Annotated in this window: 52 protein-coding genes (2 of these 52 only partly in view); 39 read left to right on the top strand and 13 right to left on the bottom strand. The window is 39.7% G+C overall.

Going from position 1 to position 57,671, the window contains the following annotated elements; genetic code table 11:
• The 14 genes from nuoC to RMB06_RS01005 all read left to right on the top strand — a co-directional run.
• Positions 1 to 1,645, top strand: the 3' portion of a protein-coding gene (gene nuoC / locus RMB06_RS01070; protein WP_002120052.1) for an NADH-quinone oxidoreductase subunit C/D. Its footprint begins 143 nt before the window's first position; 1,645 of the gene's 1,788 nt are visible here — the last part of the coding sequence; the start codon falls outside the window, past its left edge; it ends in the stop codon at positions 1,643 to 1,645.
• Between the two features lie 13 nt (positions 1,646 to 1,658).
• The gene (gene nuoE, locus RMB06_RS01065) at positions 1,659 to 2,168 is read left to right on the top strand and encodes an NADH-quinone oxidoreductase subunit NuoE (RefSeq protein ID WP_002120040.1); all 510 of its coding nucleotides are present in this window, start codon (positions 1,659 to 1,661) and stop codon (positions 2,166 to 2,168) included.
• Complete coding sequence (gene nuoF / locus RMB06_RS01060; RefSeq protein ID WP_002120030.1) at positions 2,165 to 3,496, top strand: NADH-quinone oxidoreductase subunit NuoF; 1,332 nt, start codon at positions 2,165 to 2,167, stop codon at positions 3,494 to 3,496. The genes nuoE and nuoF overlap by 4 nt, the downstream gene beginning before the upstream one ends.
• An 11-nt stretch (positions 3,497 to 3,507) precedes the next feature.
• Entirely contained in the window at positions 3,508 to 6,192 is a 2,685-nt protein-coding gene (nuoG, locus tag RMB06_RS01055; protein ID WP_311077875.1) for an NADH-quinone oxidoreductase subunit NuoG, read from the top strand.
• A 3-nt stretch (positions 6,193 to 6,195) separates the two neighbouring features.
• Positions 6,196 to 7,212 (top strand): NADH-quinone oxidoreductase subunit NuoH, encoded by a 1,017-nt coding sequence (gene nuoH / locus RMB06_RS01050; RefSeq protein ID WP_004703499.1) that lies wholly within the window; start codon positions 6,196 to 6,198, stop codon positions 7,210 to 7,212.
• A gap of 18 nt (positions 7,213 to 7,230) precedes the next feature.
• Positions 7,231 to 7,773 (top strand): NADH-quinone oxidoreductase subunit NuoI, encoded by a 543-nt coding sequence (nuoI, locus tag RMB06_RS01045; protein ID WP_002120012.1) that lies wholly within the window; start codon positions 7,231 to 7,233, stop codon positions 7,771 to 7,773.
• Positions 7,773 to 8,291, top strand: coding sequence for an NADH-quinone oxidoreductase subunit J (gene nuoJ / locus RMB06_RS01040; protein WP_014205902.1), 519 nt, complete (start codon positions 7,773 to 7,775; stop codon positions 8,289 to 8,291). Before nuoI ends, nuoJ begins: the two co-directional genes overlap by 1 nt.
• On the top strand, positions 8,291 to 8,599 hold the full coding sequence (gene nuoK / locus RMB06_RS01035; RefSeq protein WP_000529822.1) for an NADH-quinone oxidoreductase subunit NuoK: 309 nt from the start codon (positions 8,291 to 8,293) through the stop codon (positions 8,597 to 8,599). The genes nuoJ and nuoK overlap by 1 nt, the downstream gene beginning before the upstream one ends.
• Positions 8,596 to 10,485, top strand: a complete 1,890-nt coding sequence (gene nuoL, locus RMB06_RS01030) for an NADH-quinone oxidoreductase subunit L (RefSeq protein WP_002120008.1) — start codon at positions 8,596 to 8,598, stop codon at positions 10,483 to 10,485. The genes nuoK and nuoL overlap by 4 nt, the downstream gene beginning before the upstream one ends.
• Position 10,486: 1 nt before the next feature.
• Entirely contained in the window at positions 10,487 to 12,085 is a 1,599-nt protein-coding gene (gene nuoM, locus RMB06_RS01025) for an NADH-quinone oxidoreductase subunit M (RefSeq protein WP_002120006.1), read from the top strand.
• Between the two features lie 2 nt (positions 12,086 to 12,087).
• Entirely contained in the window at positions 12,088 to 13,581 is a 1,494-nt protein-coding gene (gene nuoN, locus RMB06_RS01020) for an NADH-quinone oxidoreductase subunit NuoN (protein ID WP_002120035.1), read from the top strand.
• Between the two features lie 100 nt (positions 13,582 to 13,681).
• A complete protein-coding gene (upp, locus tag RMB06_RS01015) occupies positions 13,682 to 14,317 on the top strand; it encodes a uracil phosphoribosyltransferase (protein ID WP_002120045.1) in 636 nt (211 codons plus the stop codon).
• A 116-nt stretch (positions 14,318 to 14,433) separates the two neighbouring features.
• Positions 14,434 to 14,727 carry a cold shock domain-containing protein gene (locus RMB06_RS01010; RefSeq protein WP_005071069.1) on the top strand — a complete coding sequence of 98 codons (294 nt, stop codon included), beginning with the start codon at positions 14,434 to 14,436 and terminating at the stop codon, positions 14,725 to 14,727.
• A 159-nt stretch (positions 14,728 to 14,886) separates the two neighbouring features.
• Positions 14,887 to 15,357 carry an excalibur calcium-binding domain-containing protein gene (locus RMB06_RS01005; RefSeq protein WP_171545251.1) on the top strand — a complete coding sequence of 157 codons (471 nt, stop codon included), beginning with the start codon at positions 14,887 to 14,889 and terminating at the stop codon, positions 15,355 to 15,357.
• 11 nt (positions 15,358 to 15,368) lie between these two features.
• On the opposite strand, the gene gigC is transcribed toward RMB06_RS01005, so the two are convergent.
• Positions 15,369 to 16,253 carry a LysR family transcriptional regulator GigC gene (gene gigC, locus RMB06_RS01000; protein ID WP_002120024.1) on the bottom strand — a complete coding sequence of 295 codons (885 nt, stop codon included), beginning with the start codon at positions 16,251 to 16,253 and terminating at the stop codon, positions 15,369 to 15,371.
• A gap of 86 nt (positions 16,254 to 16,339) precedes the next feature.
• On the opposite strand from gigC, the gene RMB06_RS00995 reads away from it, so the two are divergent.
• Positions 16,340 to 17,101 carry a ferredoxin--NADP reductase gene (locus RMB06_RS00995; protein ID WP_032056923.1) on the top strand — a complete coding sequence of 254 codons (762 nt, stop codon included), beginning with the start codon at positions 16,340 to 16,342 and terminating at the stop codon, positions 17,099 to 17,101.
• Positions 17,102 to 17,150: 49 nt separating this feature from the next.
• Here the strand turns inward: RMB06_RS00995 and RMB06_RS00990 are convergent, their stop codons facing one another.
• On the bottom strand, positions 17,151 to 17,570 hold the full coding sequence (locus RMB06_RS00990; RefSeq protein ID WP_311077894.1) for a hypothetical protein: 420 nt from the start codon (positions 17,568 to 17,570) through the stop codon (positions 17,151 to 17,153).
• A 290-nt stretch (positions 17,571 to 17,860) separates the two neighbouring features.
• Here RMB06_RS00990 and RMB06_RS00985 point away from each other — a divergent pair, with 290 nt between their 5' ends.
• The 3 genes from RMB06_RS00985 to RMB06_RS00975 all read left to right on the top strand — a co-directional run bounded on the left by RMB06_RS00985 (position 17,861) and on the right by RMB06_RS00975 (position 20,313).
• The gene (locus tag RMB06_RS00985; RefSeq protein WP_005803268.1) at positions 17,861 to 18,088 is read left to right on the top strand and encodes a hypothetical protein; all 228 of its coding nucleotides are present in this window, start codon (positions 17,861 to 17,863) and stop codon (positions 18,086 to 18,088) included.
• 224 nt (positions 18,089 to 18,312) lie between these two features.
• The gene (locus RMB06_RS00980) at positions 18,313 to 20,016 is read left to right on the top strand and encodes a mechanosensitive ion channel (protein ID WP_039756257.1); all 1,704 of its coding nucleotides are present in this window, start codon (positions 18,313 to 18,315) and stop codon (positions 20,014 to 20,016) included.
• A gap of 126 nt (positions 20,017 to 20,142) precedes the next feature.
• Positions 20,143 to 20,313, top strand: coding sequence for a hypothetical protein (locus tag RMB06_RS00975; protein WP_081313732.1), 171 nt, complete (start codon positions 20,143 to 20,145; stop codon positions 20,311 to 20,313).
• A 12-nt stretch (positions 20,314 to 20,325) separates the two neighbouring features.
• Here RMB06_RS00975 and RMB06_RS00970 read toward each other — a convergent pair whose 3' ends face one another.
• The 5 genes from RMB06_RS00970 to RMB06_RS00950 all read right to left on the bottom strand — a co-directional run bounded on the left by RMB06_RS00970 (position 20,326) and on the right by RMB06_RS00950 (position 25,957).
• On the bottom strand, positions 20,326 to 21,525 hold the full coding sequence (locus RMB06_RS00970) for an NAD(P)/FAD-dependent oxidoreductase (RefSeq protein ID WP_311077862.1): 1,200 nt from the start codon (positions 21,523 to 21,525) through the stop codon (positions 20,326 to 20,328).
• Positions 21,526 to 21,642: 117 nt separating this feature from the next.
• A complete protein-coding gene (locus tag RMB06_RS00965) occupies positions 21,643 to 22,524 on the bottom strand; it encodes a pyridoxal-phosphate dependent enzyme (RefSeq protein ID WP_311077861.1) in 882 nt (293 codons plus the stop codon).
• A 65-nt stretch (positions 22,525 to 22,589) separates the two neighbouring features.
• Positions 22,590 to 23,708 carry an HlyD family secretion protein gene (locus RMB06_RS00960; protein ID WP_068613122.1) on the bottom strand — a complete coding sequence of 373 codons (1,119 nt, stop codon included), beginning with the start codon at positions 23,706 to 23,708 and terminating at the stop codon, positions 22,590 to 22,592.
• 39 nt (positions 23,709 to 23,747) lie between these two features.
• Positions 23,748 to 25,391 carry an MFS transporter gene (locus RMB06_RS00955; RefSeq protein ID WP_311077860.1) on the bottom strand — a complete coding sequence of 548 codons (1,644 nt, stop codon included), beginning with the start codon at positions 25,389 to 25,391 and terminating at the stop codon, positions 23,748 to 23,750.
• Positions 25,388 to 25,957 (bottom strand): TetR/AcrR family transcriptional regulator, encoded by a 570-nt coding sequence (locus RMB06_RS00950; RefSeq protein ID WP_033848725.1) that lies wholly within the window; start codon positions 25,955 to 25,957, stop codon positions 25,388 to 25,390. Before RMB06_RS00950 ends, RMB06_RS00955 begins: the two co-directional genes overlap by 4 nt.
• Before the next feature lie 179 nt (positions 25,958 to 26,136).
• Here RMB06_RS00950 and RMB06_RS00945 point away from each other — a divergent pair, with 179 nt between their 5' ends.
• The 3 genes from RMB06_RS00945 to RMB06_RS00935 all read left to right on the top strand — a co-directional run bounded on the left by RMB06_RS00945 (position 26,137) and on the right by RMB06_RS00935 (position 27,427).
• Positions 26,137 to 26,760 carry a LysE family translocator gene (locus RMB06_RS00945; protein WP_005071049.1) on the top strand — a complete coding sequence of 208 codons (624 nt, stop codon included), beginning with the start codon at positions 26,137 to 26,139 and terminating at the stop codon, positions 26,758 to 26,760.
• Positions 26,761 to 26,922: 162 nt separating this feature from the next.
• Complete coding sequence (locus tag RMB06_RS00940; protein ID WP_005302999.1) at positions 26,923 to 27,111, top strand: NF038215 family lipoprotein; 189 nt, start codon at positions 26,923 to 26,925, stop codon at positions 27,109 to 27,111.
• Positions 27,092 to 27,427 (top strand): EF-hand domain protein, encoded by a 336-nt coding sequence (locus RMB06_RS00935; RefSeq protein WP_033848229.1) that lies wholly within the window; start codon positions 27,092 to 27,094, stop codon positions 27,425 to 27,427. The genes RMB06_RS00940 and RMB06_RS00935 overlap by 20 nt, the downstream gene beginning before the upstream one ends.
• An 82-nt stretch (positions 27,428 to 27,509) precedes the next feature.
• On the opposite strand, the gene metG is transcribed toward RMB06_RS00935, so the two are convergent.
• Positions 27,510 to 29,576 (bottom strand): methionine--tRNA ligase, encoded by a 2,067-nt coding sequence (gene metG / locus RMB06_RS00930; protein WP_033848727.1) that lies wholly within the window; start codon positions 29,574 to 29,576, stop codon positions 27,510 to 27,512.
• Positions 29,577 to 29,860: 284 nt separating this feature from the next.
• On the opposite strand from metG, the gene RMB06_RS00925 reads away from it, so the two are divergent.
• The 3 genes from RMB06_RS00925 to RMB06_RS00915 all read left to right on the top strand — a co-directional run bounded on the left by RMB06_RS00925 (position 29,861) and on the right by RMB06_RS00915 (position 32,713).
• Positions 29,861 to 30,361 (top strand): hypothetical protein, encoded by a 501-nt coding sequence (locus RMB06_RS00925; RefSeq protein ID WP_033848232.1) that lies wholly within the window; start codon positions 29,861 to 29,863, stop codon positions 30,359 to 30,361.
• Positions 30,362 to 30,506: 145 nt separating this feature from the next.
• On the top strand, positions 30,507 to 31,697 hold the full coding sequence (gene apbC / locus RMB06_RS00920; protein ID WP_033848234.1) for an iron-sulfur cluster carrier protein ApbC: 1,191 nt from the start codon (positions 30,507 to 30,509) through the stop codon (positions 31,695 to 31,697).
• Positions 31,698 to 31,840: 143 nt separating this feature from the next.
• A complete protein-coding gene (locus RMB06_RS00915) occupies positions 31,841 to 32,713 on the top strand; it encodes a 5'-methylthioadenosine/S-adenosylhomocysteine nucleosidase (protein WP_068613131.1) in 873 nt (290 codons plus the stop codon).
• Between the two features lie 32 nt (positions 32,714 to 32,745).
• On the opposite strand, the gene RMB06_RS00910 is transcribed toward RMB06_RS00915, so the two are convergent.
• Positions 32,746 to 33,312, bottom strand: a complete 567-nt coding sequence (locus tag RMB06_RS00910) for a DUF2062 domain-containing protein (protein ID WP_017401861.1) — start codon at positions 33,310 to 33,312, stop codon at positions 32,746 to 32,748.
• Between the two features lie 362 nt (positions 33,313 to 33,674).
• Here RMB06_RS00910 and RMB06_RS00905 point away from each other — a divergent pair, with 362 nt between their 5' ends.
• The 7 genes from RMB06_RS00905 (at position 33,675) to RMB06_RS00875 (ending at position 43,225) form a co-directional block, all read left to right on the top strand.
• A complete protein-coding gene (locus tag RMB06_RS00905; protein ID WP_032004285.1) occupies positions 33,675 to 34,268 on the top strand; it encodes a LysE family translocator in 594 nt (197 codons plus the stop codon).
• A gap of 114 nt (positions 34,269 to 34,382) precedes the next feature.
• Complete coding sequence (gene dcd / locus RMB06_RS00900; protein ID WP_003653416.1) at positions 34,383 to 34,952, top strand: dCTP deaminase; 570 nt, start codon at positions 34,383 to 34,385, stop codon at positions 34,950 to 34,952.
• Between the two features lie 301 nt (positions 34,953 to 35,253).
• Entirely contained in the window at positions 35,254 to 36,603 is a 1,350-nt protein-coding gene (locus RMB06_RS00895) for a hypothetical protein (protein WP_017387217.1), read from the top strand.
• 228 nt (positions 36,604 to 36,831) lie between these two features.
• Positions 36,832 to 38,925, top strand: coding sequence for a hypothetical protein (locus RMB06_RS00890; protein WP_311077857.1), 2,094 nt, complete (start codon positions 36,832 to 36,834; stop codon positions 38,923 to 38,925).
• A 15-nt stretch (positions 38,926 to 38,940) separates the two neighbouring features.
• Complete coding sequence (locus tag RMB06_RS00885) at positions 38,941 to 39,666, top strand: DUF6160 family protein (RefSeq protein ID WP_311077855.1); 726 nt, start codon at positions 38,941 to 38,943, stop codon at positions 39,664 to 39,666.
• A gap of 32 nt (positions 39,667 to 39,698) precedes the next feature.
• A complete protein-coding gene (locus tag RMB06_RS00880) occupies positions 39,699 to 42,110 on the top strand; it encodes a DUF6160 family protein (RefSeq protein WP_311077854.1) in 2,412 nt (803 codons plus the stop codon).
• A gap of 161 nt (positions 42,111 to 42,271) precedes the next feature.
• A complete protein-coding gene (locus RMB06_RS00875; RefSeq protein WP_032036777.1) occupies positions 42,272 to 43,225 on the top strand; it encodes a DUF6160 family protein in 954 nt (317 codons plus the stop codon).
• An 82-nt stretch (positions 43,226 to 43,307) separates the two neighbouring features.
• On the opposite strand, the gene RMB06_RS00870 is transcribed toward RMB06_RS00875, so the two are convergent.
• On the bottom strand, positions 43,308 to 44,252 hold the full coding sequence (locus tag RMB06_RS00870) for a tRNA-dihydrouridine synthase (protein WP_311077853.1): 945 nt from the start codon (positions 44,250 to 44,252) through the stop codon (positions 43,308 to 43,310).
• An 84-nt stretch (positions 44,253 to 44,336) separates the two neighbouring features.
• A complete protein-coding gene (locus RMB06_RS00865; RefSeq protein WP_002120294.1) occupies positions 44,337 to 45,146 on the bottom strand; it encodes an inner membrane protein YpjD in 810 nt (269 codons plus the stop codon).
• A 140-nt stretch (positions 45,147 to 45,286) separates the two neighbouring features.
• Here RMB06_RS00865 and ffh point away from each other — a divergent pair, with 140 nt between their 5' ends.
• Positions 45,287 to 46,699 carry a signal recognition particle protein gene (ffh, locus tag RMB06_RS00860; RefSeq protein ID WP_002120334.1) on the top strand — a complete coding sequence of 471 codons (1,413 nt, stop codon included), beginning with the start codon at positions 45,287 to 45,289 and terminating at the stop codon, positions 46,697 to 46,699.
• 49 nt (positions 46,700 to 46,748) lie between these two features.
• Here the strand turns inward: ffh and RMB06_RS00855 are convergent, their stop codons facing one another.
• Together RMB06_RS00855 and RMB06_RS00850 are read right to left on the bottom strand one after the other, a co-directional pair.
• The gene (locus tag RMB06_RS00855; protein ID WP_057067922.1) at positions 46,749 to 47,483 is read right to left on the bottom strand and encodes a pantothenate kinase; all 735 of its coding nucleotides are present in this window, start codon (positions 47,481 to 47,483) and stop codon (positions 46,749 to 46,751) included.
• A 15-nt stretch (positions 47,484 to 47,498) separates the two neighbouring features.
• Positions 47,499 to 48,251, bottom strand: coding sequence for a biotin--[acetyl-CoA-carboxylase] ligase (locus tag RMB06_RS00850; RefSeq protein WP_032056907.1), 753 nt, complete (start codon positions 48,249 to 48,251; stop codon positions 47,499 to 47,501).
• A gap of 30 nt (positions 48,252 to 48,281) precedes the next feature.
• Between RMB06_RS00850 and RMB06_RS00845 the strand changes: the two genes are divergently transcribed.
• The 7 genes from RMB06_RS00845 to RMB06_RS00815 all read left to right on the top strand — a co-directional run.
• Positions 48,282 to 49,085, top strand: coding sequence for a sulfite exporter TauE/SafE family protein (locus tag RMB06_RS00845; protein ID WP_311077850.1), 804 nt, complete (start codon positions 48,282 to 48,284; stop codon positions 49,083 to 49,085).
• Positions 49,086 to 49,342: 257 nt separating this feature from the next.
• Entirely contained in the window at positions 49,343 to 50,038 is a 696-nt protein-coding gene (locus RMB06_RS00840; protein ID WP_002120391.1) for a GntR family transcriptional regulator, read from the top strand.
• A gap of 10 nt (positions 50,039 to 50,048) precedes the next feature.
• The gene (gene smc, locus RMB06_RS00835) at positions 50,049 to 53,498 is read left to right on the top strand and encodes a chromosome segregation protein SMC (RefSeq protein ID WP_311077847.1); all 3,450 of its coding nucleotides are present in this window, start codon (positions 50,049 to 50,051) and stop codon (positions 53,496 to 53,498) included.
• A gap of 1 nt (position 53,499) precedes the next feature.
• Positions 53,500 to 54,531 carry a cell division protein ZipA C-terminal FtsZ-binding domain-containing protein gene (locus RMB06_RS00830; RefSeq protein WP_078225459.1) on the top strand — a complete coding sequence of 344 codons (1,032 nt, stop codon included), beginning with the start codon at positions 53,500 to 53,502 and terminating at the stop codon, positions 54,529 to 54,531.
• A 94-nt stretch (positions 54,532 to 54,625) separates the two neighbouring features.
• Positions 54,626 to 56,665 carry an NAD-dependent DNA ligase LigA gene (ligA, locus tag RMB06_RS00825; protein WP_311077845.1) on the top strand — a complete coding sequence of 680 codons (2,040 nt, stop codon included), beginning with the start codon at positions 54,626 to 54,628 and terminating at the stop codon, positions 56,663 to 56,665.
• 252 nt (positions 56,666 to 56,917) lie between these two features.
• Positions 56,918 to 57,382 (top strand): bacterioferritin, encoded by a 465-nt coding sequence (gene bfr, locus RMB06_RS00820; protein ID WP_001214863.1) that lies wholly within the window; start codon positions 56,918 to 56,920, stop codon positions 57,380 to 57,382.
• Positions 57,383 to 57,670: 288 nt separating this feature from the next.
• Position 57,671, top strand: partial view of an MFS transporter gene (locus RMB06_RS00815; RefSeq protein WP_311077893.1) — a 1-nt sliver only. It continues 1,193 nt past the right edge of the window; only 1 of the gene's 1,194 nt is visible here; its start codon straddles the right edge of the window (only 1 of its three bases is visible, at position 57,671); its stop codon lies off the right edge, out of view.

Raw genomic sequence — 57,671 nt, 5'->3', positions numbered from 1 at the left:
CGAGCGCGCACGCGTGCAAGAAGTCCTTATGTTCCTGCGTAAAGTGGAACGTCCGTATGTAATGCTGTTTGACTTATCTGCGATGGATGAACGTTTACGTGTTCATCGTGATGGTTTACCAGCATCTGACTTCACTGTGTTCTATCATTTATTATCGCTTGAGCGTAATAGTGACATTCGTATCAAGGTTGCCTTGAACGAAAATGATCTAAACATTCCGACAGCGACAAATATCTGGCCAAATGCCAACTGGTATGAACGTGAAGCTTACGATATGTTCGGTATCAATTTCGAAGGGCATCCAATGCTCCGTCGTATTTTGTTGCCAACCTATTGGGAAGGTCATCCGCTTCGTAAAGAATATTCAGCACGTGCGACAGAATATACGCCGTACATGCAAGACAAAGCGAAACAAGACTTTGAACAAGAGCACTTACGTTTTGTACCTGAAGACTGGGGTCTTAAGCGTGGTAACGCTGATGAAGACTTCATGTTCTTGAACTTGGGTCCTAACCATCCATCTGCACATGGTGCGTTCCGTGTTGTATTGCAGTTAGATGGCGAAGAAGTGAAGGACTGTGTACCTGATATCGGTTATCACCACCGTGGCGTGGAAAAGATGGCTGAACGTCAAACATGGCATTCTTTCATTCCTTATACTGACCGTGTTGACTACTTAGGTGGTTGTGCTCAAAACATGCCGTATGTAATGGCTGTAGAGCAAATGGCAGGTATTAAAGTTCCTGAGCGTGCGCAAGTGATTCGTGTCATGTTGAACGAATTGTTCCGTATTAATAACCACTTGTTATTCTGTGGTACGGCAATTCAGGATGCCGGTGGTATGACACCAGTATTCTATATGTTCGCAGACCGTCAAAAAGTTTACGACATTGTTGAAGCAATCACGGGTTACCGTATGCATCCAGCATGGTTCCGTATTGGTGGTACAGCACACGATCTTCCAAACAACTGGCAAAAGCTTGTTAAAGAATTGCTAGAGTGGATGCCTAAACGCTTAAACGAATACTACACAGCGGCATTGAAAAACTCTGTGTTTATTGGACGTACGCGTAATGTTGCACAATACGATGCCAAATCTGCACTCGCATGGGGTGTAACTGGTACTGGTTTACGTGCAACAGGTATCGATTTTGACGTACGTAAATATCGTCCATACAGCGGCTATGAAAACTTCGATTTTGATGTGCCAGTTGAGTATGAAGGCGATGCATACGCACGTGTGCTTGTTCACTTCCGTGAAATTACCGAGTCGCTAAAAATTATTCAACAGTGCTTGGATAACATGCCTTCTGGTCCATATAAAGCGGATCATCCATTGGCTGTTCCACCACCGAAAGATAAGACATTACAAGATATTGAAACCTTGATTACGCACTTCTTGAGCGTTTCATGGGGTCCTGTCATGCCAGCGGGCGAGTCATCATTTATGACTGAAGTGGTTAAAGGTGCAAGTACTTACTACTTGACTTCAGATAAAGCGACCATGAGTTATCGTACTCGTATTCGTACACCGACGTTTACTCACTTACAGCAAATGCCTTCAGTGATTAACGGAAGTTTAGTATCTGACTTAATCATTTATCTGGCGACCATTGACGTGGTTATGGCTGACGTGGATCGCTAAGAGGTAACACATAATGATGATTTTGACTGATAAAAAACCACGTGTGAATGTCGAAGGGATTTTGACTGCGGAAGAAATTCACGAAATCGAACATCACATTGGTCACTATCCATACCCTCGTGCAGCCTCTTTGGATGCATTGAAGTGTGTACAGCGCCGTAATGGTTGGGTAGATGACGCTCAAATGAATGCCATCGCACAGTTGTTGTCGATGAGTGTTGCTGATTTGGAAGGCGTTGCAACATTTTACAACCGTATCTATCGCCATCCGGTAGGTCGTCACGTAATTTTACTTTGCGACTCAATTGCTTGCTTCTTAATGGGTGCAGAAACTCTTGCTGAAGCATTCCAGCGTGAATTAGGAATTCAGTATGGTCAAACGACACCAGATGGCCGTTTTACATTGCTTCCAATTTGCTGCCTAGGCAACTGCGACAAAGGCCCAACTTTAATGATTGATGAAGATACTCACGGTTTAGTCGAAGTGACATCAATTAAACAGTTATTGGAGAAGTATGTATGAATACTGAACCAAAACCAATTTATGGCGACGGTAATCCGGAAACTCATCCGCTCACTTGGCGTTTAAGCAAACAAGAAGCGGTACGTAGTGCTGATGATTACGAAGCACTTGAAGGTTATGCTGGCTTTAAAAAAGCTTTAGGCATGAAACCTGCTGAAGTGTTAGACGTCATTAAAGCTGCAACTGTAAAAGGTCGTGGTGGTGCGGGTTTCCCAGCGGGTATTAAATGGTCATTGATGGCACCAAATGATGGTGGTCCACGTTACTTGATCTGTAATGCCGACGAAATGGAACCGGGTACCTTTAAAGACCGTTTGTTGATGGAAAAACTTCCACATCAATTGATCGAAGGGATGTTAATTGCGGGTTATACCTTAGAAGCAACTCAAGGTTATATCTTTATCCGTGGTGAATACATCGAGGCTGCTCAATATCTAAATGAAGCGTTAGAACAGATTCGTGCTAAAGGTTATTTAGGCGAAAACATCTTAGGTTCTGGCTGGAATTTTGATCTGCATGTACATACGGGTGCAGGGCGTTATATCTGTGGTGAAGAAACTGCATTGATTAACTCGCTTGAAGGCCGTCGTGCTAACCCGCGTACTAAGCCACCGTTCCCGCAAGTTGCAGGAGCATGGGGCCGTCCGACGATTGTGAACAACGTTGAAACTTATAACAACTTGCCAGCAATCATGCTTCGTGGACCAGAGTGGTATATCGGTTTATCAGCGGGTAAATCAAAAGATCCAGGCACTAAAATTTATGGTGCATCGGGTAAAGTTAAATTCCCGGGTCTTTGGGAATTGCCATTTGGTACAACTGCGCGTGAAGTGATTGAAGATCATGCAGGTGGTATGCGTGAGGGCTTAAAGCTCAAAGCATGGTTGCCAGGTGGTGCTTCAACTGACTTTTTACCAGCAGATACCATTGATTTACCAATGGATGCAGACACGATTATGAAAGCAGGTTCTCGTTTAGGAACATGTTTGTTAATGGTGGTAGATGAAACCCAATGTATGGTATCGCTCACTCGTAACTTAGAAGAGTTCTTTGCGCGTGAATCATGTGGTTTCTGTACACCATGTCGTGATGGTTTGCCATGGGCTGTTAAAGCGCTTAAAGCACTTGAAGCAGGCGAAGGTAAGAAAGAAGATATCGACCATTTACAAGAACTAACTCGTAAATTATGGATTGGTAAAACTTTCTGTGCCCACGCACCAGGTGCGATGGAGCCGCTTATGGGCGCACTCAAACATTTCCGTGGTGAGTTTGAAGCGAAAGTGACGAATCGTCCTGTCGTGCAAACCAGCAACGTAGAACAAGCTTAAGGAATTCGACTATGGCTACAATTCATGTCGATGGAAAATCGTATGAAGTCAACGGCTCGGAAAACTTGCTACAAGCATGTTTGAGTCTGGGCATCGACATCCCATATTTTTGTTGGCATCCATCCTTAGGTTCGGTTGGTTCTTGCCGTCAATGTGCTGTTACGCAATATGCGAATCCAGAAGATACGCGTGGTCGTTTAGTCATGTCTTGCATGACTCCAGCATCTGACAATACCTATATCTCAATTGAAGACAAAGAAGCAACGGATTTCCGTGCATCTATTGTTGAATTTTTGATGACCAACCACCCACACGACTGTCCAGTTTGTGAAGAGGGTGGTCACTGTCATTTACAAGATATGACTGTAATGACGGGTCATGACCGTCGTCGCTACCGTTTTACAAAACGTACGCATTACAACCAAGAACTCGGCTCATTCATTGCGCATGAAATGAACCGCTGTATTGCTTGTTACCGTTGTGTTCGTTACTACAAAGACTATGCGGGCGGTACAGACTTTGGTGTGTATGCCAATGCATCTCGTGTTTACTTTGGTCGTCCAGAATCAGGTACTTTAGAATCTGAATTCTCTGGTAACTTGACTGAAGTATGTCCAACAGGTGTATTTACTGATAAGACTCATTCAGAGCGTTATAACCGTAAGTGGGATATGCAGTATGCACCAAGCGTGTGTCAAGGCTGTTCTTCTGGTTGTAACATTTCTCCGGGTGAACGTTATGGTGAAATCCGTCGTGTAGAAAACCGTTTTAATGGTTCGGTTAACCAGTACTTCCTTTGTGACAAAGGTCGTTTTGGCACAGGTTATGTAAACCGTGCAGACCGTCCACGTCAGCCTCAGTTCCGTAATGGTGAAACTGTTGCAACTGTTTCTGTCGACCAAGCTCTAGATCAAGCGATTGCTAAGCTTCAAGGCAAAAAAGTTTTGGGTATTGGTTCTCCTCGCGCAAGCTTGGAATCGAACTACGCATTACGTGAGCTTGTAGGTCAGGCAAATTATTCAACTGGTATTGCACAAAAAGAGCAAAAGCTTGTTGAACTTGCTGCATCTATCATGCAAACCGAGGGTATCTACAACCCGAATATGCGTGAAATTGAAAGCTATGATGCTGTTCTGATCTTAGGTGAAGACCTAACTCAAACTGCACCTCGCATGGCATTGTCTGTTCGCCAAGCCGCGAAAAACAAAGCACGCGAAATGGCTGCAAAAACACGTACACCAGATTGGTTAGCTGAGCCTGTACAACGTATTGGCCAAGAAGCAAAATCTCCGGTTTACATTTTAGCTGCAACTCAAACTCGTCTTGCTGACGTTGCAACTGGTGAAGTGGTTGCTTCTCCAAATGACATCGCACGTTTAGGCTTTGCAGTTGCTGCGGCAGTGAATGGTGAGGTTGTAAGTGGTTTAGATGAAGATGCAAAAGCATTTGCTCAAACCATTGCTGACACTCTAAAAGCAGCAAACAAACCATTAATTATTGCGGGTACAAGCTTGCAAGATGCTTCTATTATGGAAGCTGCAGCACAGTTGACTCAGAACTTAGGTTCTAAAGCTGGTTTAAGTCTTGTAGTTCCTGAAGTGAACTCTATGGGCTTGGCATTGTTCGGTGGTTTAAGCCTTGAACAAGCATTTGCTCAAGACTACGACACACTTGTTATTGTTGAAAATGACTTGTTCCGTCGCTTACCAGCTGCACAAGTACAAGCTGCATTAGATAAAGCTGAAACAGTAATTGTACTTGATCACAGTGAAACTGAAACTGTGAAACAAGCTGATGTCGTTCTTTCAGCAGCAAGCTTTGCAGAGGGTGATGGTACTGTTGTAAGCCAAGAAGGTCGTGCACAGCGTTTCTATCAAGTTTACGATCCAAGCTATTACAAACCTGAATATGCAATTAAAGAATCATGGCGTTGGTTACATGCCATTGAAACTGGCATTAAAGGTAAGGCTGTAGATTGGACATTGCTTGACGATGTAATTGAAAGCATCGTGAAAAATGTACCAGTACTTGAAGCTATCCAAGATGTTGCGCCTGATGCAGGTTATCGTGTACATGGCTTGAAAATCGCGCGTGAACCACGTCGTTATTCAGGTCGTACAGCAATGCGTGCGCCGTTATCGGTTCATGAGCCTAAACAGCCTACCGATCCAGATTCAGCATTAACATTCTCAATGGAAGGTTATGTTGGTCCGCAAAAAGCATCATCACTAGTACCATTTGCATGGGCTCCGGGTTGGAACTCTCCACAATCTTGGAATAAATACCAAGATGAAGTCGGTGGTCACTTAAAAGGTGGTGATTCTGGTGTTCGTTTATTCGATCGCTTGGCAAAACGTCCTGCACGTAGCTACGTTGCTCCAGTGCCAGTAGTGGCAAATCCTGAAAGTTTCCGCTTAGTTCCAATGCACCATATTTTTGGTTCTGGCGAATTCACCATTAAAACACCTGCAATGGAAACTCGTATTCCTGAAGCTGTGTTTGCAGTGGGCGAACAAGATGCAACTCGTTTGAACCTTCAAGAAGGTCAACGCATTACGGTAAAAGCAGGCGAAACGACTGTGAGCTTGCCAGTACAAGTAATTGAATATTTACCTACAGGTTATATTGGTTACCCAGTTGGTTTAGCACCAATGGTGTCACTAGCTGAGCCTGTTTCAGTGGCTTTAGGAGTGTAATTCATGAATCAAGAAATTATACGTCAAACGCCACTTTGGGCTGAGAACTGGCCGATTGCCTATGCTGTCGTTCAAGCAGTCGTAATTCTGCTTGTTGTTGTTTTAGTTGCAGCATTGATGTCTTTTATTGAGCGTCGTTTACTTGCTTGGTGGCAAGATCGTTATGGTCCAAACCGTGTTGGTCCTGGTGGTATGTTCCAGATCGTTGCCGACATGCTCAAGATCATGTTCAAAGAAGACTGGACACCAAAATTTGCTGACAAACTTACATTCCGTTTAGCACCAGCTGTTGCAATGGCAACAGCGGTTCTTTCGTTCATGGTAATCCCAGTGAGTCCTTCACTGGGTGTTGCCGACATGAGTATCGGTTTGTTGTTCTTCATGGCAATGGCTGGTATTGCTGTCTATGCAGTTTTATTTGGTGGCTGGGCTTCAAATAACAAATACTCATTGCTTGGTGGTTTACGTTCAGCAGCTCAAACCATTTCTTATGAAGTGTTCTTGGGTATTTCATTGATGGGTGTGGTTGCAATTGCAGGCTCATTTAACCTTCGTGAAATTGTTGAAGCACAACGCGATGTTTGGTTCGTTATTCCACAATTCTTAGGTTTCTTGATTTTTGTGGTTGCTGGTGTTGCGGTAACTCACCGTCATCCATTTGACCAACCAGAAGCAGAACAAGAATTGGCAGAAGGTTACCATGTTGAATATGGCGGTATGAAATGGGGTATGTTCTTCGTTGCTGAATATGTCAACGTAGTACTGATCTCTGCATTGATCGTGACTTTATTCTTTGGTGGCTGGTTAGCGCCATTCAATTTAGAAATTCCATTTGTTCCACCAGTATTCTGGTTTGTGATTAAAACAGCATTCTTTGTAATGATGTTTGTATTGGCACGTGGTTCTTTAATGCGTCCACGTTATGACCAAGTCATGAACTTTGGTTGGAAAATTTGTTTGCCATTGGCGTTGGTCAACTTGTTAGTGACTGGTGCTGTGATTCTGATGAATCAGGCCTAGGACAGCAGGGAGTACAAAATGTATAAATTTCTAGCTGGATTCGGATCAATTGTACGTACGTTACTCATGGTGTTTAGCCATGCAACGCGTAAACGTGACACGATTTTATATCCAGAAGTTCCGGCTGAACAGATTGTGCCGCCACGCTTTCGTGGTCGTATCGTATTAACGCGTGACCCTGATGGGGAAGAGCGTTGCGTAGCATGTAACCTATGTGCGGTTGCATGTCCGGTTGGCTGTATCTCACTACAAAAAGCAGAAACAGAAGATGGTCGTTGGTACCCGGAGTTTTTCCGTATCAACTTCTCACGTTGTATTTTCTGCGGTATGTGTGAAGAAGCTTGTCCAACAACTGCGATTCAGCTCACACCAGACTTCGAGTTAGGCGAATATGTACGTCAAGACCTTGTTTATGAGAAAGAAAACTTACTCATTTCAGGTCCAGGCAAATACCCAGATTACAACTTCTACCGTGTAACGGGTATGGCAATTAACGGTAAAGAGAAAGGTCAAGCACAAAAAGAAAGTGCACCAATCGATGTACGGAGTCTATTACCATGATGTGGCCGTTTTATTTGATGGCACTCGTGGCCATCGTTTCTACGGTTCGTGTAGTGACTAACACGAACCCTGTACACGCTCTACTTAGTCTAATTGTTTCATTGCTTGCTGTTGCTGGTATTTTCATGATCGTGGGGGCGCCTTTTGCAGGTGCTCTTGAAATCATCGTTTATGCCGGAGCAATTATGGTTCTGTTTGTCTTCGTGGTGATGATGCTTAACTTAGGTCAACACACCGTTGAACAAGAACGTAAATGGCTTTCTTCAGATGCTTGGGCATATCCAGCACTCATGAGTTTCTTGCTCGGCTTGCTTTTAGTTTGGATGCTGGGTGGTGAATACACCACTATTTCAGCGCCGCTTGGGGCACAAGTGATTGGACCAAAAGTAGTTGGTCAAGCACTCTTTACTCACTATTTATTATTGGTTGAAGTTGCCGCGATGTTATTGCTAGCAGCCCTTGTTGCAGCATATCACTTAGGTAAACGTGAACCAGGTGCAGAAGAGGAAAAAGAATAATGGGCCAGATTCCTTTAGAACATGGTTTGATTGTTGCAACCATCCTTTTTGCACTCGGTTTTTACGGTGTAATGGTGCGACGCAACCTATTATTTATGTTAATGAGCCTTGAGATCATGATGAATGCTGCAGCATTGGCATTTGTTCTCGCGGGTAGCGTATGGGCACAACCAGATGGACAAGTGATGTTCATTCTGATTTTGACCCTTGCAGCAGCAGAGGCATGTATCGGTCTTGCGATTGTCCTTCAGTTCTATCATCGCTTCCATCATTTGGATGTGGATGCTGCTAGTGAGATGCGCGGATGAGTTATTTATATTTAACAGTATTATTTCCGCTAATCGGTTTTATTTTATTGGCGGCAGGACGAGACAAACTCTCTGAAAATGTTGCAGCAGTTATTGGCGTAGGTTCTGTAGGTTTATCTGCATTATTTGCACTCATTGCTGGAATGGCATTTACCACGAGTGGTCAGCAAGTTTTCGTTCAAAACTTGTGGACATGGTTCAATGTTGGCGGTTTTGCTCCGGGCATTAGCTTACATTTAGATGGCTTATCTTTACTCATGATGGGCATGATCACGGGTGTTGGTTTCTTAATCCACATCTTTGCATCATGGTACATGCGTGGTGAAGAGGGCTATGCGCGTTTCTTCTCTTATTTCAACCTGTTTGTTGCAAGCATGCTTGTGCTTGTATTGGGTGACAACTTGGCGTTGTTATTCTTGGGTTGGGAAGGCGTAGGTCTTTGCTCTTACTTGCTAATCGGTTTCTATTATGCAAACCCTGCAAATGGTTGGGCTGCGATCAAAGCGTTTACAGTGACCCGCGTTGGTGACGTATTCTTGCTTATTGCTTTATTCTTGCTTTACCAACAATTTGGTACGCTGAATACTCAGTACATCGTTGAACACGCAGCAGAAGTAATGACGAAGAGTTCGTCACTTACAATCTGGACTGCATTAATGTTGTTCTTGGGTGCTGCTGGTAAGTCTGCTCAAATTCCATTGCAAACATGGTTGGCAGATGCGATGGCAGGTCCAACACCTGTTTCTGCATTAATCCACGCTGCAACAATGGTAACGGCTGGTGTGTACTTATGCTGCCGTCTATTCAGCGTATTCGAACTTGCTCCTGAAGTGATGCAATTCATTTCAGTAACTGGCGCGGTAACTTTGTTAGTTGCAGGTTTTGCTGCACTTGTACAAACAGACATCAAACGTATCTTGGCTTACTCAACAATGAGTCAGCTTGGCTATATGTTTATGGCTGTAGGTGCGGAAGCTTATCAAGCTGGCTTGTTCCACATGTTGGCTCACGCATTTTTTAAGGCATTATTATTCTTGTCTTCTGGTGCGGTTATTTTGGCTTATCACCACGAGCAAAATATTTTCAAAATGGGTGGTTTGTTCAAACGTAACAAATTCCTGTTTGCTTGTTTCGCGATTGGTGGCGGTGCATTAGCAGCGATTCCATTCTTGACTATTGGCTTCTTCTCTAAAGATGCGATTCTTGGTGAAGTTTGGGTACAAGGTCAATCAGTTGCTTTATATCACACCTTATATTGGGTGGGTGTAGCAGGTGCATTCCTGACTTCAATCTATACATTCCGTTTAATCTGGGTTGTATTCTTTGGTCAAGAAAACACGCCTTACCATGAGATTAAAGGTGCAACTTACTGGGCTCCATTGGGTATTTTAGCTGTATTGTCTACTTTTGTTGGTGCGGTATTAAAAGCACCGGTAGCAGGTATTCTGAATACTGCAAAAATCCCTGAATTCCATGTCGCTGAACAATTTGTAGAGGGCATGCATGGGGCAGAGCACTTAGCAGTAGGTATTGCACTAGTTGGTCTAGTTGTTGGTATAGCATTATTTACATTTGCTTATGGTGCAGTGAAATCATTCGCTCAAACAAGTTTGGGTTCAGGTTTGGCACATATTTGCCGTACCGCTTTTGGTTTTGATGCATTGTATGACATCGTTTTTGTTAAACCTTATTTATTCTTCGCCAAAATCTTTGGCCGTGATCCGATTGACGGTTTGTGGTTAGTTCTTCCTGCACTCGTGAAAGGCGGAAATAGTTTTACAAGCTCACGTCAAACAGGTTCATTGCGTGAATACGCATCAAGCATGTCACTCGGTGTAGTGGTGTTATTGATGATCTTGATCGTTATTCAGGTAGTGGGGAAATAAAATGGAAAACAATTTAATTTTACCCGCGCTGATCCTTGTTCCGTTCATTGCCGGTTTTATTTGTTGGTTAGTCGATAAGCTCGACAAAACTTTGCCACGCTGGATTGCCTTAATTGGTATGCTCATTACTTTGGGCTTAGGTCTTGCACTTTGGCAAAGTGGAACTTATAGCTACGAGTTGGGTTCTAAAATCCCAACTTGGTCTGCTGAGTTCTATTTACCGTGGATTCAATCACTCGGTATTGGCATTCACTTAGCTGTGGATGGCTTATCTTTACTCATGGTGTTATTAACAGCGTTACTTGGTGTACTTGCTGTTGGTTGTTCATGGGGTGAGATTCAAAAGAACGTTGGTTTCTTCCACTTAAACCTATTATGGAGTTTAGGTGGCGTTATCGGTGTATTCTTAGCGATTGACTTGTTCTTGTTCTTCTTCTTCTGGGAGATGATGCTTGTACCAATCTACTTCTTGATTGCGTTATGGGGTCATAAAGGTTCAAACGGTCGTTCACGTGTTTACGCTGCTACTAAGTTCTTCCTTTACACGCAGATTGCCGGTCTAGTGATGCTAATCGGTATCCTAGGTCTTGTAGTTTATGGCTACATGATGACCGGAATGATCGGTTTCGATTACAACTATTTATTAGCTGTAGCTAACCACTTACCTGCAGGCTTAGCGTACGGTTTCATGATCTGTTTCTTCATCGGTTTTGCGGTGAAGTTACCAGTATTCCCATTACACGGTTGGTTGCCAGATGCGCATGCTCAAGCTCCTACAGCAGGTTCTGTAGACTTAGCAGGTATCTTGATTAAAACAGCTGCGTATGGCTTGCTTCGTTTTGTTATTCCATTCTTCCCGACAGCTTCTGCACAGTTTGCAGACATTGCGATTATTTTCGGTTTGATTGGTATTTTCTACGGCGCATGGTGTGCTTACCAGCAAACTGACATGAAACGTTTACTTGCGTATACGTCGATTTCACACATGGGCTTTATCTTACTTGCAATCTATGCAGGTAATATTTTGACCTTCCAAGGTCTAATGATCATGATGTTGGCACATGGTTTGTCATCAGCTGCATTGTTCATTATGTCTGGTCAAATCTACGAACGTTTACATACACGTGATTTACGTTTAATGGGTGGTCTTCGTGGCCAGCTTCAGTACTTGCCATTTTTCTTGATGTTCTTCGTTGCTGCTCTTGTAGGTGTACCAGGTTTAGGTAACTTTATTGGTGAATTCCTGATTTTGATGGGTTCATTTAATAAATATCCTGTCTTCACGATTCTTGCTTCTATCAGCCTTGTATTTGCAGGTTTATATGGCTTGATCTTGATTCACCGTGCTTTATTTGGTGAACCAAATCCTGAACAAAAGCAACATTACACTAGTCCATTGAAAGACTTATCTGCTCGTGAAGTTGGTATTTTGATGATTTGTGCGATTGGTCTCGTTTGGCTTGGTATCTACCCACAAACATTCTTGGATGTATCTCATTCAAGCATGCAGTGGTTGGTCAATAGTTATGTGCCAGTACAAGAAGTCGTTGAAACTGTTCAGCAAACAGCTACTCAACTTGACCATGTGGAGATCCAATAATCATGAACTTCACAGTATCATTCTCTACGCTTATGCCTTTAGCTCCGGTGATGATTGTTGCTTTGACAACAATCGTCGTCATGCTGTTAATTTCAATTAAGCGTAATCATAATTTAATCGCAACAGCTTCTGTTGTCGGTTTAAACCTTGCTGCACTTTATATTTTATTTGCAGTATTTGGCGGTAAGTTTGTACCGGCAAATGTGATGGGCATGTTTATGGTTGATCCATTTACCATGTTCTATCAATTTATGATTTTGATTGCGGCATTGGCATGTTGTACTTTGTCTCATGCTTACATCGAAACTTATAAAGACAACCGCGAAGAGTTATATCTTTTGTTACTTGCTTCAGTAGCAGGTGCAATGTTGATGGTTGCAAGCTCTCACTATGCGTCGTTCTTCATTAGCCTTGAGTTAATGTCGATTCCTGTATATGGCTTACTTGCTTATACTTATCAACGTAGTAACTCACTTGAAGCGGGTATTAAATATCTTGTACTTTCAGCGACAGCTTCTGCAATGTTGTTGATGGGTATGGCATATATCTATGCATATACAGGTTCGCTTTCATTCTATGATTCTGTACAGGCATTATTTGAAGCAATCAAACAGCCAATGGTGTTATTAGGTTTAGCACTTATTATCTTTGCTGTTGCATTTAAATTATCGCTTGCGCCGTTCCATAAATGGACACCGGATGTATATGCAGGTGCACCAGCGCCAATGGCAACTTTCTTAGCGACTGCTGCTAAAGTTGCAACAATTGGTTTGTTCGTACGCTATATGCTTGCTTCAGGTGCAATGATGGTGAACTCGTTAGTAACTATTTTGACGATCATTGCTGTATTGTCGATTTTAGTTGGTAACTTACTCGCTGTTCGTCAAGTTAACTTAAAACGTATTCTTGGTTATTCATCTATTGCTCACTTTGGTTATTTGTTAATTGCTTTAATTAGCATGACTTATGCGAGCTTGGGTAGCGTAACTGTATATGTGGTGTCTTATGTATTAACAACTATTGGTGCCTTTGGTGCAGTAGCGTTAATGTCTAGCCCATATAACAACGTAGATGAAGCACAAAGCCTTGCAGACTACCGTGGTTTGTTCTGGCGTCGTCCAGTACTTACAGCAACTTTAACAGTCATGATGTTATCTTTGGCTGGTATTCCATTAACAGCAGGCTTCATTGGTAAGTTCTTGGTGGTAATGGCTGCTGTAACAACTCAACACTGGTTCTTAGCTGCAATGATTATTGTGGGTAGTGGTATCGGTTTGTACTATTACTTACGTGTGATGGTTGTAATGTATATGACACCACCGGAAACTCCTCGTATTGATGCAGATGCTCATTGGGGACAAAAAGTGGGTGGTTTAATGGTATTAGCTGCTGCTGCATTAGTTATTATTTTGGGTGTTTACCCAGATCCAATGATTAATTTGGCATTAAAAGCAGAAATTTTATCTCCATTACATTTCATGCTTTCACAACAGTAATTCTGGTGTACAAAAAAGCCTCCAAATCTGGAGGCTTTTTTTTATTGAGCGTTAAAAAAAGATTATAATAAATACGTTTTTATATTTTTAGGTAACATCTGTGGCCATTCAAGAAATTCGTCACCCACTTATTCGTCATAAATTAGGCTTGTTACGCCGTGCTGACATCAGTACTAAGAATTTCCGTGAGCTTGCTCAGGAAGTGACTATGTTGTTGACTTATGAAGCAACAAAAGATTTACCAGTTGTGGATTGTGAAATTGATGGATGGGCTGGAACTGTTACTACTCAGCGTATTGCTGGTAAAAAAATAACGATTGTACCGATTTTACGTGCCGGAATTGGTATGTTAGATGGTGTACTTAATCTAATTCCAAGCGCAAAAGTGAGTGTTTTAGGTCTTGAGCGTAATGAAGAAACTTTAGAAGTTCGCACGTATTATAAAAAATTAGTTCCGGATGTGGCTAATCGTCTTGCGATGATTATTGACCCAATGTTAGCAACGGGTAATTCGTTAGTTGCTGCTATTGATGTGTTAAAGGCAAGTGGTTGTAAAGATATCCGTGTTATGGTGTTGGTTGCTGCACCTGAAGGCGTTGCTAAAGTTGAAGCGGCTCATCCAGATGTGCAAATTTATACGGCATCTATTGATAATGGCTTAAATGAACAAGGTTATATTGTTCCTGGCTTGGGTGATGCTGGCGATAAAATTTTTGGTAGTGTACAAAAAGATTAATTTTTTGAAATAGCATTAAAAAGAGACTTCATTCAACCGTATAATTTTAAAAACGGGATCGTGAGTCTCTTTTTTATTTATTGCAACAACTGGATTGGAAAAGTAGGGGAAAGATCATGAAGCAAGAGTTTTATACTGGATGGGTAAAACAATATAACGCTGATAAAGGGTTTGGTTTTATTGAAACTAGTGAAGGTGATATTTTCTTTCATATTTCTGATTTCCCTGCATCAGAGGGCGAACCGAAAAGAAATGAAAAAGTAAGATTTCTTGCCGCAGATAATCAGGGCAAGTTTAAAGCGATCAAAATTGAGCGTGTTGACCCAAATCCTGCGAAAACCAAGAAAAACAAAATTGCAGATCACAATAAAGCGATCACGAGTGAGTTATTGTCAAATTTCCGACGTTAATAATGAGCTAAATGTAATACATTAAAAACACTTAAGTAATGTATGTATCAGACAAGTGTTTTGATGCGTTCAGAAAGATTAAGTGATTTAGAATTAAGGGAGATATTAATTTCCCTTAATTTTCTTAAAAATGAATAATAAAATCAAGAATGGGGAAATATGGTTCAACGGGGAAAAATTAAACGCAGTAAATTCAAGCTTAGTTCACGTGAATATATCAGTATATTTATTGTTGGCATCTTGGTTATTGTTGCGTGTGTGACTTTTATAGTATTGCACTATCGTCAACAGGCTCAGCAGCGTGCATCACATGAAAAAGTGCAATTATTAATACAGCAACAGAAGCAGATTATTAAGGAACAGCGTGCAGCTTTGGGTAAATTGCCAGATATTCAACTTTCTGAGAAAACGAAAAAGGCTTTAGCATTTACTCCTCAAACAGTTGCCTCTCAAACAGCCCCAGAACGAGTAAATGATAAAACAACATCTTTTCATTGTGATGGGCGTGAGTATTGTACGCAAATGCATTCTTTAGAAGAGGCACGTTGGTTTGTAAGAAATTGCCCGAACACTAAAATGGATGGTAATCATGACGGTGAGCCGTGTGAAAATGACTCACGATGGCATTAGAAAATCAGGTTTTAAACCTGATCTTCACAGAATTGTAAGAATGCTTTGAGGCCTGGACCTTGATACTTTTGACGGTGTACCAGCATATAAAGCGGACGCGTAAGCTGCCAGAATGGTGTATCTAAAATTACTAATTGTCCCTTTTCAATTAAAGGTTCAATGGCAAGTTTAGAAATACATGACATACCTAAACCACCAGCAACGATTTTTAAAATTGCTTCATTGTGACCTAGGGTTAAGCGAATATTCGCGTCTGGCAGATCTTGCAATATCGCATTATCAAATACTTCACGAGTCCCTGAGCCTTCTTCACGTAAAATCCATTCGACTTGAAGAAAATCATGCGCTGTTAGAGGTCTATTTAAACGTGCTAACGGGTGATTTGGGGCACAGCAAACCGCAAGCTCATCATCACGCCAATGAATACATTGGAGTTGAGGTAAATGACATGATCCCTCAATTAAAGCTAAATCAAGTTGGAATTGATTGACTGCTTCAATCATTTGGCGTGTATTGCCCACTTGTAATTGCAAATGTGCTTTAGGATGATGCTGTAAAAAGTTTGCCATTAAATCTGGCATGAGGTAATCACTAATCGTTAAAGTGGCCCCAATACGTAAATCAATACTTTGCAATTCACCTTTTGCAGCTTGCTCAAAAGCTTCACAGCGACCTAATATCTCTAAGGCTTGTGGCAATAGAAAACGACCTAAATCATTAAGTTGTAATCGTTTACCTAAACGATCAAAGAGAGGAGCACCAAGGCCATCCTCTAAATCAGCTAAAGCCATACTTGCTGCACTTTGCGTCAGTCTGACCGCATCGCTGGCTTTGGTGACAGTTCCTTCTTGAGCGACTGCTACAAAAACAGCCAACTGGCGTAATGTCATGCGCATGTTTAAAAAGCCTTAACGTTTAAAAGTATTCATTATTTCGGCTGTCATGCTAACATGAGCGCACTATTTCATGCCACGTTGAAATCATGTCAATTGAAAAATTTAGCGTAGAAAAAGTTTTATCTGTACACCGCTGGACTCCAACTCTTTTTAGTTTCACCATGACTCGCCCTGCACATTTTAAATTTACTGCTGGGCAATTCGCACGTATTGGGCTAAAAGTTGGAGAGGAACTCGTTGTTCGTGCTTATTCTGTAGTCTCATCACCATTTGATGAAACGCTTGAGTTTTTTTCGATTGTGGTACCAGACGGTGCATTTACGTCAAATCTTCAACATTTAAAGGTAGGAGATGAGCTTTATTTAGAAAAAATACCTTATGGTTATTTGACTTTAGCTCGCTATCAACAACCTTTACCCCATGATTTATGGTTATTGGCAACGGGTACAGGATTAGCTCCATTTTTATCGATGTTACAAGACTTCGATACATGGTCTAAATATCAAAAAATTAATTTGGTCTACAGTGTCCGTACCGCAGCTGAGTTAGCTTACGTTGATCGTATTCAAGAGATTGCTGAAACTTTTGGTGAAGGACATAACGGATTTAAATTTATTCCGATTATTACTAGAGATCCATCTGCGCCATTGCATGATCGTTTGCCGATTCTGATTGAAAATAGTGAATTAGAAAAATCTGCTGGTATAGAGCTGAATCCTGCCACAAGCCACGTCATGCTTTGCGGAAATCCGCAAATGGTAGATGACACTAAAGAGGCTTTAAAGCGCCGTGGTTTGACGATGAATCGTCGAGGTGAGGGAAATATTGCGGTAGAAAATTACTGGTAATAAATCTTATTTTGAAAGTACTTTGAAATTAATTTTATGGATATGTTTATTAGTGGACAAACATATCCATAAATTCGCGAATTTCTGAAATTGCGCTATCTACATCGGTTGAAAGCCAAGTTGGCTCAAAGATACCTGCATAATGTTCCAAACGATCTTGTGGAACGACTAAGCGAACAGGACAGTCTTCTTCTAGTAAGCGCCATGGTAAAATAGGAACATCATTGTCTAGAAAAATGTTGATATTACGAATATCAACAATCATGGCATTAATGCAGTCAGGAAATGGCATGACGGAAAATTCTTCAGTACGGCGACGAAAATACTCTAAATCACCCCATTTGAGTTCATAACTTGGTTTATTAAATTCAATAATACCAATGAGATGTTCGTCTCTCGTCTGATGTATATAACATTGATGTGTGACGTCAGTGTCGAGATCAAGTGTTACGTTTTGCTGACGATACATCATAAAATAGAGCAGCTTTAAAACAAGGGGGCTTATTATAGCCTATTTTATAAAAAGTAAGCGCTAAAACATATTGTATTACAAATAGAACCTTAAAGAAGCTCGAGCATAATTCATCATTATTTTTAAATGGCTAAATATTTTTGCCTAAATTTTATACTGTTTTTATTATTTTAATAGTAGAGTTTTGCAAACACAGACACCTTAGCATAATGCTTTTTCACACAATGCAACAAACCAAATTGCTATGATGATTATAAAGTTAATGATAAAAGAAGAGGGGAAAGAAGATGCATGATTTTTCAAAACCACCTCATGTGACGAGTCCTGAAGAAACTGCGAAAAAAAGAAGATTGCCAGTTTACATTTTAATTATTGTTGGGCTTTTTCTTATTGCACTGATCGTCTACATGGTTGCTGATCACAGCAAAACACCTAAAGAAGAAGCCGCTTTTCAACATGAGGCCACACCACATGTCATTAAGAGCACTTCAGATTTGAATATTTATAAAGGGTAATAAGCTAAACAGTATATCTTTATAAAAAGCCTTTAGGACGTGACCTGAAGGCTTTTTTTGCAACCTTTTGCATCAATTTGTTGTATTTATGCAGAACTGTGTTGATTAGAAAATATTCAAAACATAAGGTGAGATAGACCGCATTCATCGTCATTTTTAACAACGAAAAGTGTTTTCACTATTGATAGCACTGAAAAGAACATAACAATTGAGGACATAACAATATGAATGAATTTTTTGATGGGCCTCGCGGCGCTCAGTTTGATGCGATGTATTACTGGGATCAGTTTCATCCTATTTTAGCTGCAATCGTCATCTTACTGGTTGGCTGGATAATCGCTTTATTAGTTGCGGCAGGTGTAAAAAAACTTCTGCAAAAAGTAAATACCAATGCAAAATTATCTTCAGCAACTGGGCGTGCTCCAAACATAGAAGGTCTTATTTCAAAAGTCGTATTCTGGTTTATTCTAATCTTAGCTGTGGTCGCAGCTCTCAATGTACTTAACATTAGTGGAGTAAGTGGCCCGTTCAGTAATATGGTGAATCAGGTACTCGTCTATATTCCAAATATTATTGCTGCTGTTGTGGTGGGTTTTATTGGTTGGATCGTTGCTCGACTGGTGCGAGCGGGGGTGACCAATGTTTTATCCCGAACTCAACTCGATGATAAGTTAAGCAGTGAAGTGGGTGTAGGTGGAATTAGCCAGAATATTGGTGAAATTCTTTACTGGCTTGTATTGTTACTTTTCCTTCCGATTGTTCTTTCAATACTAGGATTAACAGGCTTACTGATTCCAGTTCAAAATATGGTAAATGATGCTGTAGCATTCTTACCAAATATCTTTATTGCTGGTGTTATCGTTTTTGTTGGTTATATCTTGGCAAAAATTGTACGCGGTATTGTTGAAGGTTTAGTAAATAGCTTAGGTGTTCAGGCTCAAGCTGAAAAAATTGGTCTTTTCAAAAGCTCTAACGTAGGCAAATTCTTAGGTTCGTTTGTTTTCGCAATCATCATTATTACCACATTGATTGTGGCGTTTGAAGCTTTAGGTATTGAAACAATTTCTCAGCCAGCAACAGCAATGCTTAATGAAATCTTGCAGGCGATTCCAAACATTATTGCTGCTGGTTTAATTCTACTAGTTGCTTATATTGTTTCTCGTTTTGTTGGCCGCTTAGTAGCCGAATTAATTGCAGGTACTGGTGTTGATGAAATTCCTGCAAAGTTAGATGTACAACGCTTTTTAGGTCAAACTAAAGTTTCTAATGCAGTTGGCTGGTTAATTGTATTCTTTACTATGCTATTTGCAGTTTCTGAAGCTGCGGATCGTCTTGGTTTCGATCAAATTAGTGGTCTAATTGCAATGTTTATCCATTTCGGTGCAAACATTCTATTGGGCGCTGTAATCTTGGTTATTGGTTTCTGGCTTGCCAATGTTGTGGCGAACGTGGTTCAACGCGGCGAATATAATAGCTCGCGTTGGTTAGGTAGTTTAGTTCGTGTGTTAATTATTGGTCTTGTACTTGCGCTTGGTTTAAGAGCGATGGGTATTGCAGATTCGATCGTTAACCTTGCATTTGGTTTGACTCTAGGCGCAGTTGCAGTTGCTTTCGCTCTTGCATTTGGTTTGGGTGGTCGCCAACCAGCAGAAAGACTGTTGAGTGATTTGTTAGATAAAGCTAAAAAAGAAGCTAATGAACCAAATCCTCTGTATCAACCGCCTTCTACTACGACCACAAGCAGTCCATCTACTGGTAGCTCATCTGCAACTACGAGTTCGTCAACATCTACAGTTGCACCAACGACTACAACCTCACCATCAACGGTTTCATCTGATGCAAAACCTGCTGATTCTGCACAAGTAAATCCAGCAGAACCACCAGTAAATAAACCGTTTGGATCTACTGGAGAAAATGACGAAATTTAGTAAGTAAAACTAATTTTCAGATAAACCGTACAAAAAATCTTTGATTTTTGTGATAAGTTCGACCACTCTATATTGAGTGGTCGTTCTTTTTAGACGTTATAAAAACAAATAAGTGAGGAAAATACGATGAAGAAACCAGGTCGTTTTTTAGCACCGATTGTCATTGCGGGAATTACGGTAGGTTTTTTAGCAAGTGCTTATAAATTTGTGTTTAATAAATCTAATTCATCAAAACAGGCAATAACTCATACACGTAATTCTGAAAAATCATCAAATGATTCGAAAGCCTCAAATTAGCTTATTGATCATTTAAACGTATTGTGCTGCTGCATAAGCAGAAGACCAAGCCCATTGGAAGTTATAACCTCCTAAATGGCCAGTCACATCAAGTACTTCCCCAATAAAAAACAGTCCTTTCTGCTTTTTACTTTCCATGGTTTTGGAAGATACTTCACTTGTATCAACTCCGCCTAAAGTAACTTCGGCAGTACGATAGCCTTCTGTGCCTGATGGTTTGACGGTAAAACCATGTAGTTGCTCGGCAATATGACCTAGCTGTGCATCACTGATATTACCAATCGCTGTCTCGCTCTGCTCTGCCCATATAAGTTGTTGTAACTCTTGTACAATACTTTTTGCCGTAAATTCATTCAGAAGAGTACGCAATAAAACTTTAGGTTGGGCTTTCTTTTTGTCTTTTAAATAATTTGCTAAATCTTGGCTCGGGAAAAAGTCAATTTTAAAACTTTCACCAGTATTCCAATAGTTTGAAAGCTGTAAAGAACTTGGACCACTCAAACCACGATGCGTAAACAATAATGCTTCAGTAAAGCTATTCTTCGAGTTACTTAGAGTCACATCTAAAGCATTACCACTTAGGCGTGTAGTGACTTCTTTAATATGATCTGAAAAAGTAAATGGGACTAAACCTGCGCGAGTTGGGAAAACCGTATGTCCAAATTTTTGTGCCAGTTCATAGCCAAATCCAGAACCACCCAAAGTTGGAATGGATAAACCACCTGTAGCAACCACTAATGACTCACAGCTAAATCGGCCTTGGTTTGTGTGTACAGTAAAACCGCCTTTTTCTAATGGGTCAATCTGTACAGCTTCACATTGAGTTTGGATATCAACATTATTGGTTTTATTACATTCACTCACTAGCATCTCTAGAATTTCTTTAGCGCCGTTTAGCGTGAATAATTGCCCGTGTTTTCGTTCTTCATAAGCAATTTTATAATCACATACCAAACCGATAAAGTCCCAGTTGCTATAGCGTGATAGGGCAGAAATAACGAAGTGTGGATTATGAGAAATATAGTTGTCAGGCTCTACATACAGGTTGGTAAAGTTACACTTGCCACCGCCCGACATTAAAATCTTTTTACCAATTTTATTGGCTTTTTCTAAAATTAAAACCGAGCGCCCTCGTTTAGCAGCATGTGCAGCCAACATGAGTCCAGAAGCACCTGCACCTAAGACAATGACATCAACATGACTGTTAGACATAAGAGATTCTCGATTAATCGTGAAAATTTAAAAGGGGCATATACTATCATGCCGAGCCTTAGTCATGCTAAAGACATTTACTGCTATGCGGAGTAATGTGCACTAAAAACTAATTAGTTATTGATGTGTTTTATTTCTTATATCTGCCTGTAAACCACCTGAATGGATTGCCAGAATGCGAGTTCCCTCAGCAAAGTAATTATTCTTTATAAGATCAAACAGACCAAACATCATCTTTCCTGTATAGATCGGTTCAAGTGGTACCGCATGTTGCTCTTCAAAACTTTCTATAAATGCCAATAACTCGGGTGAAGTTTTTGCATACCCACCACAGCAGTATGCATCTGTCACAGACCAGTTCTGTTTTTTGGTCCACTGCTGAATTTCTTGTTGTAAAAAATCACCTTTTAAAGCCGAAAATCCTAAAACCTTTTGATGAGATGCACTCCGTTCAATGAGCCCCGAAATCGTTCCACCAGTTCCGACTGCACAGCAAATCACATCATATTGATTTAAATCGCTTTGACTGAGAATTTCCTGACAACCTTGAACTGCTAATTCATTGGTGCCGCCTTCGGGAATAATGAAAGTTTCAGGAAATTGATGCTGTAATTGTTGAAGATAATTTGCCTCATCTTTCAAGCGATATTCATTGCGTGAGACAAAATGTAGATGCATTCCTAAACTTTGAGCTTTTGCTAAGGTTGGATTCAGAGGTTTGTCAGCTAACTCTTCACCACGAATAATTCCAATACTTCTTAAGCCAAAAAGATGAGCGGCATAGGCAGTCGCGGCAATATGGTTGGAATAAGCGCCACCAAAAGTCAAAATGCTCGATAAACCTTGTTGTTTTGCGACAAACAGATTGTATTTTAGTTTGAAAAATTTATTGCCCGAAATTTGAGGATGAACTAGATCTAACCGCTTAATGTCGAGATGAACTAAAGAGGGGAGTTCAATATGCTGATAGGAAACAGGTTGGGCAATGTGATCAAACATTAGAAATTGAGAAAAATAATGATTGATCACATTGTAGCTTTTTAAATAGAGCTTTAAAAAGCTGTTTACGAACTTGTATCGACAGAAGTAATCACTGACATGCCAGGGCGTAAGTGTTCCATTCCTTCTTGATTTGGATCAATGGTAATGCGTACGGCAATTCTTTGAACGACTTTGGTAAAGTTTCCTGTTGCATTGTCAGGCTTTAATACACTGAACTCAGAACCCGCAGCAGGTGAGATCTGTTCAACATGTCCTGTAAATTTTTTATGTTTCATAGCGTCGACTGTAAACCATGCTTTTTGGCCAATCCGCATATTGGCAATTTGGGTTTCTTTAAAGTTGGCAATCACCCAAGTTTGCTGTGGAATCAGATAGAGTAATTGGGACCCTGCTGCTACATATTGCCCAACACGAGGGTTCACCTCACCAAGTTGCCCATCCATTGGAGCAACAATGACACTGTAGTCTTTGGTAGTTTGTGCCTGATCTAGTTGTGCCTTAGCACTTGAGACTTGTGCTTCTAAGCCAGCTTCTGCAACCTGCGCCGTTTTAAGTGCTTCTTTGGCAACTAAAACATTGGCTTCTGCCTGCTTCAGTGCTGCAAGGTTATTTTCAGCATCTGCTGCGGCTTTATCCTGCTCAGATTTAGAGGCTGCGCCACTATTTCCTAACTGTTGATAGCGTCTAAGCTGTGCTAAAGAAAGTTCATATTGAGCTTTAACTTGTTCAACTTTAGCCTGTGCAGCCACAATATCAGCTTGTTTTTGAGCAATAGACTGTGTCTGATTGGCTAAAGTATTTTTAGCTTGTTCAACTCCAGAAGCCGCTTGCGTTACTTTTTGGTCGTAGGTGGTTGCATCAATATGCATTAATACTTGACCCTTTTTAACGTGGTCAAAGTCCTTAACTAATACATCTTTAACATAGCCATTAATTTGCGACGATAAAATCGTTGTTTTACCTTTAACATAACTATTGTCAGTTTGCTGAACACTCGTTGCGAAGGGTCCGATTCTCCATGCCCACAAAATCACTAAAATACCGACAATGAGCACAACTAGCATCCATAATAAAGTTGAGCGTTTTGTTGGAATCAGTTTGCTCGCAGGTGCCGGTTCGTTAGATGGAGCGGGAGCTGCTTGAGGTGGAGCTTGTTCCGGTTTGTTTTGATCATCTGACATATATCAATCTCAATTTCTATTTCATCAATAAAGAAGCCGTTAAGGACGGCTAATTCCTCTACGTTGTAGATATTTACTTCGTGCAATATTAAAACCACCCCACAAGAGTAGTGCGACAGCAAAAATACCGTTTAATGCAATAACGTCATTGTAGGCACGCACTTGCGCTTCACGAGTGACCACTTGATTAAGTGAGCGCATGGATTGGGCTGTTTGTAATGCTGGGTCAGTAGTCGTAACTGATGCACTGCGTTGATATGTAGAGAGCCTTTGAGCAACTAGAGGATCTGCTTGTTCCAAATCTTTAATAATCTCGACTTGATAGTTTTGTGTGCGGTGTTGTTGATAGGTCGAGAAGAATGAAGACCCGACAAGGCCGCCAAATGTTTGAGTTGCAGAGAACAGCACAATAAAAGTCACCACATACGAAGGACCTTTAGCCAAAGTTTGCGCAAAGCCAATCAGGAGCAATGGCCCAATAAATAAACCACCTGCAAAGCCTACTAAAAACTGACTTGCAAAGAAGTTCACAGGTCGGACATCACTGGTTAAGTGATAATCTAGTCCACACGCGACTAAAATTAAAAATTCTGCAAAAAGTAAGTGGAAGATAATCCGTTCGCGTGAAAAAGTCAGTGCACTAAAAAGTGTTCCGCTTAAAATCCCCACCAGAATGACAACATAGAGTGGAACAAATTGGTCTGGACCCATCCCCATTGTTTTTAAGAAGTTAACAGCTGCATAACTTTGTTCTGACATTAAAAGCCGGATAGCAAAAGCACCAAAAATGAAACGTAGAGTTGAAGCAGCACCTAACCAACGAGTCATAATTAATGGATTGGCACGATAGTGTTCATAGAGCAAACCAAGAACAACTAAGCTAAAACCTGCAATTAATACATAAGCAAGCCATTGGCTATTAAACCACCATAAAATTGGGCCCTGTGTGAGCACAATACATAAACAGGCAAAGCCGGGAGCGAGTAAAGCAAAGGTGAAAAAGTCTTGCTTCTCAAAAACGTAAATTCTTAAGCTACGTGGTAATTTCAATGAAACGACCATGGCTAAACAACAAAGTGCTAAGCCGAGCTCAAAAGTGTAAAGAACAGACCAACTGTCTGTATTTACAAGAAATGGAGAAATAATCCAAGCTAATGGTACACCGAGTTGCTGAAAGCCGAAGGCAATATATATTCCCTTTGCCATGTCTGCTTTTTTAAAAGCTTGCATGGTGTAATACATACCTAATGAGCTTAGTGGAGCACCAGCCAAACCTGCCACAACTCGAGCGAATAGTGCCATTTCATAGGTATGCACAAAAATATGTAATACCAAAACCGCAATAAAAATCACCAGTCCTATTTCTGAAAATACTCTCAGGCCATACTGTTGACGGGCTTTAAACAAAATCAGGTTTGAGCTAACGTTTGCCATAACATAGGCTGCAGGTAGCCAAGCAGCTTCAGATGGAGTCAGTCCATATTCACCTTGAATTAAGGGTAAGTTTGCCGTAATAAAACCATTACTTAAGCTTGCTGAAAGAGCGACAAATAAACCGATAAAAAAGTATATAAATCGTTTAGGTACAGAATGTGCAATAGCTGCCGGTGAGCCAGGTAAAGTCGGTTGCTCTTCTGGGGTCCAGTCGGGTGGTGTTTCTAAGTAACGAGGCGTTTTACTCATTCTATCCCTCGAATTTTTTGTATTTGAATACCATGAAATAGTAATTCAATTGCTCGTTTTGCTAAGCGAGTCTGTTCTTCTTGCTCATGTCCTTGAAATGAAGAACCCAACATTGCTGTGACCATTGCATAGTCATCAGCAGTTAGATCAGCTCGGCACAATTTTTGTTCTATCGCATTTTCAATCAGTGGGTTAAGTGCATTATTTCGCCGTTCATAAATTTTTAACATAATTGGATCTTGTCGATCAATCACTCTCCAAAAATCTTGCAAAATTGCGAGTTTGGGAAGTTGCCCAATATGTCCTTCAATTAAACGAAATAAACCATCTTCGAATTGTTGAAAATGAGCTGCTTTTTGCTCTAGCTGTGTAATCGCACGTTCTAAAAGTGCACTAATTAAAGCTTTTCGATCACAAAAGTTACGGTAGAACGTCGCTCTGCCGACCCCAGCGTGGTCAATCACAACTTGTAAGGGAACATTAATGCCATGAATACGAAAACATTCTTCGGCTGCATTGAGTAATTCATCCCGATTATGGGCAGCAATTTTTTGACGTTTACTCATGTCATCGGTTTGGGGAGTTCGAAAGGTTATATATTTAACGGACATTTTTGTCCGTTGTGAAGATTTAAATTGTAAAAACATGAAAATTCAATTTTCATCATTTATATCTTCGCCATTTTTATATGTGTCACAAAAAGCTGTTAGAATACCGCGCAATTGCGTGATGCTAGGTCAATACAATGTTTGAGTCCCTTATTCCTCTTTTTTCAATTGCGATGGCATTGATGCTTGGAGCAATAAGTCCTGGGCCAAGCTTTATTTATGTTGCACAAAATTCAATTTCTAAATCACGTAAACATGGGTTGTTTACCGCTTTAGGGACGGGGACAGGTGCAGCACTTTTTGGTCTATTAGCAGTTATGGGATTGCAAGCAGTTTTATTGGCGGTGCCTTCTGCTTATCTAATTTTAAAAATTGGTGGTGGTCTATATTTGCTTTGGCTGGCTTTTAAAATTATTAAACATGCTAAAGAACCAATTGCGATGGAAAACGATGGCAAATCGAAAATGACCTATAAGCAGGCATATCGATATGGCTTAATTACCCAGTTAAGTAATCCAAAAATCGCAGTCGTGCTAGCGAGTGTATTTACTGCTTTGTTGCCAAAAGAAATTCCAAATTATTACTACGTCGCATTACCAGTGATTTGTTTTATGATTGATGCGGGTTGGTACTCATGTGTGGCAATGCTGCTCTCTTCAGAGAAGCCTAGAACAATGTACTTAAAAGCAAAAACTGCCGTTGACCGAGTAGCTGGAAGTATTGTGAGCGTATTAGGCTTAAAGTTAATTTTCTTCAAATGATAAGTCTTTAATTAAAATATCTAAAAAATTCAAAGCCAGCTATTTATAGTCTGGCTTTATTTTTGCGTAAAATATATACAAATTGAAATATCTTTTTTAGCACTTAAACACTTTAAAAGTGGTAACTTAATAAATAAAACAAAAAGAAATGAGGATCACGTTATGAAAAAACTAATGGTGAGCATTTCTGTAGTTTTTCTCATCTTAACTACAGGATGTGAGATGAGAACGATGAGCAAGCAACAGCCAGCAAATGAGCGGACCATGAGTATTGTGGGTACTCCGGTTCATGAAAAGGATTATAAAATTTCCGATATACAAGTGAATAATCATGAGCAAGCTAACTATTAAGTTACTTGCTGGATGTGCAACTTACTGTGTTTTGAATATGGTAAGTGCATGTGAGCCTGCTTCTTTAGATTGGGAGCTTTTTCAGGAAAAATATGATTTAAATCATGATGGCATGTATAGCCAAAAAGAATTTCAACGGGTTGAAGACTTTTATCCTTATAACTGGCCGAGTGATAAACGTTTTCAAGGTGAAAACAAGCAGACAGAGCTATTTCATTATTTAGATGAAAATAAGAATGGCTATTTAACAAATGAAGAGTTGGGAAATATACACGTTTTATTTAATAACCCTTGCGAAGGGTGGCCGTGGTCCTAATTTAGTAAGCCCCGTTTAAACCTATTCAAAGCCCTTAAAAATAAAAAAGCTCCCAATTTAGGGAGCTTTTTTTGAAAGCAGATTAAGAAACTTTATCGCCAGGTTTCGCACCGCTGTCTGGAGAAATAATGAAAATACCTTCACCATTTCCAGCAGCAAGTACCATGCCATTTGAAATACCAAAACGCATTTTACGTGGTGCAAGGTTAGCAACCATAACAACCAATTTACCTTTTAGGTCTTCTGGTGCGTATTGGCTACGAATGCCACTAAATACATTGCGTGGTTCAGCTTCACCAACATCTAATGTCAATTGAAGTAATTTATCTGAACCTTCAACTGTACCAGCTTCAAGTACTTGAGCAACACGCAAGTCAACTTTTAAGAAATCTTCAATACCGATAATTTCAGCTTCACCAACTGCTGGAGTAGGCGCTACTTTTTTCTCAGCTGCTTTGTCTTTTTTCACTGCCGCTTTTGTTGCTTCTGGAGCAGGAGCACCTAAAGACTCTTTAGAAGCATCAACCATAGCTGCAACAGCTTTTGGATCAACACGCTGCATAAGCGGTTGGAACTGCGCAATCTCATGGCTTACAAGAATTTGTTTACGTGACTCGAAATCGAAGCTTTCAAGTTTTAAGAAATCTTGAACTTGTTGAGCTAAAGTTGGCAGAACTGGAGCTAAGTACACTGCGAGTTGACGGAATAAGTTGATACCCACAGAGCAGACGTCAAGAACTTGTTGCTCTTGACCTTCTTGTTTAGCAAGTGCCCAAGGCTTTTTCTCATCAATATATTGGTTTGCACGGTCAGCTAGCGCCATAATTTCACGGATCGCCGTAGAGAATTCACGTGCTTCATAAGCAGCCGCGATTGAATCACCTGCATCAATAAAACTTTGTACTAACTCAGTTTCTGCACAGTCAGCGGATAAAGTATTATTAAAGTTGCTATTGATGAACTTCGCACAGCGGCTAGCAATATTAACGACTTTACCGACTAAGTCTGAATTTACTTTCTGAACAAAGTCATCAAGGTTCAAGTCAGAGTCTTCGACTTTATCTGAAAGTTTAGAAGCAAAGTAATAGCGTAAATACTCTGGGTTTAAATGCTGTAAGTAAGTCTCGGCCTTAATGAAAGTACCACGTGACTTAGACATTTTTTGTCCATTTACAGTCAAGAAACCGTTTACAAAAAGACCAGTTGGAGTGCGATAGTTCGCACCTTCAAGCATTGCAGGCCAGAATAAAGCATGGAAATAAACAATGTCTTTCCCAATAAAATGATAAACATCGTTTTGGCTGTCTTTTTTCCAGAAATCATCAAAGTTTAAATCTGGGCGTTTAGTTTTGATGTAGTTTTCAAAACTAGACATATAACCAATTGGGGCATCTACCCATACGTAGAAATATTTATTTGGTGCATCTGGAATTTCAAAGCCAAAATATGGTGCATCACGAGAAATATCCCAGTCTGCTAAACCAGCTTCAAACCATTCATCTAGCTTGTTCGCAATTGAAAGAGGTAAACGACCTTCATCACGCGTCCATTTTTGTAAATATTCAGAGAAGTTTGGAAGCTTGAAGAAATAGTGGTCGGATGATTTTTCAACTGGTGTTGCACCACTTAAAGTCGAACGCGGGTTAAGTAGCTCAGTTGCATTGTAAGTTGTACCGCACACTTCACATGAGTCGCCGTATTGATCTTCTGACTTACATTTTGGGCATGTACCCTTAATGAAACGGTCAGATAAGAACATCCCTTTTTCTGGGTCAAATAACTGAGTTACGGGACGAACTGCAATATTTCCAGCTTCACGGTTTTTAATATAGATATCTGTTGAACGTGCTTTGTTTGCATCGCTATGCGTTGAATCGTAATGATCGAAATGTACGCCAAAACCGTCAAAATCACGGATGTGTTCTTTTTGAACATTCGCAATTTGCTCTTCTGGGCTAATACTATTTGCTTCGGCACGTAGCATAATTGCTGTACCGTGAGCATCATCCGCACATACATAAGTCACATCATGACCCATTGCTCGCATGGCACGAACCCAGATATCTGCCTGGATGTAACCGAGTAAATGACCCATATGAATTGGACCATTAGCATAAGGGAGGGCATTAGTGACTAAAATTTTACGCACGGATTTCATTCTCTCATTCGTATTTATAAGGTGGAAGATTTTAACTGATGCACGGAGATAAGCAAAGATTAATAATCTCCGGCTTGGCATAAGCGATTTCTATTAAAATGGATTTTGGTCAGACATGGTTTCTCTTTAGAACAGATAAACAAATCAAAAAATATTTGAATCTTCCTGTATTGTCTTTGTTTCAAATTGCAGTTACGGTCAGAAAATAAGCCATAACGATGTATAACTAATAACTTATTCAGGTAATTTTTTAATTAACTATGAGGATAACAACGATGACTACAGAAAATAAATTAGATGAATTAAAGGCAAAAGCGGTTGATGCAAAAGTACAAGGTGAAAAAGCTTTGGACGATTTAAAGGAAAATGTAAAAGAGAAGCAAGCTGCTGGTAAAGAAGCGGTTGAAGATAAGGTAGACCAATTAAAGGCAAAAGCAGCTGATGCGAAAGTACAAGGCGAAAAAGCTTTGGACGATTTAAAGGAAAATGTAAAAGAGAAACAAGCTTCTGGTAGAGAGGCTCTTGAAGAAAAAGCAACTGATTTAAAAGGTAAACTTGAGGATGCTCAGCATAGTCTACAAGATAAGTTTGATCACTTGCGTACAGAAGCAGCTCATAAACTTGACGATGCTAAAGCCAAAGCTGCGGAATTAAAGGAAGAGGCTGCTACAAAATTGGATGAGTTGAAAACGCAAGCAACGGCAAAACTTGATGAGTTGAAGAAAACTGCGACTGATAAACTCAATAAATTAAAGAACCATGATTCTGCTGAATAAGCTGATTTAAACTAAAATCTGCACTCCTTACCTAAAAGATGAGATCTGAAGTTAGTAATTATTCATCCCAAGGTGAGCGAGTGCGGAGCAATACTGTTACACTATCTCCATTAAGCTGTAATGATCTGTTTTTGGAGTAAACAATATGTCTTGGCTTTCTTCATTAAAGTCCGTTTTTTCACCCGCACAAGAGGTGAAAGAAGATGAAATCCAAACCGTACTCCAAAATTATTTATTACCGCATTCAAAAGATGCTTTAAAGGAGCGTATTAGTCAGCTTCAAGTTCAGGGTCGTGTATTACAACTTACGATTAATACATTTCCTGATGAAAAAGAGCATTTGCAGCAAATTCATGATGATTTAGCGGGTGCATTAGAAAAGTGCGGTATTGAAGAACTTAATTTACACGTGGTTCAACAAAAGCGCCCTACACAAGAAAGTTTAAATTTACCTCCTGTACTTGACGCCTCACCTAAATCAGAACCAGATCCAAATAATCCACCGATTCAAAAAGCCGCTCCGCAACAAAGAGATGTTCCACTTCACCCTCGCATTAAGAATGTTATTTTAGTTTCATCAGGAAAGGGTGGCGTTGGTAAATCGACAACTACGGTTAATTTAGCGCTTGCCTTGCAAAAGATGGGGCTTAAGGTTGGGGTTTTGGATGCTGATATTTATGGCCCAAGTATTCCGACAATGCTAGGGAACGCTGGCAAAACTCCACTTATTGAAAGTGAAAATTTTGTACCGTTAGATGCTTACGGTATGGCTGTACTTTCTATTGGTCATTTAACAGGTGATAACAACACACCTGTTGCATGGCGTGGACCAAAGGCAACAGGCGCTCTAATGCAACTGTTTAATCAAACACTTTGGCCTGATTTAGATGTACTCATGATTGATATGCCACCAGGTACTGGTGATATTCAGCTTACGCTTGCACAGCGTATTCCGGTTACAGGCTCCATCATTGTGACTACTCCACAAAATGTTGCCTTGCTTGATGCTACCAAAGGAATTGAGTTATTTAATAAAGTTGGTATTCCAGTATTAGGTGTCGTCGAAAACATGTCGACTCATATTTGCTCAAACTGTGGTCATGAAGAGCAAATTTTTGGTATCGGTGGTGGTGATAAGCTTTCCGAGCAATACCATATTCCATTGCTAGGCCGTTTGCCTCTAAATGCTCAAATACGTGAACATGCTGATCAGGGTAAACCGAGTGTTGTGGCAATGGATGATGCGGCTGATAGTTATATTGAGATTGCTAAAGCAGTCTGGCAGCAGATTGAAAAAATCCCTCAACGCACACGTGATGATAAGCGTATTTTCTAATTTATTAAAACCCGGCTTTAAGTCGGGTTTTTTATCATCTGATTAAAATAAAAAATTAAATTACTGAATCCTAATAACAAAGCTGAACTTGAAATTGGCATGTAGATTGCTACCTTACAATTTTTAAAAAGAAAGGTTAAAAAATGCAATTTAAGTATAGTTTGGGTGTAATCAGTTTATGTAGCGCTTTATTTTTAGTTGGATGTAACGATGACAACTCATCTGCTTCACAAACACCAACAGTTCAGGAACAAAAACAGAAGTTACAGCCGATCATTATTCAGGGGGCCTTACCCGTAGAGTCGGAAAGAATGGCTTCAAAGTTAGAGAATAAAACTGTTGAAACAGTAGGAGGATGGACGTTCTGGAAAGGAACCTATAATGGTTACCCAATGATTATTTCTAAAACTCGTATGGGTATGAGTAACTCTGCTGCAGCAACTGCTCTAGCGATTGAACGCTATAAACCAATTGCGATCATTAATCAGGGAACCTCAGGTGGACACGATCCTGATTTGCATGTTTACGATATTGTTTTAGGAAAATATACAACCAATATTGGTGCATTTAGAACACCTAAACAGCCAGTGGGCGGTGGTTCAAACTCACTTACATGGGTTGAGGCTTTTGATGTTTTGCCAACAGATGAATCGGACCCAGAGCCGATTGCAATACGCAAATTTGAAGGTGACCAAGAGTTGTTAATGGCAGCACATAAAGTCCGTTATGATAAAGGCGATGTGGTCGAAGGAACAATTGGTTCAGCAGATGTCTGGAATAATGAGCTAGATCGTATTCAATTTTTCCATCAACGTTATGGTACTTCTGTTGAAGAAATGGAAGCAGCATCTGTTGCACAAATCGCAAGCCAGTTTAATGTTCCTTTCCTCGGCATTCGAATCTTATCTAATAATATTACCAATAATGGAGCTTATGACCCTGGTACAGGAGAGGCTTGCCAAGAGTATGTACTTAATGTGGCCGAAGAATATATGAAATCAAAACTGCCAAAATAATGATTTAAACCTATGCAAGAAGAGTGAAGCTTTTATAAAACCTCTTCTTGCTTCTTTTGACGATGTCTACTTTTCCAGTTTTTAACGACCATCCAGCGCCAGAAAATTTCTGTACATATATATAAAATGACAGCAAATACAAAAGCTTCTACAACAAGTCCAGTCATCAAGATTTTTGCAAGACTAAAATCAATGTGGCCATGGCCGAAATGAGTAATCCAACGAGAAATTTGATGCAATACACCTAGCAACATTTCTTTGTTAATCATATGCACATGAAAAATATGAGCACCGAACCAAAATCCAATATATAGAATAGGAACTAATGTAAGCGGGTTACTTAACCACGCGAGCATCAAGCTAATTGGTAAATTTACTTCAAATAGCAATACAGCCATCACAATAAATACGCTGTGAAAAGGAATAGGCAGTAAACCAAAAAAAGTTCCGACAAAAACAGCTCGGGTAATTGATTTTCGATTGACATACCAAAGCACAGGATTAAGGGTCTTTTTACCAAAAATCCTTAGAAATTTCATATTTGAAACTTTCTCGGGGGAGGGAAGCCAAGATTGAAAAAAATGCTTTGCCATAATCATTAAGGGTAGTAAAGCGCGATGCTCTATATAAAAAATCAGAAACAATATATGAATTGAAACTTATTAAAAGCTTAAAATTTAAACTTACCAGTGCTATATATTTTTTATTATAAAGACTTTTGATGGAAAAATAGACTTAAAATAAAAATAGTTATGTTACTTAACTCAGAATCTATTTGAAAAGTATAACAACTGACCGTAAAGTTTTCTTCTCGACTTTATGTGATAATTTTATAAATATTTGTTTTTATATACTTTATTTTTATTTTGAAAATAATTTGAAATACTTTGTCTTACAATTACCTTTTGCCTTGTGACAGGATATCTATTAATCTGAGATGACTATATTGTGAGGTCATTCAATGATTTCATGGCTTTTTATTGGCTTAGTAGCCACAATTTTACTTACTCCAGGCCCAACCAATACTCTGCTCGCTTCTTCAGGAGTACAAGTGGGTTTAAGGAAGTCAGTAAAACTTATTCCAGCAGAAGTTTTGGGTTATGTAATCTCTATTTCTGCATGGGGAATGCTGATTGGAAAAGTGTCTAGCACACTACCAATGCTGCCGCCTATTCTAAAGCTATTGAGCGCTTGCTATATTATTTTCTTAGCCATCAAGTTATGGCATACAGCAAATCAAGAAGTTGAATTAAATCAGCCAACGATTCGTGCTCGTGAGTTATTCTGCGCCACTCTATTAAACCCAAAAGCATTACTATTTGCCTCAGCAATTTTCCCAGTAGGTGCATGGAGTAATTTTCATATTTATTTAATTCATATGATGGCTTACTTGGCACTTATTACCCCAATTGCGTTGTTCTGGATTTTTTTGGGATCGGTTTTAGCATCTAAGAAAGTGGGTTGGTTAAATCAAACTAACTTGCAAAAAACTGCCTCGCTTGTTTTGGTCAGCTTTTCAATTCCAATTAGTTATTCTGCTTTACTGAACCTTTAAATGTACCGCTGAGCTATTCTTATTTGTTTGAGTAGCTTTGTGTTGTTTTCATAATTGGTTTTTTAAGTTAAAGTACGTCGAAATCAATGAATTTACCTTTTGGATAGAAAATACATGGCCATTAAGTCTGATCGTTGGATTCGCGAAATGAGCGAAAAACACGGCATGATTGAACCTTATGCAGAGAATCAAGTCCGTTTTGATGAAAATGGTGAAAAGTTGATTTCCTACGGGGTCTCTAGCTATGGTTATGATGTACGCTGTGCCCGTGAATTCAAGGTTTTTACAAACGTACATTCTGCAATTGTCGATCCAAAGAATTTTGATGACAAAAGTTTTATCGATATTGAGTCTGACGTTTGTATTATTCCGCCAAACTCATTTGCCCTAGCGCGTACAATTGAATATTTCCGTATTCCTCGCAATGTGTTGACTGTATGTCTAGGCAAGTCGACCTATGCTCGCTGCGGTATTATTGTAAATGTGACTCCATTAGAACCTGAATGGGAAGGTCACGTTACTTTAGAGTTTTCAAATACAACAAATTTACCTGCACGTATTTATGCTGGGGAAGGCGTAGCACAAATGCTATTCTTTGAAAGTGATGAAGTATGTGAAACCTCTTATAAAGATCGTGGTGGTAAATACCAAGGTCAAACAGGTGTTACACTTCCTAAAACTTAATGTTTCCTCGATGAAAAGATTTTAAAAATAACGGGTCACTTAGGTGGCCCAATTTTATACATAGAATTTTTATCAGAAGCGTTTATCGGAATTATGATAAACGACAGTTTCCTTTTGTAAAAAATGATATAAAATGATCAATGATTGATTTGTTTTTTGCTCTGTATCACAGAATTTAAAAGCAAATAGAGTAGATATAGGCTCTCTTTGATAATGTTTAGTTAAATATTTATCAAATGCAGATAGGCCAAATAAAAAGAAATTAAACAGGATTATGCCCCCACGGATACGGAGGTCGGCCATGCGACAGTTTACGTCTCTTCGAGTAGCACTTTTGACACTCGGAAGCTTATGTTTTTCTTCAGCTTACGCTGCTTCTACACTAGTCCCTATGTCAGATTCGGAACTATCAGCAACTCGGGGCCAAGCCTTGATGAGTATGTCTTATATTGCACCTAATGATTCGGCAAATCTGGAAAAATTGCGTGATAGCAGTAGTAATGTAGGATTTTATAAATTAGGTTTAGAGGCCGAGTTAGAAATTAATGCCAATATCCGTAAACTGCAGTTAGGTTGTGGTGGGGTAAATGGTGCGGGCGGCTGTGATATTGATTTTGATAATGTTAGTTTAAGTGGTGTAGCAGATACACGCGAGGGCCGGGTAGCAAGCGATGCTAAACTGACAAACCCTTTTTTCGAATTAGCAATAAAGAACCCAAATAGTGCATCAACTCGTGAAGTAGCTGGTATTCGCTTGAGTGCTGAAGCAGTTGAAGGGCTTTTAACTATTGGCACAGAAAACTCAGCTACACCAAATGGTATTAATAGTTTAAGTGGTTATATGGTAGTAGCACCCCAAGTAGGTGCGGCGACTGTTGAAGCTGCACGCATCACGCAAACAGGTAGCCCTGCTTGTGGCGTATATCCATCTCCTTCGGGTTGTGGTGTTAATCAAGCAATTACAGGTAAAGCTAGAGGTGAAATTGCATTAGGAGCAGGATTTAATCTTGATTTCCAGACTAAGTCTTATGATATAACACTGTCCCCTACCCAAAAAGCACAGTTATCATTACCACAATCAATTGTATCCGGACACCGGATGAGCAGTGTAAATTTATTAGCCTCTGCTATAGTCAATGGTATTGATTTGTCGGGTACACTGGCAGCTGATGTTGATATCCTTGGGGGAATTACGTTAAATGGTAATCTTCGTGGGACCATTAATAATTTACCTGTAACAGTACCGTTGTTAGAAAATTTAGGTTATATCCATAAAATTGATTTGAGTGGTAGTCCATTATCATTATCGATGCAGGGACAAGATATACGTTGGCCTGGAACAGTATCAACAGCAATGCGTGGTTGGTGGCTAGAGTTATCAAATCCAATAGATATTGGTCGAATTGACCCGACTAATAGCGTCGTTATTAAAACAGATACTATTAGAGATGCACTTACTGAAGTGAGTAAAGAATTAACCCAGAATCCATTAAACTGTGGTTTCTTGGCTGTAAATTGTATTGGTGGTGATTTTAATGTTGGGACAAGGGATTTATCAAACGCGAGACCAGCAGTACTAGAATTACAGAATTTACAATTAGCTAATCAGTCTTTTGCTCCAAACTGCTACGGAAGTTTAAAATTCTGCTAAGTATGAATGCATAGTTTTAAATTTTACATTCATCGGAAAAGTAAGTTTTTAAGCTCTTTTTTTTGCATTCGTGCAAATATTGCGCATAATGGAAATGTGGAAGGGTTGGCAATATCTATTTGGATTTGCCTTCTAGTCTAGGGAGAAAAGGAAAAATTCACCTAGCATCAAGGATTGTTAAAGAAAAATAAATATGGTGCGCGGCATCGTATAAACAGGAAGGTCAAGATGACTACACTTAATTATACGGTAAGGTTTCAAAAAACCGTTCTGGCAAGTTTAATTGGCTTTTGTATAAGTCAGCCAAGTTTTGCTCTTGAAGAACTTTCTGATGCAGGTTTAAGTGAAACCACTGGTGAAGGTATTGCTATCTTGCCACAGAATACTTATATGGTATTTCGTGGAGCTGGAGCGAATGAAACTACAAACCAAATTTTAACTGACCGCACTAAAGATACGGGTTATATCAATTATGTACCCGTAGGTCCATTAAGTATGACTTCGGCAGACACCAATAAAAACGGTTCGGTTGATTCAGGTGACCGTGCAGTGGGTAAAGCTGATATTTATCTTTATGGCCTTGCTTTATCCAAATCTGATAATAATACTAATACACGTATAGCTTCTACTGAGACAGCAGCAGCAATATCAAGCTGGGGTACAGCTGTTAACCCTTGGATATTTAAAGTTGCAACTGAAAATTCAGTACCGAATTTTAGTGCAAATAATTGTACAGGTGCGACTGATCCTACTTGTCAATTAACCTATCTAGCTTTGGAAGCACCTTTATATGAGATTGGAACAAAAGATACGGCTGGTATAGATGCTTATAAGTTGAAACTAGGTCTATGGTCCGATATCTTTGTTCGAAATCCGAATAAAATAAATGGAGCAGCAGATCAATTTAATTATGGCGACTCAAATGGTTTAATTGGTACAAGTACTGATGCAACTCGTGCAAACCGTCTTCGTTTACAAGGAGTGTGGAATAACTTTAGCTTAAATGGCAGCCGTTTACAGCTTTTCCAAACATTAGGCGGAGCAACATCTGCTGGTGGAATGAGCCCTTTTTATAATAATACTTTGGGGGTTGCCGGAGTTATACGTTTGAATAGCGGAGACAGCAAGGATGTTAAGGCTATTACTACAAGTTCTCTAACTGAGGGATCTACTACTACTCCGTGGACTCTTATTCATGCAGGTGCTAATTCAACATTAAGTACAAGCACAACAGGTGATTGTAATAATGGAGGAACAGGAAGTTTTGGTACCTCAGCGGGATGCCGCTATTATGTAGAAAAACGTACACGTACAGATAGTAAAACTGCCACAAAAACGTGGGATGCTTCAGGTTTATCGAATGCTGGAGTTTTACGTTTGAGTACACGTGAAACGAGCGATAGTGGAAACCTTATCACACCTGCAATTAATGGTGGCGTAGCACCCACTTTTGATGCTAACGAGGGAGTTTACCTTTATAACCCAAATATAAATCTTGTATTAGGTACTTTGTACCAGCCTTTGATTTTAGGTTCTGATGGTAAAAACTTTAGTTTAGAAATTGCCCGTATTGCGAATAAACCAGAAATTTATAAACAAATTTATACTGACTATAGCGGTGTGGATACCTCTTATAAAGGCTCAACTTGTAACGTTTATCAATGTGGTAACCAACTAACTTTAGGCGGTAAAAATTATCAAGGCTATAATGCAACACACAGTAGTATTACCATTGGTACTGCCTTTAGTGAGGATGGCGGAAAAACTCTAAGAGCTTCAACCGATGAAGGAGCAGTAGGTATTTCGTTTGGTAAGTTAAATTCAGGTACGGTTTCACGAACAACTTATTCAAATCAGATGACTGAAGTACATTATAAACAACGTGGAGTAAATACTCAGACGTGGGTTCAGTCTTATAGTTGTACTCTATTTATTTGTGGTGCTGGTACAACAGGATATTTATATCAGTGGGAATATAATAATGGCTCAACACCTTGGGCAATTTTAGCTCCAACAACAAAGCCTGCTGATGCTACATGCTCTACAACTATTGGTTGTAGTAGCACTTCTGGAACTACACCTATGTATGGTTCAATTGCAAACCGTGTTTGGGCAAACTCATCAGCTGTTTGGTTAACTGCAGCAAATAACGAAGTAAATAATTTAATTGGCGCTAATAATGGAATGACAGGTACAACTTTCCCAACATTAAATCAGGCGCCTACGCCTGTTATAAATTCTAGCCCAATAAATAATCTGGGTTCAGCTGTCATTGATGGTGTTTTAATCCAGCACCTTAAACTAACAACTAAAGGTCTATAAGAGGAGGAGAATGCTATGAAAAAAATAAGTACTTTAATCCTCGCTCTTTGTGCAACGGTCACTCATGCAGAGCTACAAACTTTAGATAATGAAGCATTACAGGCGATTAATGGTCAGGCGGGTGCTGATTTATCTTTAATGCTCAATTTAAACCAGACAGTTAACGGTGTATTTGACAATGGTAGTGGTGGTGTCTGTGAGAACGTAGAGTTTTGCCATATTGGCTTGGCAATTAATAAGCGTTTTGTACAAGCAGATGCAACCAAACCAAGTGGTTGGGCCGAAAATAGTGATAGTGGTAATAAACTTTGGCTTGTATTTAAAGGCGTACAAGGTACTTTAAATATTCAAAAAATGGGTTTGGATGGCGCTGATTTAAAGTATTTGGATAAAAACAATACTGAAATGATTAAGCCTGCTATTCAGCTTAGTTTTAGTGCAGCACAGCCAATTCTAATTCGTAACTTTGGTTTTAATGCCTTATCAATTGAGCAAGATAACTTTACCAGCTCAACAACAGCGCAAGGGTCGAGTGCAAATATGTATGATTATGCATATTTCAAAAAGCCAACTTATGCGGCCACTGCTAATAGTGCAAACCAGCAAGTTGCTACTGCAACACCATCGGCGTATGACCATGGACGTGAAACTGGTTTTATGGGCTTGATGATGAATGGGAATTTGGCTATCCAGGGAAAAGTCATGGTCTTTAGCTGTGATGGCAGCCATCCTCGCTGTTAAGGGTTAATGTAGATTTCAAAGGAACTGAAGTGATGAAAAAAAATAAAGAAAATCACAGCTCAAAGTTTATTTTAAACGCATTAACAACCAGCATGTTGTTAGTGAGCGGACATGTTTTTGCGTTAGAAGCTTTAACTGATGCTGACTTGAGTGCTGTTAATGGGCAAGATGGGATTTCGATTCAAACGACGTTTAATGAAATCAATATTGATAATGCTTACTGGGATGACCATGCAGGTACACCTAGTAGTGCAGATCAGGTCTTAAGAGCTCAAGCGAGCGGGATAAAAGTTCAAAAAAGTAATGCATCTAGTCAGCCTTTAAGTACAAATTACCGTTTAGATGTAGGGAGTAACCCAACTACGGGTAAAACTGGACTCGACTTTTCTATGCAAAGCAGTCCATCACTTATTACCGTAAATAGCGTTAAAGTTTGTAATAGTTCAGCTACATGCTCGCCAACTTTAGGGCAGTTAGCTATTCAAACGACCTCTCCTTTAAATTTGGCACTTACAACCCAAGATGGTCTATTTAATGCAAATAGTCAGTCAAGCATGACGCTTGGTATTAATAATGCCAATATTTATTTAGGGCAATTAGATGCTCGTAGTCAGCTAAATCAGTTAATTTTAAGAAATTTTAACTTTAATTTTGTTGGTAAAGGAGCCATGCTGATTGACCCAATTCGTGGCGTGGTTTTACAGACAAATACTGGAACTAATGTCGCTGGTGTAGGACAAACCCCAAATAGTACCTATGGCTATGTTGATTTTAATCGTGTAGCAGATTCAGCTTCTGGTCTAACAGCAGGCACATATGTAGACAGTAGTGGAAAAGTAACTAATTCAGGCCTGAATATTGAGGTCATGTTAAGTTCTAATGTCGATAAAACTAACCCTTATGCTTTAGATGCAACCAATAGTCCCCAAAATGCGAAAGGCTTGATTCGTTTAGGTGCTAGCGGACGTATGGTAAATAGTTATTTACAAGTCCGTGGTATGGATGGTACGTCAGATACAACAATATTAGGTACAGCAAATACCGCTGCGGGTACGGGCTCAAGTAATAGTATTTTAGGTAATTCTGGGATTGCCTTTCGTATGAAAGGTGAATTCACTAAAGACAATGACTCAATGTTGGGCTCAGATGGCAAAGCAACCACTTTAGAAATTGGTGGAGCAGGTCTGAATGCTTATGGTTTCGAATTTGGTAATTTAACCGGCCTTAACTCCGCTACGCGTGGTTATTTTGACAGCGGAAATATTTATTTAAATCTTGCTGATACAAAAACGTTATTAATGCCAAACAACGCAACTTTAAATGCAATTCGTTTAGGGTCGGGTACTTTAACAACAACTGCTGATTATCAACATAACATTCACCGTGATACGGTCACTAATCCGTTTAGCTTAATTCTTGCGATGCGTGGAGCAGAGTTTCAAGCATTTTCAAGACGCGGTCGTTTTACGACAAGTGCGAATGTTGCTGCTGCCAATCAGTTTGCAGACAATGGTGCGAATAACCAGTGGGGCTTAGCATTACCTTTTTATAACTTAAATGCTAACGCTGCTGTATATGGTTTAGATGCACCAGCAAATAGTGCTTATTACTATACAAAAGATGCAAATGGTAAGCCTATTCGAAATGCTGTAGCTGCATCTGGAACCACTTCGCGTTTAGGTTTTGGTATTGCTGCTGGAACTACGGGACGTGATGCGACTGGAACTAAAACAACCTCAATTTTATTAATTGATGGTTCTCCAAATGCTAATAATGGTGGTAGTCCTACTGATTATTACATGGGCTTACGTAATATTGATATGTTCCTCAAAGGCAATGGAAGTATTGGTTTAGAAAATGGCAGTCTTAATATTAGTTTAAAAGAGATGCTACTTGCTTTATCAACAGAAATTGCAGCTGGTTATCTACCAGGGGCTAAATATAAAACTTGTCCAGCGACGGGTTCATGTACTTCACCTATTGATAATTTTGCCAAAAATAATGATGTGTTATTTGGTCTAAAACTCCGTTTAGGTGGCGATCTTAACTTATCAATTGTGCCAAATAGTTCAATTGCAGATGGTAGTGCTTTAACTGTACTAGGCGATTTCACAGTGCCTGCGACAGCAACTGGAAATACGGTTCAAATTAGTGATCCGATTGATGGTTCTGCAATTGGTTTTGACAATATTACAGGAAAGCTAGCGTTTAATAGTGCTTTGGTTGTGGGTAAAGATACAACAAGTGGTTTAGGTAAAGTTGGGGTAAATACGGCGGTTTATTTTAACCCTGATAAGAGTATTGACGGTGCATTACGTGTTAAAGATATTAATTTCTATCCTCCTTCAACAGGAGCGGGAGCACGTTTAGGTGAGCTTGCAATTACGGGTGGACGTTTAAATAGTAGCTTTAGTATTGTGCCTAGAAATGGGGCTTTTAACTAATATAAAAAAGTGACGATTATCGTCACTTTTTTATATAAATTTTATTTTAGTGTGATTGGATTTGCATTCGTCGGGTTATAGAGATAATTGCTTTGTACTTGAATATTATTCTGATAGTCTGAACAAATAATAAGCGTTTGTCTCTTAAGGATTAGAGCGACATGAAGAATAAAAATATAGGATTTTGGCTGCTACTTGTCAGTAGTTCAAGTGTTTTTGCAATGCAACCTTTGGATGATCAAAGCCTTGCAGCAACGACGGGCCAAAATGGTTTAACTTTAGGAATTCAGGCCGATAAAGTTAAATTTAATCAAGTCGCACTTATTGATACTAACGGTATTGCTTCAACTTCTTATAACAGCAAGGCTGGTTTTGTTATTGCTGGAAACTCTACTAATCCAGTTCCTGGTATAGAGTTTATTAAAGCCGCTGTATCGGGTAATCCTTCTTTTAATATTGCAATGGATACCGATGCTGGGGGGGGAAATCCTTTTTTAAATTTAGCTATATCTATGGGGAATGATGTAAACGGAATTCGACTTCTACCTTTTTCAGTTTATTTAGCCCCAAGTACATCTTTATCTAGCCCATCCGATTATGCATTAACAAGTTATGCACCAAAATCAATTTTTAGTTCGGGAACGACAGTAAATACGGGTGTAAAAGAAATCATTCGCTCTACTGGAAATCTAGATATTAACTTTGTACAAGCCAATAAACCTCGTTTAAATATTCAACTGGGCCATGCTGCGCAGTCCGTCATGGTTAAATTTGGTGGGGCAATTCAATCTATTTGTTCTGCTGCTACGGGTTGTCCAATTACTTTAGTGTCCGATAATACGGGTGCTACATTTGGGTTTAAGTTTGCAGGAACAAATACCTCAACTGGTTTTGTATTAGATGGTTTTTATGCAGGAGTTGATCCAACTGGATTAACTTTTGGGAATACAGGCGCATCTAGTAAATTTGATGCTTCACTTAATAATGTCACTTTAGGGAATATGGGTACTCAAAATACAACAACGTTTAATAATTTACCTAATGGTTCTATGGGGAGTTTTGGTGTCACTGGCGTTTCTGTAACTGACTTTAAAATGAAAGTAAGCGGCTTTTAAAAAAGAATAATAGCTTAACCTGAAATACGAAAGAGGGCGGCTGTGAAAACAATCGCCCTCTTTTTTTAAAGGCTATGCCGAGTTAAATAGTATCTGATCTGGTGTGTTCTAATTGTTGAACAATTTCATCTAAAGCTTTAATACGTTTCACTTGGTCCCATAATTCTTTCGCTTGAGGATAGGCTTTGGTCATCATACCTAACCACTGTTTATAACGACCAACCATGCCAATTTCTGTTTTTGCTTGACCGTTTAAAAAACGAATTTGTAAGTCAACGAGTTGTTCCCAACTAAATAATGCTTCATCCATATTTTGGCGAATGCATTGGGTTAAATCAGGAGTTGTCACCGCACCACGGCCAATCATTAAGTCTTCACAACCAGACTGTTGCTGGCAAGCTTTAGCATCAGCATTGGTCCAGATTTCACCATTCGCAATGACATTAATTTTTAAAGCTTCTTTAATCGGTAGAATTTTTTCCCAATAAGCTGGTGGCGTATAGCCATCTGCTTTAGTACGAGCGTGTACAGTTAACCAGCTTGCACCTGCATCTTCGACAGCGTGGGCATTTTCCATTGTATGGTTTTCATCGAGGTAACCTAAACGCATTTTTGCTGAAACAGGAATATGAGCAGGTACAGCATCTCTCACTGCTTTAATCAGCAGATGTACCACGTCTGGTTCATCAAGAAGGACTGAACCACCACGATGTCGATTAACGGTTTTTGCAGGGCAACCAAAATTAAGGTCGATTGCAGGTGCACCCAATTCAACAACTTTTGCTGCATTTGCTGCCAGCATATCTGGGTTATTACCTAGGAATTGAACGTGAACAAGTGTACCGGCTGCCGTTTTACCGTCATTTTTTAGTTCAGGACAAAAACTATAATAGATGTGGTCTGGCAAAATACTGTCTGTAACGCGAATAAACTCGGTCACACACCAGTCGAAATCACCAACAGATGTGAGTGTATCCCGCATGATCGGGTCAGTTAAACCTTCCATTGGAGCGAGTATGAGTTTCACAGTCTGTGTCACCTGAATAAAACGAAAACAGCGTTATACGGGATATGCATAACGCTGTCTAGTATCGATTAAATTTTAATTTTTTTAGCGCCCTAAGATCATCTCAAGCACAAATTTACTGCCGATAAATCCGATCGCTAAAAGTACAAAACCCATTAAGGTAAAACGAATTGCTTTTTGGCCTCTCCAGCCAAGTTTGTAATGGCCGATCAGTAATGAGCCATAGATAAACCAAGAAATAATACTAAATACGGTTTTATGAGCGAGATGCTGAGCAAAGAAGCTATCAATTGTTAAAAAACCAAATGTAAGCGCAATCGTTAATAAAATAAAACCAGTAATGATCAGATCAAATAATAAAGATTCCATCGCCTGAATTGGCGGGAGTAAGTTGACCCAGAAACGTTTTTTTTGTTTCTTTTTGAGTTCACGGTTTTGGAACCACATTAAGATAGCATGTATGGTTGCCATCAGTAAAACTGCATAGGCAGAAAGCGAAAGAATGATATGAGTATCAAGACCTAGCGAATGCTGCTCAATAAATTGGTCTGGTCGACTAAAGGCAAACCCTAAAATAAGACCAATAGCTGCGACAGGAATGCCTAACAAATTTAATGGCAGAATAGGGCGAAAAGTACTAAAAATTAAGCTTAACAATAACATAAGCCCTGATGTAAAAGACATCAGGTTAAATACATCGTAGTTAATTCCTGCTGGTGTAAGCATGGCATCGCATAAAACTGTGCCGTGCAGTACTAATGCCAAGATAGTAACAAAAGCAAATAACCATGAGTTTGGTTCACGTTTTGACATTAAACGAATAAACAGATACCAGAAAGAAGTGGTATATGCGATGAGTGCCAAAATTGTATAAACCAAGGGGAGGCTAATCATGTCAAACCTTTTTCAGGATTAATTCATCTATATAAGATATAAATTCGCTGCGAACTAAAGTATCCTATAGCATTCTATGCATAAATTTTCTATTTCGAGAAAGATTTTTTTGCAACTAGCCATTTTAAGCGGATTTTGCAATGTTTGATACCTTAACAGAACGACTCACACAGAGTTTAAGAAATGTTACTGGCTCAGGGCAGCTGACCGAAGACAATATTAAAGATACCTTACGTGAAGTACGTATGGCACTTCTTGAAGCCGATGTCGCGTTACCTGTAACTCGTGAATTTATCGCGAAAGTTAAGGAAGAGGCATTGGGCCAAGAAGTGATGACTCAGTTATCACCAGGCCAGGCATTTGTAAAAATTGTCTATGACGAACTCACCAAGATGATGGGTGAGGCGAATGAAACACTTGATTTAAGTGCGAAACCTCCTGTTGTAGTATTACTTGCTGGTTTACAAGGTGCAGGTAAAACCACAACTGCTGCCAAGCTGGCACGTTTCTTAAAAGAACGTCAAAAGAAAAAAGTAATGACTGTTTCTGCCGACGTTTACCGTCCGGCAGCAATTAAACAGTTAGAAACTGTTTCAAATGAAGTTGGTGCAGGCTTTATTCCTTCAGATCCTTCAGAAAAGCCAATTGATATTGTTAATCGTGCAATTGAACAGGCAAAAATCCAATTTGCTGATGTATTGATTGTCGATACGGCAGGCCGTCTACATGTCGATGCAGACATGATGGATGAAATTAAAGAATTGCATGCAGCAGTTAAGCCGACTGAAACTTTGTTTGTGGTTGATGCCATGACAGGTCAGGATGCTGCAAATACAGCAAAAGCATTTAATGATGCTTTAGCACTGACAGGTGTGATTCTTACTAAAACTGATGGTGATGCACGTGGTGGTGCAGCGCTTTCTGTGCGTGCCATTACTGGTAAGCCAATTAAGTTCTTGGGTATGGGTGAGAAGCTTGACGCTTTAGAACCATTCCATCCAGACCGTGTTGCTCAACGTATTTTAGGCATGGGTGACGTACTTTCTTTAGTCGAAGAAGTTGAACGTAAAATCGACAAAGAAAAAGCCGAAAAAATGGCGAAAAAATTGCAAAAAGGCGGTAGCTTCAACTTTGAAGATATGCTGATGCAATTTGAGCAAATGAAAAAAATGGGCGGCATGATGGGCTTCTTAGACAAGTTGCCTGGTATGAGCGGTGCAGGAATTCAGCAAGCGATTGAGCAAGCGAACCCTGAAAAACAAGTCAAGAAGATGGAAGCGATTATCCAGTCAATGACCGTTAAAGAGCGCCGTAATCCAGACCTGATGAACCCAAGTCGTAAAAAGCGTATTGCGGCAGGTTGCGGTATGGATGTTGCTGAAGTGAACAAACTTATTAAGCAACAAGCGCAAATGGCCAAAATGATGAAGAAGTTTGCCAATCCATCTGGTATGAGCAAAATGATGCGTTCATTAGGCAATATGCAAAAGCAATTTGGCGGCGGCGGTGGCGGAATGGGGCCACTCTTTGGTAATAATGACCAAAAGAAATAAATCCATAAAATAAAAGGCGCATATAGCGCCTTTTATTTTATTCTATATTTTAATCTTTAGGATAATGAGCAATATATTGCTGTAATCCTTTGAGTAAAAGATCGGTTTCTACCACAGGCTCATATTTTTGTAAGAACTTGGCAAATAGTTTTGCATCACCACCAGTCAGCAGCAGCTTTTTAGGAGATTGCTGCATAATATTTTCAATGGTACTAATCAGGCCTAATAAAATACCGTGATGTACTGCATCTACAGTGTTATTGCCTGGATTTAGATTGTCAAAAGCTGAGTCTGGAATTTTAATACCCTTGGTATTTTGAATAAGAGCATCTCGCTGCAAATACAAATTAGGCAGGATGTAACCTCCTAAATGTTGTTTGCCTTGCGTTAAATCAATCGTAAGTGCTGTTCCGCAACCAATAATGCAATAGTTTTCATCTGCTTGAGCTACAGCTAACACTTGCAACCAGCGGTCAATTCCGAGCTGACTCGGAACTTCATAACCACACTGTAAGCCTGCATATTCAGAGTGAACTTTCGCAAAAACTACTGGAATTTCAAGCCATTTTAAAATCTGCTGAATACGTTGATTATTCTCGGTATCAAGTACAGAAGAAATTCCGATTCGATGCAGACCTTGATGCTTAAAGTGTTGAATTAATCCAAGTAATAAATCGGCAGGGGACTGTAAATGTAGCTCAGCTGCATGTTCAATAGTTTGCTGATTTTCAGTAATCCAGTATTTTAAACGGGTGTTTCCGATATCAAGCCATAAACTTTTCATGGGGGAAATACCTGATTACTGAGTTGTTTGTGGTCTTAGGCGACCTTGATAAAAATGCTGTGGTTCTGGAGTTTCAAGAATTACTGCTCCTTCATTGGAGATTCCAACGAAACGGCCATGCACCAGTCCTTGACTATGTTCAAACTGAACTAGCTGATTAATCCATGCCGCATGATGGTTAAAACGCCCTGCTAAATTGTAGCAGCCATGATCAAACCAGCGAGCAGCATTTTGAATCGCAATATAAAGTTCTGAAATTAACTCAAGACGACCCATTTGCTCTAGGCCCAAATCTTCTAAAGAGGTAATTGGTTGATCACTATCAGTCACTGGTGGTGTTTTTAAATTAATACCTACACCTACAATAGCTTGATGCTGAGACAGTGGTTCGACTAAAATTCCACCCCATTTGCCCTGAGCACTATATAAATCGTTTGGCCATTTCACTTGCAGATTAAGAGCTTGTAACTGGGGGATTTGCAAAATATTCAGAGCAACTTCAAGTGCTAAGCGACCATCTAAGGGTGTTCGAGTTTGCACCAATGTGCTTAAATAAATGTTTCCTTCAGGTGAAATCCATTGCCGTTGATGTTGACCTCGCCCTTGAGTTTGTTGAGCACTGCAAACCAAGCCCGTTGTAATGCCTTTTTGGGCAATTTCACGAATATCATCATTGGTCGAAGTTGTGGTTGCTTTTAATAAAACCACTTCTGGAAGCTGGTTTTTTGCGCTTAAAAGTTGTTGTAGTTGGCGAGTCTCTAAATCCATGTTGAATATGAGCAGAGTGGTAAAACATTTATGGAGTTAATCATATATTTACTCATTGGCGCAATTGCTGGTTTTACTGCCGGATTGTTTGGGGTAGGCGGTGGACTAATTATTGTACCAATCCTCTATGTCGTTTTTACCCAATTGCACTATGACCCAGCGGTAATCATGCATATTGCAGTCGGAACATCGCTTGCAACTATTATCGTAACGTCTTTTAGTTCTGTTTCAGCTCATCATAAAAAGGGTGCAGTACTTTGGCCTGTTTTTCGTAATTTAGCGCCTGGACTGGTGTTGGGCTCATTTTTAGGGGCGGGTATTGCCGACCTGATGTCTGGCCAGCATTTGCAACTTCTTATTGGTATTTTTGCGGTTGTGATGGCCTATCGGATGTTTAAAGGAGCACATGTAGTTGTTGATCCAACGCGTCAGCTCCCTTCAACCCCTATGCAATTCATGGCGGGTGGAGGCATTGGTATTGCCTCTGCAATTTTTGGAATTGGGGGCGGAAGTTTAACCGTTCCATATTTAAACCGTCATGGCGTGGTCATGCAAAAAGCAGTCGCGACTTCTGCCGCTTGCGGTTTACCAATAGCAGTTGCTGGAGCGATAGGCTTTATGTGGTTTGGTGCAAAAGAACAAATCTCAGTGCCTAACACGATTGGTTATGTGCACATCTATGCTTTTATTGGCATTAGTGTCATGAGTTTTGTCACGGCGAAGTTTGGAGCGAAGGTTGCTCATGCGTTGTCGCCGCAGATGTTAAAAAAATGCTTTGCTTGTTTGTTAGTGGTGGTAGGTATTTACTTTATTTATAAAGGTATTATGCACTAGAGACTAAAATCTCAAATTTATAAGACTGCGGTGTAAAGGCTTGAATTTTTTAGGAATTCGAGCTTTTTTTATTCATAGAATATAAGAGCGCTCCAAGCTTTTATTCATCTGATTTTGGTGTTGTTTTTAAATGAGTTGGCTTAAAATGCAATAAAATTGTCAGACAATGACATAGTTTTTAATCGATGGGATCAGTTAAAAACAAGGATGCGAAAGAAAAGCATGGATTAATGCATATAAAAAGTAGCGGGTGATTTATGAATCTCGAAGACACAGAAAGTCTTTCTGAGCAAATTGTCAAATATATTAGCGAACAGATCATTAGTGGCGAGCTAGTAGAAGGCGAACGTATTCAAGAGCTACGTATTGCCAAAGAACTTGACGTTAGCCGAGGATCAGTTCGTGAAGCATTGTTATTATTAGAGCGTACTCATTTAATTGAGATTTTTCCACGCCGTGGGGCAATTGTTTCAGAAATGTCTGCACAACAAGTTAAAGCGTTGTTTGATACAAATATGATGTTATTGGGGCATATTGTACAGCGCATGAGCGAAACATGGCGTGCGCATGAAGCAGATCAATTACAGTTGCTATTAGAGCAACTTCTTGAGCATGTCAAAGCAGGTGATATCGAAAAATTTTATGATGGAGTCTTCCAATATTTAGCTGAACAGCAAGATATGGTGGGGAATCCTTATCTAATGAAATTTTATAAAGAGTTATTACCTTCATTACGTCGTAGTTATTTTTTGACCTTAAATACCTCTAAGCGGGAACTACAAGAAGCATTTGCATTATTTAAACTCGTGACTGATGCAATTTTAATCCGAAAATCACAACAAGCCGCTTTATTTATGGAAGATTTTTGTCGACACTTACGTAACCTTGTGTTGGAATCGCTGACACGAATGAAACAGATTGAATTGGCTTGGGCAAGACGCTCACGCCGCTAGTTAGGGCATTATGCGTTTAAGCAGTTTAAAACTTTCCGGCTTTAAATCTTTTGCAGATAGTACAACCTTAAATTTTAAGGCTAACCGCACAGCAGTGGTTGGTCCAAATGGTTGTGGCAAATCCAATGTAATCGATGCAATCCGCTGGGTGATGGGTGAGTCAAACGCTCGTCAGCTCCGTGGTGGTAGCATGCAAGATGTTATTTTTACGGGAACTTCCAAACGTAAACCCGTTGGTGTGGCCAGTGTTGAGCTACGCTTTGATAATACTTATGGAAAGTTGGGCGGATCGTATAATGCTTATAATGAGTTAGCTGTTCGCCGTCAGGTCACGCGTGAAGGTAAATCAGAATATTTCTTGAATGGTACACGTTGTCGCCGCCGTGATATTACCGATATTTTCTTGGGAACAGGCTTAGGACCACGCTCTTATGCGGTCATTGAGCAAGGCATGATTAACCGCTTGGTTGATGCCAAGCCTGAAGAAATGCGTGTGTTCATTGAGGAAGCCGCGGGTGTTTCTCGTTATCAGGCTCGTCGCCGTGAAACTTTGCAGCATCTTGAACATACAGAGCAAAACCTTTCACGCTTAGACGATATTGCACTAGAGTTAAAATCGCAGCTTAAAACGCTTAAGCGTCAGTCGGAAGCAGCGGTTCAATATAAAACTTTAGAAAGCCAGATTCGTACGCTTAAAATTGAAATTTTATCTTTTCAGGCAGAGAAAAGTGTACGCCTACAAGAAGAATATACCGTTCAAATGAATGAATTGGGTGAAACCTTTAAATTGGTTCGCTCAGAATTAAGCACGATTGAACATGATTTAGAAGCAACCAGTGCTTTGTTTCAGCGACTTATTCAGCAATCTTCACCGCTACAACAAGAATGGCAACAAGCTGAAAAGAAACTATCTGAGCTGAAAATGACTCTTGAACAAAAACAGAGTCTATACCAGCAAAATAGTACCACTCTCGTTCAGTTAGAGCAGCAAAGATTCCAAACTAAAGAACGTTTACAGCTTTCTGAATTGCAACTTGAAACACTGAATAATCAGCTAGAAGAACAAACAGAAGCTCTAACTGGTGTTGAGCATACAGCAACGGAGGCTGAACAAAACTTTGCTGATTTACAATCTCAGCAGAAACAAGCACAACAACAATTTGAGCAAGTAAAAGCTCAGGTTGAAAAACAACAGCAGCAAAAAATGCAGATGTCAGCTCAAATTGAACAGTTGGGTAAAAATGTTCAGCGCATTGAGCAGCAAAAAGAAACGCTGCAACATCAAGCAAACCAAATTCAATCGCATGTTCATGAAGATGATCGGGGCGAGCTTGAGCAACTGCAACAGAAATTACTTGGCGAAATCGCGTCGCTTGAAACTGAAATTGAGCAACAATTACTGCATTTAGAGCAATCTCAACAGCAACATCAATCAAGTAAAAATCAGCAGCAAACGCTGAAAACAGAAATCCAAGTTTTATTATCAGAGCAGAAAAACCTAAGCCAGCTTGTTGCAAAGCAAAGTCCAAAACAACATCAAGATACGCTACGTTTAATGCAGGCTCTAGAGTTAACAGAGCAAGGTAAACCACATGCGCAGATTGTTGAGAAGTTTTTAGCAAAATGGTTACAAGCTCATATTCTTGAGACTGAACAAGTCTTTCAAGAAGGAGTTGCTCGCCAGCTAAAACCTTCAGAGCAAACAAGTAAATTTAAAGGTAACTTGGCTTGTTTAAATGAGTGGATTGCATCGCCACAGCTATCAATCTTTTCAAATGTAGCGATTGCACAAGATTTGACTCAAGCTTTAAATGAGCAAAAGCAGTTGCAACATGGCCAGTCTGTTTTGACTTTAGATGGCTATCATGTCGGGCAGGATTGGGTGATTGCCCTTATGTATGATGACGAAAGTCAAAGTGCACAAGGTATGCTGAGCCACCGTATTCGTCTAGATGAAATTGAACAAGCTCTTGAAAAGCAACAGCCTCAATTACAAGCACTAGATGAAATTGTAGTTCAGCAAAAAGATGAATTAGCGCAATTACAGTCTGGTGTGCAGCACAAACAGCAAGTTGTGAAACAAAAGCAAAAAGACTTACAACAGCTTGATGTGCAAATTGCCAAGCAACAAACCGCAGCACAAGCATTTTTATTGCAAAAACAGCAATTAAAAGATCAACTTGGTCAGTTAGACATGCAGCTTGAAGAAGATGCAATGCAAAAAGATGATCTTGAAATTGATTTGCATGCATTAGCAATTAAGCTCGAAACCATTTTACCTGACTATAAAACTTTGCAATTTCGGGTAGAAGAATTAACGGAACAGTTAGACGAGCAGCAACAAGCCCTGCAACATCAGCAACAAGAACGTGAAATTTTACGCCGTAATAGCACGCAGACAACTCAACAGATTGAGTTGCTTGAAAAAGATATCTCATTCTTGCAAAGCCAATATCAGCAAATTAATGTTCAAATGGAACAAGCGAAAAAGTTTGTTGACCCTATTCAATTAGAGTTACCAAATCTTGAGTCAGAGTTTCAGCAACAATTTGCTCAAACTGAAAAGTTGCAAAAGAACTGGAATGAATGGCAGCTTGAACTCAATAGTGTGCAGGAAAAACAGCAGACTTTGACCGATCAGCGTCATCAATATCAACAAAAAGATGAGCAGCTTAGAGAACAACTTGAAGCGAAACGGTTGGCATGGCAAGCAGCCAAGTCAGATCGTGAGCATTATCAAGAGCAGCTTAAAGAGCTAAATGCCGAACTCCAAAAAGGCTTACAAATAGATTTAGCCGAGCACCAGCAAAAACTGGAAAAAGTACAGAAACATTTTGAAAAAATTGGAGCGGTTAACCTTGCCGCTTCACAAGAGTTTGAAGAAGTTTCTCAGCGTTTTGATGAGCTGAGTCACCAGATTCAAGATTTGGAAAATACGGTAACTCAATTAAAAGATGCGATGAAAAGCATTGACCAGGAAACCCGTAAGCTGTTTATGACAACTTTTGATCAAATCAATCAAGAGTTGCAAAACCTGTTTCCAAAGGTTTTTAATGGTGGTGAGGCGAGTTTAAGTCTTGAAGATGACTGGCAATCTGGTGTTAAACTGATGGCAAGGCCACCGGGTAAGAAAAATAGTTCTCTAGCATTACTTTCCGGTGGAGAAAAGGCTTTAACAGCGTTAGCATTAGTATTTGCGATTTTTAGATTAAATCCGGCACCGTTTTGTGTACTAGATGAAGTGGACGCACCACTTGATGATGCGAATGTTCAGAGATATTGTAATTTGGTAAAAGAACTTTCTGAACATGTACAATTCATTTACATTACACATAATAAGCTGGCGATGACCATGGCAACTGATTTGTTGGGTGTGACCATGCCTGAACCGGGTACATCAAAATTAGTCACTGTCGATTTAGAACAGGCAAAAGAATACGGGTTAGTTTCGGAGTCATAGAATGGAAATCAATACGATTATTGGCATCGTTGTTGCCATTATAATTATGCTAATTGGCTTAAAAATGATTTTAAAAAAGCCAAACCATGCTGAACCCTCATTAGACAGTGATTTGCATATTAATCCTGATAGTAATCAACCGGTTATACCTAGGCACGTGAGAGATCAGCTTGAGAAAACTGAAGCTGAATCTGTAGCGGTGACTAGTGCAGAGCGAGTAGAACCGACTTTAAGCGAAGCTCCTGAAACAAAACAGTCAGAAATTGAGACCGTAGAACCCGCTAAAGCAATTCAAACTGAAAAAACTCAAGCAGTTGTTGAAAACGCTTCTGTAAAAGAAATTAAATCTGAAGAAACAGTACCAAGCTCTGCCATTCATAAAGATGGTTCAGTTGAATTGGTTGATACAGTTTCTGTTAAACCGGAAGCTGAAGCTTTAGCAAAAGAAAATTTGGAAGCTGAAAGCGAAAAAACTGAGCCTGAGTTGAGTTTAAATCCGAATATTGAAACCGCCGAAATTGCTGAGTTTGAAGGCGAGAGTAATATTCTGGATGTGCATTTACATGAACAGCAACGTTATGATGATGAAAGTGCATTAGCGATGGCTGAACAGATTATTGCGCTAAATGTTTATCCAAACCCTCGTCGTGCATTGTCTGGCGATAAAGCGCTTAAAGTGCTGTTGAAATATGGTTTACGCTACGGCGAAATGTCGTGCTTCCATCGTTATGAAAATACCGATGAGCCGAGTGTACTCATGTTCTCTGTATTGCGTATGACAGACAATGGACCAGCTGGTTTTGATCTTGAAACTCTATCTACTGAACAAGTTCAAGGGTTGGCATTTTTCCTTGCGCTTCCAAACAGTAAAGCCGTGACTGGTTTTGATATGATGGCGAGTATTGCAGGTTTAATTGCTCGCGAAATTGATGGCAAAGTTTACGATGAGAATAATCTTGAATTTACGCCACAGTTAAAAGAGCACTGGCGTCATCATGTGATTGATTATCGTCCGGCACAGGCGACCGCCTAGTTTTAATTTTTTACGTTCGTTGCGATAATTGCAACATATCTAGTCGCAGCTCAGGGTGGAGAAATTTCCACCCTTTTTTATGGTGAATAACATAATGGCAACAACTTCCGTGATCGAACAGATGCGTCAGCTTATTCAACTGATTGCAAAGCATAACCATGCCTACTATGTCATGGATCAGCCGACAATCTCGGACAGTGAATATGATCATTTATTTCACCAGTTAAAAGCTTTAGAAGAGCAATATCCTGACCTTGTTCAATCAGATTCACCAATTACAAAAGTAGGGGGGCAAGCACTCTCTAAATTTCAAAGTGTGACTCATGTAGTTCCGATGCTTTCTTTGGGGAACGTTTTTAATCAGGAAGACTTATTCGCATTTGCACGCCGTGTTGAAGAGCGTTTGCCTAATCAAAAAGTACAATACGAAGTCGAACTAAAACTTGATGGTCTTGCGATTTCTCTCTGGTATGAAAATGGTGTGTTAATACGTGGCGTTACACGTGGTGACGGAGAAACTGGTGAGGACATTACCCAGAACGTTAAAACGATTCGTAATTTGCCTAAAGTGTTACATTCAGATCACTTTGAAATTCCACGTTTGCTGGAAGTTCGTGGTGAAGTACTTATGCCAAAGTCCGGTTTTGAAAAACTCAATGTCGAACAAGAAGCCAAAGGCGATAAAACATTTGCAAACCCGCGTAATGCCGCAGCTGGTAGTTTAAGACAACTCGATCCTAATATTGCTGCGGCTCGACCTTTAGCATTTTATGCTTACGGCATCGCTCAATGTGAACCTAATCATGGCTTAACTACCATGCATGACAGTCTGCAATGGCTCACAAAACTTGGATTTGAAATTGCTGAACGTCAATATCTTTGTAATTCAATTCAAGAAGTACAGCAACGTTATGAGCAAATTCAGCAAGAACGTTCAGATTTACAAGTTGAAATTGATGGGATGGTTGTAAAGGTTGATGACTTAAAGCAACAACAACAACTTGGTTTTTTAAGTCGTGAACCACGTTGGGCAACTGCTTATAAATTCCCTGCACAAGCTGCATTAACTACAGTTGATCAGATTGACTGGCAAGTAGGGCGTACAGGTACTTTGACTCCTGTAGCGCGTTTAAACCCTGTATTTGTGGGAGGAGTTACAGTTTCCAATGTAACTTTACACAACATTGGTGAGATCCATCGCCTAGATGTACGTGTTGGTGACACGGTGAGTGTTTATCGTACAGGCGATGTTATTCCTAAAGTAGAAAAAGTTTGGCCAGAATTCCGTCCTGTTGATGCCGAAGTTGTACATTTACCTGAAAACTGTCCTGTTTGTGCCTCACCAGTGGTAATGCCAGAAGGGGAAGCTTTAGCACGTTGTTCTGGTGGACTGTATTGTGCTGCACAGCGTATTGAAGCGATTCGTCACTTCGTATCACGTAAAGCTCTAGATATTGAAGGTCTAGGCGATCGTTGGGTAGAGTCTTTATTACACCTCGATTTGCTCAAAGATGTTGCCGATATTTATCATTTGCACGAACACCGAGAAACTTTACTCGGGATTGAAAAAATGGGCGAGAAATCGGTACAAAATCTGATTGATGCCATTGAAGCCAGTAAGAAGACAACGCTTGCGCGTTTTATTTATGCTTTAGGAATTCGTGGGGTAGGTGAAACAACAGCTAGAATGTTAGCCAATACTTTCCAAACTTTGGAAGCGCTTAAAGCTGCTGATGTTGAAGCTTTAAAGAAAACACCAGATGTTGGTGATATTACTGCCGAGTGGATTGCTGACTTTTTCTTGGCACCGCACAACATTGAAGTGCTTGATCGCTTAATTGCCGCAGGAATTCATTGGGATGCACCGACTGCACCAACACGACAGCCATTAAATGGCGAAAGCTGGGTGTTAACAGGCACTTTAGAGCAAATGACCCGTGATCAGGCAACACAAATGCTACAAGCATTAGGTGCGCGTGTAAGCGGTAGTGTATCGAGTAAAACCAAATGTGTTGTTGCGGGTGAGAAGGCTGGTTCGAAATTAGAAAAAGCAGCAAAACTAGGTATTGCTGTTATGAATGAGACTGATTTCTTATCACTTATGGCGAGCTACGGGCAGACTTTAAGCGAATAGATCTACCGAAATAAGAACCATTGATTTTAGTTACAAATTTATAAATTGATGGTTTGAGCCATATTTTAACGCTTGTCTGAACTTATAAATTGGACAAGCGTTTCTTTTTGCAGAGGAAATTTAAATAACTTAAACTGCAAATGCGTATGTTTCTCATTTTAATTTGATAAAAATCATAAACTTAACCATTTTTTGTTTTGCAATCACTTTTAAGATTGCCCATAATAGTTCTCATACGATAGGAGATTTATTATGCGTGGCAATCCAGAAGTCATAGACTATTTAAATATGCTCATTGGCGGAGAATTGGCTGCCCGTGATCAATATCTAATCCATTCTCGTATGTATGAAGATTGGGGTTTAAATAAAATTTATGAACGTATTGATCATGAGATGCAAGAAGAAGCTTCTCATGCTGATGCGATCATTCGCCGTGTATTGTTTTTAGGTGCTAAACCAAACATGCACCGTGAAGATATCAATGTTGGTACAGACGTTGTATCTTGTTTAAAAGCTGATTTGGCGCTTGAATATCATGTTCGTGAAAAGTTAGCGACAGGTATCAAACTTTGCGAAGAGAAGGGCGATTACATTAGCCGTGATATGTTGCGTCAACAATTATCAGATACTGAAGAAGACCATACATACTGGTTAGAAAAGCAATTACGTTTAATTGAGTTGATTGGCTTACAAAACTATATTCAATCTCAAATTTAATGAAAGACCCAGCTAAGGCTGGGTTTTTTATTGGCTCATTTTAATAAAATGAAGTCTTAACTTAGATGTTGATTTTGTCAAATTGAACATATTCAAAGCCTTACTATATAAGGCTTTGGCAGTTACAAAAAAGTCAGAAAAATTGTATCACACCACCTGTTTTTTTTATGAAATTGTTTATAATTTCGCCAACAAAACCCTTGCCTAGAAATTTAATGAGGCAAGGGTTTTTCTATGGAAAATCGGTTGGTATGGATCGCCAATGATTTTATGGTGAGTTCGCAAAATA

It is taken from the genome of Acinetobacter sp. V104_13 (genome assembly GCF_031798995.1).
GTDB classification, from domain to species: Bacteria; Pseudomonadota; Gammaproteobacteria; order Pseudomonadales; family Moraxellaceae; genus Acinetobacter; species Acinetobacter pittii.
This window is presented reverse-complemented; position numbering and strand designations above follow the sequence as displayed.

Coding starts and splice junctions, on each gene's coding strand:
- nuoE (WP_002120040.1), top strand. CDS start 1,659: ATGATGATTTTGACTGATAAAAAACCACGTGTGAATGTCGAAGGGATT.
- nuoF (WP_002120030.1), top strand. CDS start 2,165: ATGAATACTGAACCAAAACCAATTTATGGCGACGGTAATCCGGAAACT.
- nuoG (WP_311077875.1), top strand. CDS start 3,508: ATGGCTACAATTCATGTCGATGGAAAATCGTATGAAGTCAACGGCTCG.
- nuoH (WP_004703499.1), top strand. CDS start 6,196: ATGAATCAAGAAATTATACGTCAAACGCCACTTTGGGCTGAGAACTGG.
- nuoI (WP_002120012.1), top strand. CDS start 7,231: ATGTATAAATTTCTAGCTGGATTCGGATCAATTGTACGTACGTTACTC.
- nuoJ (WP_014205902.1), top strand. CDS start 7,773: ATGTGGCCGTTTTATTTGATGGCACTCGTGGCCATCGTTTCTACGGTT.
- nuoK (WP_000529822.1), top strand. CDS start 8,291: ATGGGCCAGATTCCTTTAGAACATGGTTTGATTGTTGCAACCATCCTT.
- nuoL (WP_002120008.1), top strand. CDS start 8,596: ATGAGTTATTTATATTTAACAGTATTATTTCCGCTAATCGGTTTTATT.
- nuoM (WP_002120006.1), top strand. CDS start 10,487: ATGGAAAACAATTTAATTTTACCCGCGCTGATCCTTGTTCCGTTCATT.
- nuoN (WP_002120035.1), top strand. CDS start 12,088: ATGAACTTCACAGTATCATTCTCTACGCTTATGCCTTTAGCTCCGGTG.
- RMB06_RS01010 (WP_005071069.1), top strand. CDS start 14,434: ATGAAGCAAGAGTTTTATACTGGATGGGTAAAACAATATAACGCTGAT.
- RMB06_RS01005 (WP_171545251.1), top strand. CDS start 14,887: ATGGTTCAACGGGGAAAAATTAAACGCAGTAAATTCAAGCTTAGTTCA.
- gigC (WP_002120024.1), bottom strand. CDS start 16,253: ATGCGCATGACATTACGCCAGTTGGCTGTTTTTGTAGCAGTCGCTCAA.
- RMB06_RS00995 (WP_032056923.1), top strand. CDS start 16,340: ATGTCAATTGAAAAATTTAGCGTAGAAAAAGTTTTATCTGTACACCGC.
- RMB06_RS00990 (WP_311077894.1), bottom strand. CDS start 17,570: ATGTATCGTCAGCAAAACGTAACACTTGATCTCGACACTGACGTCACA.
- RMB06_RS00985 (WP_005803268.1), top strand. CDS start 17,861: ATGCATGATTTTTCAAAACCACCTCATGTGACGAGTCCTGAAGAAACT.
- RMB06_RS00980 (WP_039756257.1), top strand. CDS start 18,313: ATGAATGAATTTTTTGATGGGCCTCGCGGCGCTCAGTTTGATGCGATG.
- RMB06_RS00975 (WP_081313732.1), top strand. CDS start 20,143: ATGAAGAAACCAGGTCGTTTTTTAGCACCGATTGTCATTGCGGGAATT.
- RMB06_RS00970 (WP_311077862.1), bottom strand. CDS start 21,525: ATGTCTAACAGTCATGTTGATGTCATTGTCTTAGGTGCAGGTGCTTCT.
- RMB06_RS00965 (WP_311077861.1), bottom strand. CDS start 22,524: ATGTTTGATCACATTGCCCAACCTGTTTCCTATCAGCATATTGAACTC.
- RMB06_RS00960 (WP_068613122.1), bottom strand. CDS start 23,708: ATGTCAGATGATCAAAACAAACCGGAACAAGCTCCACCTCAAGCAGCT.
- RMB06_RS00955 (WP_311077860.1), bottom strand. CDS start 25,391: ATGAGTAAAACGCCTCGTTACTTAGAAACACCACCCGACTGGACCCCA.
- RMB06_RS00950 (WP_033848725.1), bottom strand. CDS start 25,957: ATGAGTAAACGTCAAAAAATTGCTGCCCATAATCGGGATGAATTACTC.
- RMB06_RS00945 (WP_005071049.1), top strand. CDS start 26,137: ATGTTTGAGTCCCTTATTCCTCTTTTTTCAATTGCGATGGCATTGATG.
- RMB06_RS00940 (WP_005302999.1), top strand. CDS start 26,923: ATGAAAAAACTAATGGTGAGCATTTCTGTAGTTTTTCTCATCTTAACT.
- RMB06_RS00935 (WP_033848229.1), top strand. CDS start 27,092: ATGAGCAAGCTAACTATTAAGTTACTTGCTGGATGTGCAACTTACTGT.
- RMB06_RS00925 (WP_033848232.1), top strand. CDS start 29,861: ATGACTACAGAAAATAAATTAGATGAATTAAAGGCAAAAGCGGTTGAT.
- apbC (WP_033848234.1), top strand. CDS start 30,507: ATGTCTTGGCTTTCTTCATTAAAGTCCGTTTTTTCACCCGCACAAGAG.
- RMB06_RS00915 (WP_068613131.1), top strand. CDS start 31,841: ATGCAATTTAAGTATAGTTTGGGTGTAATCAGTTTATGTAGCGCTTTA.
- RMB06_RS00910 (WP_017401861.1), bottom strand. CDS start 33,312: ATGATTATGGCAAAGCATTTTTTTCAATCTTGGCTTCCCTCCCCCGAG.
- RMB06_RS00905 (WP_032004285.1), top strand. CDS start 33,675: ATGATTTCATGGCTTTTTATTGGCTTAGTAGCCACAATTTTACTTACT.
- dcd (WP_003653416.1), top strand. CDS start 34,383: ATGGCCATTAAGTCTGATCGTTGGATTCGCGAAATGAGCGAAAAACAC.
- RMB06_RS00895 (WP_017387217.1), top strand. CDS start 35,254: ATGCGACAGTTTACGTCTCTTCGAGTAGCACTTTTGACACTCGGAAGC.
- RMB06_RS00890 (WP_311077857.1), top strand. CDS start 36,832: ATGACTACACTTAATTATACGGTAAGGTTTCAAAAAACCGTTCTGGCA.
- RMB06_RS00885 (WP_311077855.1), top strand. CDS start 38,941: ATGAAAAAAATAAGTACTTTAATCCTCGCTCTTTGTGCAACGGTCACT.
- RMB06_RS00880 (WP_311077854.1), top strand. CDS start 39,699: ATGAAAAAAAATAAAGAAAATCACAGCTCAAAGTTTATTTTAAACGCA.
- RMB06_RS00875 (WP_032036777.1), top strand. CDS start 42,272: ATGAAGAATAAAAATATAGGATTTTGGCTGCTACTTGTCAGTAGTTCA.
- RMB06_RS00865 (WP_002120294.1), bottom strand. CDS start 45,146: ATGATTAGCCTCCCCTTGGTTTATACAATTTTGGCACTCATCGCATAT.
- ffh (WP_002120334.1), top strand. CDS start 45,287: ATGTTTGATACCTTAACAGAACGACTCACACAGAGTTTAAGAAATGTT.
- RMB06_RS00855 (WP_057067922.1), bottom strand. CDS start 47,483: ATGAAAAGTTTATGGCTTGATATCGGAAACACCCGTTTAAAATACTGG.
- RMB06_RS00850 (WP_032056907.1), bottom strand. CDS start 48,251: ATGGATTTAGAGACTCGCCAACTACAACAACTTTTAAGCGCAAAAAAC.
- RMB06_RS00845 (WP_311077850.1), top strand. CDS start 48,282: ATGGAGTTAATCATATATTTACTCATTGGCGCAATTGCTGGTTTTACT.
- RMB06_RS00840 (WP_002120391.1), top strand. CDS start 49,343: ATGAATCTCGAAGACACAGAAAGTCTTTCTGAGCAAATTGTCAAATAT.
- smc (WP_311077847.1), top strand. CDS start 50,049: ATGCGTTTAAGCAGTTTAAAACTTTCCGGCTTTAAATCTTTTGCAGAT.
- RMB06_RS00830 (WP_078225459.1), top strand. CDS start 53,500: ATGGAAATCAATACGATTATTGGCATCGTTGTTGCCATTATAATTATG.
- ligA (WP_311077845.1), top strand. CDS start 54,626: ATGGCAACAACTTCCGTGATCGAACAGATGCGTCAGCTTATTCAACTG.
- bfr (WP_001214863.1), top strand. CDS start 56,918: ATGCGTGGCAATCCAGAAGTCATAGACTATTTAAATATGCTCATTGGC.